Below are 57,671 nucleotides of genomic sequence, written 5' to 3' on the forward strand. Positions count from 1 at the left end.
CCGCTACTGGAACACCAAGAGGTACCAGCCGAAACTGAAAGGGCTGAGCCCGGAACAATTCCGGACCCAGTCCGTGGACGCCGCTTGAGACCCCTATTAAGCCGTCCAGCTTTTGGGGTCTAGTTCATAGATGCTGGCCCTTCGTTCATGCAATGGGGCCGTCTGGCCGAGTAATCGTCGTCAAGTGCGAGTATAAACTCTGATTTAAGAATATTAGTGCGCAATAATATTGATATTCTCAATATAGAACTTGATTGTCTAACACAAGTGTCCTACGATGTCTCTGAAGGAATGGACTTCAGGAGGTGGACGTAATGAGCAACGAGTGGCACGAACTGACGGATCTCACAGGAGACTGGTCGTTCATGATCACGAGCGTGCGGCTCGATAAGAGCGGTGTGGTGATCGAGGGCGAGTTCGAGTTGCCGCCTCTCGCTCGGCTGCGCTACGAAGACCAGGTGTTCGTGAGCGAGTTCGTCCGAAGCCACGGCTCGATCAAGGACATGGAGAAAGCGTTCGGCGTGAGCTATCCGACCGTCAAGAACCGCTTGAACCGCATCGCCGACCAGCTCAGTCTGGTCGAGGTGGCGGCCAAGGCGCCCGTGTTCGCGGGCGAAGAGGACGTGCTCGCGATGCTTGAGCGCGGCGAGATCTCGGCGGATGAGGCTGCGGAGAGGTTGAGGCGCTGATGCTTCCGCCGATGCTGCTCTACGTGCGCGTTGGCACACCGGAGCGGCCCAACCTCGGTATATGGCTGCCGCTGTTTCTGGTGTGGCTGGTACTTCTGCCCATCGTCGTACTCGCGCTGCTGCTTGCAATGGCGGCCGACGTGGTGCTGTTTGCTGTGGGTCGACCTTACCATCGATACACGCTGCTCCTGCTCGGCTGCTTTGAAGTGGTTGGAGCGATGCGGGGCACTGTGGTGCGAATCCATTCGAACGAGAACGTCGTCGATATCGACCTCGTGTAAGAGAAAGGGACGAAGATGAACGAGGACCGTGTTCGCATCCTGAACATGCTGGCCGAGGGAAAGATCAATGCCGAAGAAGCGGAGCGTCTGCTCGATGCGCTGGAGTCGCGCAAGGAAGAAAAGACGCTCTCCGAGCCCGCTGCGTCATTCATCAAGGGCGATCCGACGCCGGTGCTCAACGCACTGCCCAAGTACCTCCACGTGAAGGTGGACAGCGACGAGGGCGAGAAGGTCGATGTGAAGATCCCCCTCGCGCTCGTGCGCTCGGGCCTGAAGTTGACGTCGCTCATCCCGCCGCAGGCGATGGATCAGATCAATAGCCAGATGGCCGAGCAGGGAATGTCGATCGACTTCTCGAACTTCAAGCCGGAAGATATCGACGAGCTCATCGAGGCGCTGCGCGAGATGGAAGTCAACGTCGACGGCAAGAACGGCGAGAAGGTTCGCGTGTACTGCGAGTAGCCATCGGCCCCGCCACTCTCATGCCTTGAGACGATCGACCTGTCAGCGGATAGGCTCCCACCACGTCCAACCGGGATTGCCTGCGGCGGAATCGGTCGCAGGAGAGCCGGGAGCGATCGCTATGCCCAACGTGATCGTCGCCGAGGAGAGACGGAAGACCCTCACTCCGGAGTTGTCGGTTCCCACCAGCGCGAACGTTGGCGAGCCGTCGGGCGCTTGCGGGGGCTGGATCTGCGTAGGCAGCGCCGGCCACTGCCCGAAAGCCGGCAGTTCAGATGAGGTCAGCGCGTAGGTCAGCCCGCCGTAGGCGCGCGTCACTCGCGCGAACGCATAGAGCTGGTCCTTTTTGTCGGCGATGTAGATGTGTGAGGCGTCGGAGTCGCCGAAAACCGTGCGGCGGGTCGCAGACCCGGTTTCTCCAAGCGCGGTGGTTGTGAAGCCGACCTGCTTCAATGTGCCGCGGGCTACCGTCGCCTGCCCTGCATTCACATAGACGATCCCGTTGTATGTCACGGCCTGGGGTGGCGATGCTGCTTCCGTGACCCCTCCGGCAACGCTGGCGGCTGCACTCGCCGAGGACGGCACGGAAGGAGATGCGGCATCCTGCGAAGCGCCCTTCTCGGCGGATGTGGCACTCAGTGTGGAGCGCGACTGCTGACCCGACATCTGCCGCAGGCCTTCGACGCCGAGCACTCCGGCCGCCACGAGGAACACTGCCGCTGCCATTATCCACCCTGCGGCGGGCCTGCCGAGCCATGCCGGCACTCGGACGTGTTGCAGCCGCATGAGGAGAGAGGTGCGGCTCGGAAGACGTCGAGAGGCGGCCGAGTCGTCCTCGTCCGGTTCGGAGGGCTGCGGCGCGGGTGTGGTTTCCGGATCGGCTTGGGCTGCAGCCGCTTGCGCGTCAGCGTCCGCTTGCGCTGTCGCCTCAGCCCTCACCGCCGCCATCACCCGGTCCGCAAGATCGTCGGGCGCCGCCGGCACTGGGGAGTGGCGGATCACGAGCAACGTCCGGACGAACGCGCTGCATGCGGGGCATTCTCGGCAGTGCTCCTTGGCTTGGGCCAAGACAGCGTCTTCGACCGGCTCGCGATCGAGGGATGAGGAGATGACAGATTGAGCATCGAGGCAGTCCATCTACGTACCCCCTCCCGTTAGGGCGAGCGAAACGGTGAGTGCGCGGCGCGCACGAAACACGCGGGACTTCACGGTTCCTGCCGGGATGCCGAGTGCGACGCCGGCCTCGGCGTACGTCAGGCCGAACAGTGCGATGGCGGATAGGGCGTCTCGATCTTCCGATGGCAGTGCAGTCATCGCCTTCTCGACGGATACGGACAGCGCGACCTCATCGGCGAAGTCTCCGGGAGCGATTGCGGCGTCGAGCAGATCGGACGGCAACGGGCGGTGTTTGCCGGCGCGTATCTGATCAAGGCAGGTATTGCGCGTTATGCGGTAGAGCCACGTCGAGAAGCGGGCCCGTTCGTCAAAGGTCGCAAGCGACCGGTACACTTTGATCCACACCTCCTGCGTTACGTCGTCGGCGGCATGCGGATCGCCGAAGAAGCGCAGTGCATGCGCGAAGACGATGCGCGTGTTCGTGCGCACGAGCGTCTCAAATGCGGCGAGATCGCCGGCGCGAGCCGCGGCGAGCAGCGAGGCGTCATCGTCTGTCGGCTTGTCCCGCATGTCACCCCATAAGACGCGTCGGTAGGCACAATGGTTCACGCGATGCTTCAAGTGTACTAGGAAGCGCCTCGCACGGCACTTCGGATACAATCGCACGCATGAGACTCTTCGACTTCGAACTCCAGGCGCGCGACGCATCGACTTCTGCGCGAGCGGGACACTTTCATACCGCCCACGGCGTCATCGAAACGCCGGTCTTCATGCCGGTCGGTACCCGCGCGACGGTGAAGGGCGTGACGACGCCGCAGCTCCGCGATCTCGGCGCTCAGGTGTTGCTCGCGAACACGTACCATCTCTTCCTGCGCCCGGGCTCCGAGATCGTCCGTGACGCGGGCGGCCTGCACACGTTTATGAACTGGGACCGCGCGATCCTGACCGACTCCGGCGGCTTCCAGATCTTCTCGCTCGCCGACACGCTCAAGCTCTCTGACGACGGCGTCGAGTTCCGCTCCATTCTCGACGGCGCCAAGCACTTCTGGACGCCCGAAGACAACATGCGCGTCCAAGAAGACCTCGGCGCCGATATCGCCATGCAGCTCGACCAGTGCCCTCCATACCCTGCCGAGAAGGAGCTGGTCGCCACCGCTGTGCGCCGCTCGGCCGACTGGGCCGCGCGCTGCAAGGCTGCGCACACACGCGAGGACCAGGCGCTGTTCGGCATCGTGCAGGGAGGCGTGTTCGAGGACCTGCGGCTCGAGAGCGTGGAGCGCCTGGCCGAGCTCGACCTGCCGGGCTACGGCATCGGCGGGTATTCCGTCGGCGAGCCGCACGATCTCATGCTTGAGTCGCTCATGCCCGTGACTGCCGCGATGCCACGGAACAAGCCTCGTTACCTGATGGGCGTGGGAAACCCCACGACGATCCTTGAGGCGATCGGCCTTGGGGTCGACATGTTCGATTGCGTGCTCCCGACCCGTACGGCGCGTATGGGCACCGCGTTTTCCTCGGCAGGGAGGATGAATCTTCGCAACGCGCAGTATGCGGCGGACTTTACGCCGCTGGACCCGAAGTGCAGCTGCCCGACATGCACAGGGTATTCGCGCGCCTACCTGCGGCATCTGGTCACGCAGAAGGAGATGTTGGGCGCCATTCTGCTTTCCGTCCATAACCTGCATTTCCTGCTCGATCTGGTGACTCGCGCCAGGAATGCCATCATCGAGGGTAGATATGGTGAGTTCCTAGATGCATGGCGCCGGTCGCCGGGTGCCGACGACTACTGATTCTTTGGTATGATTGGCCGTCGGCCGCTCCGCGATGGATCGGCGCGCATATTGAAGGGTGGGCCCTCGTGTCGTATCAGCAGATCATCATCTACCTCGTGGTCATTGGCGCCTTCTACTTACTGCTCATCCGTCCACAGCAGCAGCGGGCAAAGCAGCAGACGCAGATGGTTTCGTCGCTGCAGCCCGGCGTTGAGATCGTCACGATAGGCGGCATCTACGGCACCATCGTCGCCGTTGGCGATACCCGCATTCGCGTTCGTGTGGCGGACGGTTCCGAGCTCGAGATCGCCAAGCGTGCCATCGGCTCGGTGGTACCTGCCGAGAAGACCGAGAACATCGCAGCCGAGCCCTTGGTCGCGGACTCCGACGACGAAGCTGCTGAGGACAAAGACGCACCGAATGCCTGATCTGCAGAATCCGCAGGATTCCGGCACCCTGCCGATTGTCACGCTTGAAGTCGTCCAGAAGGACGCAGAACTTCTGGCGTACATGCAGATGGGCGACGACTACCTCGGCGCCATCGGCTATACGGAGCATGGCATGCGTCACGCCGGTCTCACGGCGCACATCGCCGGCAACATACTGCGGCGCCTAGGTTACGACGACCGGGTGGCCGAGGTGGCCTCGATCGCGGGTTTCATGCACGACATCGGCAACTGTGTGTCGCGATCGAACCACTGGATATCCTCGGCGATGATCGCTCGAGCAGCCCTGACACGGCTTGGTATGGACTATGCTGAGATCGCGACCGTTATGAACGCGGTTGGTAATCACGAGGAGGACGCATCGGATCCTTCGACTGCGGCAGCTGCGGCGTGCGTCATCGCCGATAAGGCCGACGTGCACCAGACACGCGTGCGCAACGCCGACCCGGCAACGTACGACATTCACGACCGAGTCAATCACGCGGCCAAGCGAAGCTTCCTTCGTGTCGACTCGCCCAGCCGCGTGCTTACTCTCGAGGTCGAGATCGATACCACAGAGATACAGATCATCGACTATTTCCAGATCTTCCTGGAACGCATGCAGCTGTGCCGCAGGGCGGCTCAGGTCATCGACTCCGAGTTTTCGCTGGTGATCAACGGTACTAGGCTCGTCTAGACTGCTTTTTTGACGACGTACGAAGCAAGGAAGGTAGGGGGAATGAACCCGAGACAGCGCAACTATCTGTTGCTCGCGCTCGCCGCAATGCTGGTGATCGGGTCGTGGGTGCTGTTTATGCCTCCCGCGACCAAGATCACGCAAGGCCTCGACATCAAGGGTGGGCTGTCGGTAATTCTGAAGGCCACTCCCTCCCAGGGACAGACGTTGACCAACGCTGACATGGATCGCGCGATCGCGATCATCCAGAACCGGGTCAACAAGCTGGGCGCCTCGGAGGCGAGCATTCAGAAGCAGGGGAGCGACTCGATTCTGGTTCAGATGCCGGGTGTGAAGAACTCCACCACGGCTCTTCAGATCATCGGCGAGACCGGACGTCTGGAGTTCGTGGATGTCTCTTCGCTTCCGACAGCCACGCAGGCCGCCATTGCCGCATGGGTCGGCGTGGGCGCGCCGAGGGACAGCGCACCAGAGCTACCGGCTGGGTTGGCCTACACGCCGGTTCTTACGGGCGACGTCATCACGAATGCCACAGCCGGTCAGAACTCTCAGAACACCGGCCAGCTCTCCGTCACGCTGTCGATGAACTCGGCTGGTATGGAGAAATGGGGAGCCTATACGACCGCCAACATCGGAAAGCAAGTCGCCATCGTGTTGGACGGGGTCGTGCAGTCGGCACCTCAGATACAGAGCGCGATCGTCAGCGGCAACACGGAGATCACCGGTTCATTCACAGTTGACGAGGCTAAGTACCTCGCTACGGTGCTGCAGACGGGGTCGTTGCCGGTCAAGCTCGAGCCCGTGGATACCCGGGCTGTCGGGGCGACCTTGGGCCAGGACTCGCTTCGCCAAGGCGTCATCGCCGCGCTCGTGGGCCTGCTCATCGTGGCGGTGTACCTGCTGATCTTCTACCGCGGCATGGGTGCCGTATCGGTGCTGGGACTTCTTGTGTTCGCCTCGATGTTCCTCGGGCTGCTTGCAGCGATGTCCGCATTCAATCTCTTTGCGCTGTCACTGCCGGGTATCGCGGGTATCGTGTTGACGATCGGTCTTGCGGCCGACTCGTCGATTCTCATCAACGAGCGGTTCAGGGAAGAGATTTCGATGGGCAAGACGTACCGGTCGGCGGCGCTGTCGAGCACGCGTCACGCGATCGGAACCAGTGTTGACGCCGACTTGGTGACCTTCGTCTCGGCTCTTGCGCTCTTCGCGATTGCGATCGGACCCGTTCGGGGTTTCGCGCTCACACTGATGCTGGGAATTGCCTGCGACATCATCATGATGGTGATCTTCAGCCGTCCTCTGATCATCCTGCTTGCCGAGGGAGCACTGCGAAAGGCGCCTGCGTTCTGGGGGATTCCGAAGGAGACAACTCAGACTCGAGTCGGGGCTTCCGGAAAGCGAGGTGGTTCCGGTGCCTAAGTTCCACATTGATTTTCTGGGTAAGCGGCGGATCATGTACGGCGTTTCGATTGTCCTGATCATCGTGTCTATCGGGGCGCTCTCGCTTCGTGGGCTGAAGTTCGGTGTCGAGTTCCAGGGAGGTACCGTTGTCAGTGTTTCCAACTCCGGGGACGTCTCGACGGAACAGATGCGCCAGGCCTTCGAAGGCGTCGGCGTGAGTAATCCCGAGGTTCAGACGAGCACCGTTGGCGGAGTCAAAGGCTTCATCGTCAGAACCGCCGAGACCGACAACGTGAAGGCGTCTCAGGACGCATCGAAGGTGGCCGAGGTCACGAAGCTCTCCGGCAACGACTTCCAGGTCACGACGATCGGTCCCGGTTGGGGGGCCAGCGTCACCAGCAAGGCGCTCTTGGCGCTCGCGGTCTCGATCATGGCGATTCTGCTCTACGTGGCGCTTAGATTCGAATACAAGATGTCGGTCACTGCGGTATTGGCACTCGCGCATGACATTCTCATCACGCTGGGCATCTATGCCCTTGTGGGGCTAGAAGTATCACCGAACACCATTGCGGCACTTCTCACGATTCTGGGTTACTCGCTCTACGATACGATCGTCGTGTTCCACCGGATCAAAGAGAACTCGCACGGTCTGGTCAAAGAGTCCTTCATGAGTATGGCGAACAGGTCGATCAACCAAGTATTCATGCGCTCGATCAATACCACCGTAACGTCGCTGATACCGGTCGTCGTGCTCTTGCTCTTCGGCGGAGCCACGCTGAAGGACTTCGCTTTCGCGCTCACAATCGGGCTCTTCGCCGGCGCCTATTCCTCGATCGGCATTGCTGCCCCGATCTACGTGGTATGGAAAGAGCGGGAACCGAAGTTCGCGGCCTTGGCGAAGAAATACCTGAAGACTTCGTAGCCGCCGCTCGTGTTGCCAAACGATACGAACCGACCGGGACCGGCATTCACGTCTATCGTGTGTGTCGGTCCCGTCCGCTAGGATGGACATATGATGGAATCCTGTCCGCAGATGCCGTGGTTCGTCACGTCCGTTGACGCGGACGTGGTTGACGCTCTCTCGGCGCAAACGGGGCTTTCGGCGGTGACCGCTCGAGTGCTCGCTTCGCGCGGTATTTCGACGAAGGAAGAGGCTCGGCGTTTCCTTTCGCCCGATCTGGCGCGCGATTGGGCCGACCCTGAGGTGATCCCCGGTATGACCGAGGTCGCCGATCGGGTGGCGGCTGCCGTCCGTGCGGGGGAGCATATCGTCGTGTTCGGCGACTTCGACCTGGACGGCGTTTCGGCGTCGGCGGTAGCAGCTCGCGGGTTGCGCGCGATGGGTGCTGCTGTGAGCGCGATCGTTCCGCATCGGTTCCGCGAAGGATACGGCCTCTCGGAGGGGGCGATTGAACGGCTTGTGAGTCTGAGGCCGTCCCTCGTGGTCACCGTTGACTGCGGTATCTCCTCGGCGGCGGAGGTCGCCGTGCTTGCCCGACACGGCATCGACGTGGTTATCACCGATCACCACGAGCCCGGCACCGGTATCCCGCTCGACGTGCCGGTAGCCGATCCGCGCATCGACGCCGCCGGTTGTCCGTCGCGCGATCTGGCCGGCGCTGGCGTGGCGCTTAAGCTCGTGCAGGCGGTTGGAGCGCGTCTCGGCTTTCCCGACGTGTGGCGCGAACTCGCCGACCTCGCAACACTCGGCACCGTGGCAGACGTCGTCCCCCTTCTCGCCGAGAACCGCGCGCTCGTGGCTGATGGCGTGGAGCGTATGCGTCGTGATCCGCGTGTCGCGATCGCCGCTCTTGCCGCCGTGAGCGGTGTGTCGCTGGAGGCGTTCTCGGCGGAAGCCGTGGGGTTCTCGCTCGCGCCGCGGCTCAACGCTGCCGGTCGCATGGCCGACCCGCAGCTGGCGCTCGATCTGCTGATGACGGACGATCCGGGGCGCGCGGAAGATCTCTCGCGCGAACTCGACGAGCTGAACCGCCTGCGCCAGAACACCGAAGCCGACCTTGCGGCGGCTGCGACCGCGCTGGCCGAGCGGACCTACCGCGGCGAGCGCGCGCTCGTTTTAGCGGGCGAGGGTTGGCACGAAGGCGTCAAAGGCATCGTCGCCTCGCGACTTACGGCTCTCTATCACGTGCCCACGTTGTTGCTGACCGTTGCCGATGGCGAGGCGCGAGGAAGTGGGCGCACCATCGGGCACGTCGATCTGTTCGCTGCGCTGACTTCGTGCGCCGACATTCTCACGCGTTTCGGCGGACACGCCGCGGCCGTGGGCTGCACCTTGTCGGCGGAAGACGTCGACGAGCTGCGTCGGCGCTTGGTAGCCCACTTTGACACGCTGCCAGCTTCACAGTTCGAAACCTCGATGCACGCAGACGCCGAGATGGAGCTTGGCGACGTGAGTGTTGAGCTCGCGGCGGAGTTTGATTTGCTCGCCCCATTCGGACATGCAAACCCGGTCCCGCTCATGGTGAGCCGCGGGGTCTTCATGAACGGCCGCCAGCGTGTGGGAAAGCTTGGCAACCACCTCAGGTTCACCGCCTTCGACGGTGCAGTGAGCGTGCCCGCAATCTCATTTCGATGTGCCGAGATCGACGATCTCGTCGACCAAGACGGTGCGGTCGACTTGGCGTATGAGATAACCGCCGATCAGTGGCGAGGCCGAAACCGTGTGCAGCTTCGCGTTCGCGATTTCGTCGTTCACGATGTCCCGGCGGATGCCCCGGCTCGCGAGCTGGTGGAGAGCCTCTTCGCGCAGGCCGATGCGATCCTGGCTCGCGAGGAGTACGCGAACATCGAGGACGCGGACGCCTTTCACACGAAACTTGCGGGGGTGACCTTCGAAGGCAGGCAGGATGTTCTCGGCCGGGTCGTGCCGGGGATCCCCCTGCGTCTCGTGCGTCAACCCGAAAATCAGTTTGACTCGAATGCTTGTGCGCTTTTTGATCCACATGGCGATCAAGTCGGGTTCCTCAACCGTCGGCTTGCCGCCGCATTGGCGGCCACAATCGACAAGGGTGTCGGCTACGACGTCGAGGTCACGGAAGTCACCGGTGGCGAGGAAGGCCGCTCGTTGGGAGTCAACGTGCTCGTCTCGCGCCGCGGGGCTGGCGGCGGGGCTGATGGTGAGGATGCCGTCGCCCAGAGGGCGTCACGCCGTGTGGAGCTGGCTGCGCTTCCTGCAGACGCTCTGGACCGGGAGCTCACAGAGCGCTTCATCGGCAATCGTAGTCTGCATGAGGCGCAGGTTCGCGCGCTTGCGCATTTGGCCGCCGGCGAGAACACGCTCGCGGTGATGGCGACAGGTCGCGGCAAGTCGCTGATCTTCCACCTCCACGCGGCGCGAACCGCGCTGCGCGATGGGCGCGCGAGCATCTTCATCTTTCCGCTGCGCGCACTGGTCGCCGATCAGGCGTACCACCTCGAAGAAGTGTTCGCCGAGGTCGGCCTCGTCGTCCGCACGGTGACCGGCGAGAGTTCGCAGGGCGAGCGCGACGAGGCGTTCTCGGCGCTGGCCGAAGGCAGTCTCAACGTTGTGCTCACGACACCGGAGTTCCTGGACCTGTATGCGGGGAGATTCGCCCAAGGCGGGCGTGTCGGCTTCGTGGTCGTCGACGAGGCGCATCACGTCGGCATGTCGCGTGCAGGGAACCGGCCGGCGTACGCGCGGCTCGGTCTTGCGCTGGAGACGCTCGGGAGCCCGGTGGTGCTTGCGGTCACGGCAACCGCCGATGACGCGACTGCCACCGCAATCCGCTCCACACTGCACATTACCGCGACCGTGCTGGACCCGACGGTGCGCGACAACCTCGTGATCGAGGATCGCCGCGGTATCGCCGACAAGGATGGTTACCTTCTGGTGCTCGCGGCTAGGCCCGAGAAGAGTGTCATCTACGTGAACTCACGCGATCAGTCGGTCAAGCTCGCACGCATGCTGCGCAAACGGGTGCCAAGCGTGGCGATGCGCACGGCGTTCTACAATGGCGGCCTCGCGCGATCGGTGCGCCACGCCGTCGAGCACGCGTTTCGCGCGGGCGAGGTGTCGCTGGTGATCGCGACCAGCGCGTTCGGCGAGGGCGTCAACATCCCCGATATCCGAAACGTTGTCTTGTACCACCTGCCGTTCAATAGTGTTGAGTTCAACCAGATGTCGGGCCGCGCCGGGCGCGACGGCGCCGTCGCGCGCGTGCACCTGCTGTTCGGTCAGAAGGATGCGCGCATCAACGAGACCATCCTGTCCTCCTTGGCTCCGGCGCGCGATGACATGGTGGCGCTGTATGTGGTTCTGCGCGATCTGGGCGCTGCCGAGGGTGCCGGCTTCGAGATTACCAATGCTGAGCTTGCCGAGCGCTGTCGGAAGACGCGCAAGGGCTTTGCGCTCGATGAGGGAGGTATTTCCTCGGCGCTGGGGATCTTCCGCGAGCTCGGGTTCGTGACCGGTGAGGGGCATGGGGCCTATCGGCGGCTCACGTTCGTGCCCGGCACGGCAAAGGTCGACCTCGAGTCGAGCGTCAGATATGCCGAGGGAAAGGACGAGGTCGAAGAGTTCGGCAACTTCAAGGCGTGGGTGCTTGGAGCACAGGCCGATGAGCTGCTCGCACGCTTCAACCGGCCGATCCTGCCGAGAGAGTAGACGTGCGTCGGTATCCTTGATGCTGTACTCGAGTCTGTGGGCACGTACAATACGATGATGAGCCAGCGCCTTTAAGGCGAACGGGATGCGTTTCTCGAAAGGATCCGATGTCGGCAACGCTCGAACAGATTGAGACAAAGGTCAAGGCATACAACCCTGCCGCAGACCTCACAGGGCTGGACAAGGCGTTTGCCTTCGCTACGCGAGCTCATGAAGGTCAGAGCCGCAAGAGCGGTGAACCTTTCATCGGACATCCCCTCGAAGTCACGCTTGTTCTCGCCGAGCTGCATATGGACACGACCACGCTCGTAGCTTCGCTTCTGCATGATGTCGTTGAGGACTCTGACGTTACACTCGAGGCAGTCCGCGACGAGTTTGGCAACGAAGTCGCAGAGCTCGTCGACGGCGTCACGAAGTTGGGCCGAATCGAGTTCGAATCGCTTTCCGAGGCGCAGAGCAACAACCTGCGCAAGATGCTCATAGCGATGGCGAAGGACATCCGCGTCATCATCATCAAGCTCGCTGACCGGCTGCACAACATGCGAACCCTAGCGGCGCTGCCCGAGGACCGCCGCATCGAGAAGGCGCGCGAGACCATCGAGATCTACGCGCCGCTCGCACACAGGCTCGGGATATCGAGTATCAAGTGGGAGCTTGAGGATCTCGCGTTCTACTACCTTGAGCCGCACAAGTTCCACCAGGTTTCGCGAATGGTGGCCGAGAGCCGCAAGGCCCGCGAGGACTACACGATCAAGGTCATCGGCCAGCTGACGGAGGAACTTGCCGCGATCGGGATCAAGGCGAAGATATCGGGGCGGCCCAAGCATCTCTACAGCGTCTATCAGAAGATGAGCCAGAAGGGCCGTGACTTCAACGAGATCTACGACCTCATCGCCCTGCGCGTGATCGTCGACTCGGTCAAGGATGTCTACGGGGCTCTCGGCACGGTTCACTCGATCTGGAAGCCGGTGCCCGGCCGCTTCAAAGACTACGTCGCGATGCCAAAATTCAACATGTACCAGTCCCTGCACACGACAGTCATAGGCCCGTCGGGCGCGCCGCTGGAGATACAGATCCGCTCGGAAGAGATGCACCGCATGGCCGAGTACGGCGTGGCGGCGCACTGGCGCTATAAGGAGGGCTCGCGAGGGGAGGACGCGTTCGATGAGCGTCTCGCATGGTTGCGTCAGATGCTCGAGTGGCAGACCGAGCTCAAAGACCCGCGCGAGTTCATGGAAGCTCTCAAGATCGACCTGTTCGAAGAGGAGGTCTTCGTCTTCACTCCTAAGGGCGACGTCATATCGCTCAAGCGCGGTTCAACCCCCATCGACTTCGCCTACATGATCCACACGGAGGTCGGGAACCATTGCGTGGGCGCGAAGGTCAACGGTTCGATCGTACCTCTCGGCTACGAACTGCAGATGGGCGACCGCGTCGACATCCTCACCAACAAGAATGCCAACCCTTCGCGCGACTGGCTCAACATCGTCAAGACCTCCTCGGCGCGATCGAAGATACGCAACCACCTAGCCAAGGCCACTCGTGAAGACGATCTCGTCCGCGGGCGTGACGAGCTCGCAAAGGTGATGCGCAAGCACGGTCTGGGAATCGGCAGCAAGACCGCCGAGAAGGCCGCGGACGCCGTTGCGGTCGAGCTGAACTTCACGGCCGCAGAGGACGTGTTCGCAGGAATCGGCGCCGGCAAGGTTTCGGCGCAGATGGTCGCGACCAAGCTCCTCAAGCTCATGGCCAAGGACGGTGAGGCCGAGAAGCCTGAGTCCAAGACGCCCGAGTTCACACTCGCCATGCCGATGACGCCGCCGCGCGGCAAGCGCACCAAACCTGCCGGCGGCGTGAAGGTCAAGGGCATCGACGACGTCCTTGTGCGCCTCGCGCGGTGCTGCACCCCGGTGCCCGGTGACGCGATCATCGGCTTCGTGACGCGCGGGCGCGGCCTGTCCGTCCACCGCCGCGACTGCCCCAACGCCGCCGAGCTCCTGAGCACGCCCGAGCGCATCATCGAAGTCGAATGGGACACCGGCACATCGACGACCTTCCAGGTCGAGATATTCGTCGAGGCGATGGATCGGCTACGTCTCCTGCAGGACGTCACCTCGGCCCTCGCCGAGCAGGGCGTCAACATCCTCTCGTCATCTACCACCACGCACCGCGACGGAACGGTGGACATGCGCTATCTGTTCGAGATCGGCGACCTGTCACGGCTGGACTCCGTATTGGGAGAGGTGCGCCGCACGGAAGGCGTATTCGAGGCGCGACGCATGCAGCCCGGAGAGGCGAGCCAGCGTAAGCGGGGAGGAGACCACAGATGAGAGTGGACCGCATCGTGCTCGGCCCGCTTGAGGCGAACTGTTGGGTTGTCTCCGACGACGCAGGCGGTCCTGCGTTAGTGATCGATCCGGCGGGGGACGCGGAGCGTGTACTCGAGGTACTCGACGGCCGTTCGGTAGCCGCAATCGTGCTCACGCACGGGCATTTCGACCACCTCGGCGGTGTCGAGGCGCTGATTGCGGCGACTGGCGCTGCGCTCATGGTGCATGAGCTCGATGCAGTGGACAGCATGTCGTCTCAGAAGAACCTGGCTACGATGCTCGGCTACCACTGTGTCGCCCCTGTCGCCGATAGACTCCTCTGTGAGGGGGACTCCATCGCTGCAGGTGAACTTCTGTTCACCGTGCTTCATACGCCAGGCCACACTCCTGGCGGGATTTGCCTCTTCGCCGAGGATCCGGCAGGGGGTGCGCCGCAGCTGTTCTCGGGCGATACGCTGTTCGCCGGCAGCGTCGGGCGTAGCGACTTTGGGGGCGGTGACGGACGCGCGCTGTCGCATTCGATCGCGGCGAAGCTTGCGCCGCTTCCTGGCGAGACGGTCGTGCATCCCGGTCACGGTCCGAACACCACCATCAGCCGCGAACGGCAGCTCAACCAGTTCTTCCCGAGGGCTTAGGCGTATCCCGAACTGGTGTCCCGCGGTTTCTGCCACGCCGTCCCATGCTATAGTCATCACCTGCAGATCCGCTTTTCGACGAGGGGTTCAAGAGAAACCGCCATGGCTTCGCCGATCAATGCACGCGCACCCAAAGGCACCGCCGACATGCTCCCGCAGACCGCCAAAGTCTGGGAGCATTTGACGCGCACCGCCCAGGAACTGTTCGCCCGCTATGGCTACGAACCCATCTACACACCTGCATTCGAGCACACCGAGGTCTTCACGCGCGGTATCGGCGAGGCTACAGACATCGTCTCCAAGGAGATGTACACCTTCACCGACCGCTCTGAGCGCTCCCTGACACTGCGTCCCGAGAACACCGCCAGCGTGGTTCGCTCGGCGCTGGAGCACAGTCTTGCGGGGACGGGCAGCCCAGCGCTCAAGGTCTACTACGCCGGCCCGATGTTTCGCTACGAACGCCCACAGAAGGGCCGCATGCGGCAGTTCTGGCAGATCGGCGTCGAGCAGATCGGCTCGGCAGAGCCCACGGCGGACGCGGAAGTCATCGCACTGTTGTGGCGATTCTTCGAGGCTGTCGGCGTTCCGGTCGCGAACATGCGGCTTCTGCTCAACTCGATGGGCGATGAGAACTGCCGCCCGGCATACCGCGACAAGATCGCGGGCTTCATTCGCGATCACTCCGCCGACCTGTGCGAAGAGTGCAACCGCCGAGCCGACACCAACCCGTTGCGCGCATTCGACTGCAAGAATCCCGGGTGCGCGGCGATCATGGCCGAGGCACCCAAGCTGGTCGATGAGCTTTGCGATGACTGTCGCTCGCACTACGCGGCCGTCAAGCTGCTGCTGGATGGTCTCGGCATCCCGTACGTCGAGGACCCGTCGCTAGTGCGCGGCCTCGACTACTACACCCGCACCGTGTTCGAGGTGCAGGTCGATGCCGGGCTTGGCAGCCAGAACGCTATTGGCGGAGGCGGCCGATACGACCGCCTGATGCAGGAGTATGGCGGTCCGGCGACGCCTGGCCTCGGCTTCGCGCTTGGTTTCGAGCGCACGCTGCTTGCGTTGCAGGCCGCGGGTGTCGAGTCCGCGAGCCTCCCGCTCGCCGAGGTCTATGTCGCCAAGGTCGATGATTCCGTGACGGCTGCGGCGTTCGCGCTTGTCTCGGCGTTGCGCGATGCGGGTCTTGCCGCCGAGATGGACCATCAGGGGCGCTCGCTCAAGTCGCAGTTCAAGCAGGCGGACCGGCTCGGTGCGAAGTTCGTGGCGATTCTTGGCCCCGACGAGTTCGCGGCGGGCGAAGTGACGGTGCGTAACATGGGAACGAAGGAAGAGATACGCGTTTCGCTTGGGGACGTTGCCGGCACCGTCGGCGGGCTCCTCGAAGCACGTTAGTTCTCCAAGTGGCGCCGTGGCGCCCGTGAACCGGAAGGCCTGAAAAGCGATGTTCGACGCTCGATACTCAATGCGCTCTCACGTGTGCGGCTCTGTGACGGCGGCACTTGTCGGCAAAGAAGTCCGGATCTGCGGATGGGTGGCCAAGCGCCGCGACCACGGTGGGCTGATCTTCATCGACGTGCGCGATCGGAGTGGGATCGTGCAGTGCACGTTTGATCCCGAGGGCTCGCGCGAGGCGTTCATCGTCGCCGAGGCTGTGCGCCCCGAATGGGTCGTCGAGCTCAGTGGCGTTGTGCGCCGCCGTCCCGAGGGGACCGTGAATGCGAACATGCCGACGGGCGAGGTCGAGGTCGCGATCACCGGCGCTCGCGTGCTCAACCAGAGCGTGACGCCACCCTTCGAGATCGAGGCCGGCATAGACACGGACGAACTCACGCGCCTGAAGTGGCGTTATCTCGATATCCGCCGCCCCGAGGTCCTCTCGGCGCTGGTGTTACGCGATCGAGTGACGCAGAGATTCCGCAAGTCACTCGAGCACAAAGGCTTCATGGAGGTCGAGACGCCGATTCTGGGTCGCTCGACGCCGGAAGGCGCGCGCGATTTCATCGTGCCGAGCCGGCTTTCCCCGGGCAAGTTCTACGCGTTGCCGCAGTCGCCGCAGCTCTTCAAGCAGCTGCTGATGGTCGGCGGCATCGAGCGCTACTACCAGATAGCGCGCTGCTTCCGCGATGAGGACTTGCGCGCCGACCGCCAGCCCGAGTTCACGCAAGTCGACATCGAGATGTCGTTCGTCGGGCAGGAAGACGTCCTGGTGATGATGGAGGACACCATGCGCGACGTCATGGCCGAGGCCGGCGTCGACCTGCAGATACCGCTGCCGAGGATCACGTGGCATGAGTCGATAGAGCGCTACGGTTGCGACCGTCCGGACGTGCGCTTCGGCCTCGAGTTGGTTGACGTGTCGCCGGTGTTCTCGGCAAGCGAGTTCAAGGTGTTCGCGGGGGCGCTTTCCGGCGGGGGAGCGATCAAGGCGATCAACGCCAAGGGCGCGGGCGATTGGAGCCGCGGCAAGATCGACGCGCTCAATCAGGCCGCTATCGACGCGGGCGCCAAGGGTCTCGCGTGGGTCGCGTTCACGACCGGAGGCGACGTGAAGAGCCCGGTCGCGAAATTCTTCACCGAGGCCGAGATGACCGGACTGCGCGAGACGCTGGCCGTTGAGCCGGGCGATCTCGTGGTCATGGTCGCCGATGCGCGCAAGGTCGCAAACGACGTTCTCGGCGTGCTGCGGTTGAAGCTCGCCGATGAGCTCGGCATCGAGCGCAAGGGTTTTGCGACGCTGTGGGTGCTCGGCTTCCCGCTGTTCACGTGGGACGACGAGCTGGACCGCTGGGACGCGAGTCACAACCCCTTCATGCTCCCGTACGCCGAGCACGTCGACTCACTCGAGGAGTCGCCGGGTTCAGCGCTGGGCTACAGCTACGACCTCGTGATGAACGGCTACGAGATCGGCGGCGGCACGCTGCGTATTCCGAACTCCGAGCTGCAGATGCGCATCTTCAAGATCATCGGCCTGTCCCACGAGGAGGCCCGCGAGCAGTTCGGCTTCCTGCTCGACGCGCTCTCGTTCGGTGCACCCCCTCACGGCGGGATCGCGCTAGGCCTCGACCGACTGATCATGCTGCTCAACGGTTCGCACTCGATCCGCGATGTCATCGCCTTCCCGAAGACCTCCTCGGGCGGCGACCCGATGACGCTGGCGCCGGATGTGGTTTCGGCGAGGCAGCTCAAAGACGTGCGCCTGCGGGTCGACTAGCCACGGCCTTTCGCGACCGTTTGTCCGGTGTGATGTTGGCGCGCAACGCTGTGGGGTTTACACTAACGATAGGCTCCGCCTTGTTCGTGGCTTGGCGCATACGGTCGAACCAATACTTCTCTATCGGGAGCTTCATATCCTGAGGCGGGAAGGTATCCTTTCCTGATGGAAGGGAAGCTTCTTTTAGCCGATGTGCGAGCACCCACCTGCTAAGGCAGGTTCACCTTGTCAGGCCACGAACAAGACGAAGCAACCGGTATTCTTTGAGGGAGGACATCCGATGCGCAGACTCGTCGCCGTACTCGCCCTTGCGTCGTTGACGCTTGCGGTTGTCGGCTGCACCAGCACGCCGACGTCGACGGCCACCACACCTGCAGCGACCGCTGCGCCGGTCGTGACGGCATCCGCAACCCCCAAAATCTCGGGATCGGGTTCGATATTCGTGCCGCTCCCCAAGGGCGACTTCATCTCCGCCGACCTCCAGAAGTCACTGGATGCCAAGCATGCGGTGCTCATCTACTTCTACAACTCCAAGCAAGACACGAGCACTGAGAGCCGCAAGATCATCGATTCGGTTCTCGCCGCGAATGCCGGATTGGTCGATGTCGTCACCTACGACATCAGCAAGTATGCGACCTGGAGCGGTGGGGTCGTCACAATCGATCCGGCATACGCCAGCGACAAGGCCGCTGTTGCGGCGGTCGGTCTGACTCGAGCGCTTGGCGTGACGTTCATCCCCGCGACCATCGTGATCGACAAGCAGGGCTACGTGACCTACGCGCGAGAGGGTCTCATCGACCGCGAGTTCCTCACACGCGAGATCTTCCGCGCGGCTAAGTAGTAAGACGGCCTATGCGGTCGCTCTTCGATGAAGGGGCCGACGAGGCGCGGGCCAAAGCCGCACCGCTTGCGGCACGCATGCGCCCACGCACGCTCGACGAATTCGTTGGGCAGTCCGACGTCGTAGGCCCGGGCACTTGGCTGCGCCGCGCCATCGCCGAGGACACGCTGTCATCGGTCATTCTCTACGGTCCGGCGGGCACCGGGAAGACGTCGCTCGCCCGCATCATCGCTTCGGCGACCCACGCCCATTTCGAAGAGGTCTCGGCTGTGACCGCCGGTGTCGCCGAGTTGCGCAAGGCGATCGCGGAAGCCTCGGACCGCCTCGGCTTGCAGGAGCGGCGTACGATCCTGTTCATCGACGAGATCCACCGGTTCTCGAAGTCGCAGCAAGACGCGCTTCTGCACGCGGTCGAGGATCGCATCGTCATCATGGTGGGCGCCACCACCGAGAACCCCTTCTTCGAGGTCAACGCACCCTTGATCAGCCGATCGCGCGTGATCGTCTTAAATGTGCTCTTCGACGATGATGTGCGCGAGATCGTTCGCCGGGCGGTGATCGACGATCGCGGGCTGGCGGGCAAGGCGCGGCTGACGCCGGAAGCCGAAGACGCCATCGTCAATGAGGCCGGCGGAGACGCTCGTGTTGCGCTGACCACGCTCGAGCTGGCCGCGGGGGAGGCTCGCAACGCCACGGTAGGCGCGGACGGCGTTTGCGTCATCGGCATCGACGAGGTCCGCAAGACATCGTCTTCTCGGCTGCTGCCGTACGACAAGCGCGGCGACGTGCACTACGACGTGATCTCGGCGTTCATCAAGTCGATGCGGGGGAGCGATCCTGATGCCGCGGTCTACTGGCTCGCTCGCATGATCCACGGTGGCGAGGATCCCAAGTTCATCGCGCGGCGCATGATGATCTTCGCGTCTGAGGATGTGGGCAACGCCGAACCGCAGGCGCTCCTGATCGCTCACGCAGCATTCAAGGCCGCCGAGTCCATCGGCTGGCCCGAGGCACGCATCAACCTGGCTCAGGCCGCGGTGTACCTCGCGCTTGCCCCGAAGAGCAACGTGGCTTGTGTTGCGATTGACGCCGCGCTCGCCGAGATCCGCAAAGGTCCAGCTCAGGGCGTGCCCAACCATCTTCGTGACCGTCATCGGCCGGGCGCCGAGGGGTACGGCCCCTACCGGTATCCGCATTCGTATCCGGATGCGATCGTGCAGCAGCGCTATCTTCCTGAAGGTCTGGAGCGGGGAGCCTTCTACACCTCTTCGCCGAGAGGCTGGGAGGCCGCTCGCTCGCGGGAGCTCGGCCGCTTGCGTGACGCTGATATCGCTCGCGATGAGCGCGACGTCTGATACACTGAAGTCCAATCTCGGAACTGATGTATCGGAGGCCGCATGGACCCCGTCAACATACTTCTCGGCATATTGCTCGTGGTAGCCACCGTCCTGTGCTGCTTTGCGATATGGGCTTTGACTCAAGTTGTTTCGACGGCACGGTCCGTGAAGACCCTCGCGGATGACATGGATGTCCGGCTTGTGCCGCTCCTCGACAAGGCCGACGTGACCGTTGATGCCCTAAACGCCGAGTTGCTCCGTGTCGACGGCATAGTCGGTCAGTTCGAGCAGATCGGCGACCGCGTGAGCGGGGCGTCTCGGGCGGTTCAGGAAGTCACCAGCGCTCCCGGCGAAATCGTGGGCGAGATCGCTGACCGCGTCAGGCATGCCTGGCGTTCCCGCAAGTCTCGGCCGTAGCAGACCCAAACGGAGGCTCACATGGCACATGACCGCGTCACTCTCACGGTTCCCGCGAAGAGTGAATACGCCAAGACCGTTCGTATGACGGCCGCCGCTCTGGTCGGCCACTTCGAGATGACGTACGACGAAGTTGACGACGTGCGCATGGCCGCCGACGAAGCGTTCGTATACGCAGCTGAAACTGTACCCGAGGGCGCGGACGTGAAGTTCGAGTTCACGCTCGGCGACGATTCGATCGCGATCGACGTATTGCTTGGCCGGGAGATTCCGGATGCGGACAATGGGGTCGAGCGCAGTGTGGCCTACGCCGTGTTCATCCTCGAAGCCGTCTGTGACAGCTACGAATTCGCGAGCGATGAGGCGGGCGCGCATCTGCGTATCGTGAAGCGGGTCGGGAACGCCGATGCCAACGACTAGGAGCGGTCCTGTCAAGCAGGTCCGCAGACTCTCTTGGGACAAGGCCTATACCAGGGAACTCTTCGGCAGGTTTCGCCTCAATGCGGACGAGGAGGCTCGTGACGAACTCGTCACGATGTACCTGAATCTGGTGAAGTATCTTGCCAGCCGTTTTCGCAACCGGGGCGAGCCGATGGACGACCTCGTCCAGGTCGGTACGATCGGCCTCATCAAGGCGATCGACCGCTTCGACCTCGACCGGCAACTCGAGTTCACAACGTACGCCACCCCAACGATCGTCGGCGAGATCAAACGTCACTTTCGCGACAAGGGCTGGGCTATCAAGGTTCCTCGGCGGCTCCAGGAGCTGTCGTTCAAGGTCAATCAGGCCGTAGACGCACTCACGCAGTCCCAGCAGCGCTCTCCAACCATCGCCGAGATCGCTGACTACCTTGGGGTGACCTCGGAAGAAGTGCTTGAGGCGATGGAGACCAGCGAGGCGTATAACTTCGTGTCGCTTGAGACGGATCGCAACGGCGAGGGTTCGGACTCCTTCAGCATCCTGGAATATGTGGGCAAGGACGATGCGTTGATGTCGGTCGTCGAGGACCGCACCACGTTGGCCGCCGCCTTCACCAAGCTCACACCGCAAGAGCAGCAGGTGCTTTACCTGAGATTTTTCCAGGGACTCACCCAGACCGAGATCGCCGAGAAACTCGACATCTCGCAAATGCAGGTTTCACGTCTGTTGCGGCGGACGCTCAAGGTCCTGCGCGAGAACATAGTGAAGGACTGATCGTGATCACACCCGAGCAACGCTATTCAAAGTGGCGCACCACGGCGGTCATCGCTTGGGGGTCTATCGGTATTCTGGTGCTCATCGGCGCCGCCCTCGTCGGGATGTCGCACATTGTGAATGCGCTGGTTCCGTTCGCCCTCGCCCTCCTGTTTGCCTTCCTAATGCGTTCGCCCATCAATGCGCTTGTTTCCCGGGGCTGGTCGCGCGGACTCGCCGCGCTGACTTGCATTCTGACCGTGTTCATTGTCATCGGAGGAGTGCTGACGTTCGTCATCCCGCCGATAGGGCGTCAGACGGTCGCGTTTGTCGGCGACATACCCAAGTACCTGACTCAAGTTGAGAATCTGATCGCGAGCCTCAGCGCCCGGTTTACCTTGGCGACCCTCCCTACATGGGTCAGCGACATCTCCACGGCCATCAGCGATCAGATGTCAGGGGTCGCGCTTGCGGCTGGGAACGGAATCGCAAAGGGTGTTGTGTCTGCTGGCAGCACCATGGCGACCGGAGTCTTCGACATATTCATCGGTTTCGTGATCGCCTACTGGATACTGAGGGATCTTCCCAAGATCCGCCAGGAACTGGCAGTCTTGGCGGGGCCCAAGTACGAAAGAGATCTCGAGCATGCGCTGGCGACGATATCTCGCGTGGTCGGCGGCTACCTGAAAGGTCAGACCATCGCATCGCTGGTTACCGGAACACTCGCGACCATCGGACTTGCGATACTTGGCGTGCCGTATGCGCTTGTGCTGGGACTAATGGTGTTCATCCTCAACTACGTGCCCTACATTGGGCCGATGATATCGGCTCTGGTCGCCGGTCTTGTGGGCCTTCTTGTGGGCCCATGGGTGGGAGTCGGCGCTGTGGCTGTGGTCGTTGTCGCGCAGAACGTCACCGACAACTTTGTGACGCCCCGCGTCATGTCCGAGCAAGTCGACCTGCATCCGACGCTCGTGATATTCTCGCTGCTCGTCGGCGGAGCGCTTTTTGGCATTCCGGGCATGGTGCTGGCGATCCCCGTGGCTGCAACGGCGAAGGGGCTGTTCGTCTATTACTACGAGCGCAAGACGGAGCGCTCGCTGGTCAGCGACGACGGCGCGCTATTCCGCAGGCAGGCCGGTCCGGCGCCTGAAGAGCCACGAGTGGTGCAGGACGACGAATCGGCCGCTGAGACACCTGATGACATTCAAGAGAGCGCGAGGAACGATACGTGAATTCGGTGGACATACGTGAGAAATACCTTTCATTCTTCGAGAGCAAGGGCTGCCGCAGGCTTCCGTCATCTTCGCTGATTCCGGACGACCCCTCACTGCTTCTGACCACGGCCGGTATGGTGCAGTTCAAGCCTGTGTTCCTCGGCGCGAAGAACCTCGGGTTCACACGCGCCACGACCGTGCAGAAGTGCGTCCGCACCACCGATATCGACATCATCGGTACGACGGGGAGGCATCACAGCTTCTTCGAGATGCTCGGCAACTTCTCCTTTGGCGACTACTTCAAGTCCGAGGCGTGCGCTTGGGCGTGGGAGTTCTCGACCGGTGTTCTCGGGCTGGATCCGGACCGTCTCTGGGTCTCGATATTTGAAGACGACGACGAAGCCGAGAACATCTGGATCAACGAAGTCGGTGTTTCCGCCGATCGGATCGTACGGATGGGAGCGAAGGACAACTTCTGGTCGGCCGGACCTACGGGCCCCTGCGGACCATGCTCCGAGCTCTACTACGACCAAGGGCCTGAGGTCGGTTGCGGCAGCGCCGAGTGCGCGGTCGGGTGCGACTGCGACCGATTCCTTGAGTATTGGAACCTCGTCTTCATGCAGTACGACAGGGCCGAGGACGGCACGCTATCGCCCCTGCCCAAGAAGAACATCGACACCGGCATGGGCCTTGAGCGCATCGCCGGCATTCTGCAAGGCGTGCGCTCGAACTTCGAGACCGACATCCTGCGCTCGCTGATGACGCTTGCCGGGGAAATCACCGGTACCCTGTACGGCGCGGGCGAGAAGTCTGACACCTCGCTGCGCATCATCGCCGACCACGCTCGCGCGGTGACGTTCCTTATCGCCGACGGCGTCATCCCGTCCAACGAAGGCCGGGGTTACGTGCTTCGCAGGCTCCTGCGGCGTGGAGTGCGGCACGGCAGGTTGCTCGGGGTCGAGGATGCGTTTCTCGTGCGGCTCGTCGATCTCGTCATCGAGCTCATGGGTGCCGCCTATCCCGAGATTGTCGAGCATCGCGATCTCATCGAAGGTATCGTGGAGAGCGAAGAGGAGAGATTTGGCGTCACGCTTCGTCAGGGCATGGGCTTCCTCGAGACGGAGCTCGAAAGGCTCGCCAACTCCGGCGGCGGCACGCTGGACGGCAACACAGCGTTCGCGCTTCACGACACCTACGGTTTCCCGTTCGAGCTGACCGCCGAGATCGCCGCCGAGAAGGGCGTCGCGGTCGACGTCGACTCCTTCACTAGCGCGATGGAAGCGCAACGCAATCGTGCTCGCGCGGCGGTCAAGGACGATTCGTGGACAGCTTTTGGCGGCGTGGCTGCTCAGGTCGCGAAGGAGCGCGGCGCAACCGACTTCGTGGGGTATGAGCACGATGAGACCGCTGCGCACGTCATTGCGCTCATTCGCGGGGGTGAGCGCGTCGAGGCGCTGCTGGCGGGCGAGCTGGGCGAGATCGTGCTTGACCGGACCTCGTTTTACGGCGAGCAGGGAGGTCAGGTCGGCGACATCGGCACAATCACCGGTGACGAGGCGGTGTTCATCGTCGAGGACACGAAGATAGCGCAGGGGGTCATCACGCATCTGGGCCACGTCGAGTCAGGGACCCTTCATGTGGGTGAAGACGTGCATGCAGTGATCGACGTGTTGCGCCGCGAGCGCATTCGCAGAAACCATACGGCGACCCATCTACTGCACTGGGCGCTGCGGCTCGTTCTCGGCCAGCATGCCAAACAGGCCGGTTCATACGTCACTCCCGAGCGGCTGCGGTTCGACTTCACGCACTTCGAGGGCATGACGCGCGAGCAGCTCGACAAGGTCGAACGCCTGGTCAACGCCAAGATCTTCGAGAACCATCCCGTCAGGGCATACGAGACGTCGATCACATTCGCGCGCGAATCCGGCGTGACCGCGCTGTTCGGCGAGAAATATGGCGAGTTCGTGCGCGTGCTCGAGATAGGCAACTTCTCCAAGGAGTTGTGCGGCGGCACTCATATCGCACGGACCACCGAAATCGGCCTCGTGAAGATCGTCTCGGAATCCAGCGTGGGGGCCAATCTGCGCCGGATCGAGGCGGTTTCCTCATTCGATGCTTATGATCTCGTCCTGCGTGAGGAAGCTGAGCTCATCGAAGCTGCCGATCTCCTGAAAGTGCCGCGATTTGACACGGCGGAACGCGTGAGTGCTCTCTTGACGCACAGCAAGGAGCTTCAAGCCAAAGAAGGCTCGCGTCTGCGTGCTGTGGCAGACAACGTCGTTGACGAACTGTTCGGGCAGGCCGAGAACGTCGGCTACCCGGTGGTTATCGCGCAGGTTCCGTCGGTAGATGCCAAGGCGATGCGCGCGCTCGCGGATTCGTTGCGCAGTCGCCTTGAAGGCGGTGCGGTCTTCCTCGCGACCACCGAACCCGCTGGCGGCACCCCACTGCTGCTGGCGGCCGGCTCCGATGAGGCGGTTGCGGCCGGTTTCGACGCGGGTGCCGTGATTCGCGCTGCGGCCGTGGCGGTCAAGGGTGGCGGCGGCGGAAAGCCGCAGATGGCGCAAGCCGGCGGCAAGGACGCCGCGGGCATCGATGAAGCGCTTCGCATCGCCCGCGAGACCCTCGGCGCGAGATAGGGGCTGAGGCGCGCATGCGCGTGCTGGGTCTTGATATCGGCGAGAAGCGGATCGGAGTGGCCATTTCCGACCCTTCTGGGCGCGTCGCAATGCCGCTCGTGGTACTGGATGCGAAGGCTGTACTTCGGGACGGCGGCGAGCTGGTTCACCTCATTGCCGACTACGAAGTGGAGTCTGTCCTGATCGGATTGCCGCTCTCGCTCGATGGGAGCGAGAACCGGCAGGCAGAAGAAGTTCGCCGAGCAGGCAGAAGGTTGGCTCGGTTCTTGCCTGTTCCTCTTGTGTACTTTGACGAGCGGTTTTCCTCGGCCGAGGCACGCCGCGCGATGAGTACGGCGGGGCTCTCGGACCAAGAGCAGCGCGGGCGGGTCGACATGGTCGCCGCGTCACTTTTCCTGCAGGCCTACCTGGATCGTCTCGCGTGCAGCGGGAAGAGCGGAGAGCTTCAAAATGGTTGAGGAAAGGCCGAGAAGGCATCGGAGAAGCGCCGTGTCCACACCGGTATCGGAGCCGCGGCGGCAGCAACGCGAACCGCGCCGTCGGTCGAAGAGAACCGTTGTGGCAGCGATCCTTTCGCTGGTGCTTGTGGCCGTCTTGGCGGTTGCGCTTATCGCTTGGCTCGGGTTTTTCCGGCCGGAAAGCTCGCTTGCGGCTGGCACGAATGTCACCGTCACGATAAGCAGCGGCTCCAGCACGTCCGAGATCGCGCGCGTTTTAGCGTCAAGCGGCGTTGTGGCCAACAGCAACATGTTCCTGTGGCGTGTGCGTCAGATGAACGCGGGTTCCGACCTCAAGTCGGGGACCTACCAGCTCGCGGCCAAGATGCCCTACGAGCTGGTCATCGACCGCCTCAAGGCGGGGCCTGAGAAAGTGGTGCTCGACACCATCACAGTTACAATCCCGGAAGGCTTCAGGCTCAAAGACGTCGCTGCGCGCGTAGAGAGCAAGCTCGGCATTCCGGCTGCCGACTTCCTTGCGCTCGCGAGCAAGGGCGCCGAGAAGTTCTCGGCGAAGCACCCTGCCGTCAAGGGCGCGTACGGCGGGTCGCTGGAAGGCTTCCTGTTCCCCAAGACATACGAGTTCGAGCGCAGCGCGACGGCTACCGCCGTGATCGAGACGATGCTCGCGCAGTTCGACAAGGAAGTCGCCCAAGTCGACATGACCGCCGCGAACAAGGCCGGTTACTCGCTGTCCCAGATCGTGACGATGGCGTCCATCATCGAGAAGGAAACCAAGCTCGATGAGGAACGGCCACTGGTGTCTTCGGTCATCTACAACCGGCTCGCCCTCAAGTGGAAGCTGCAGATGTGTTCTACGGTGCAGATTCTGCTCCCCGCCGAGAAGTTCCGGTTAAGCGACCAGGATCTCAAGATTGTGAGCCCCTATAACACGTACCTGAACAACGGGTTGCCGCCGGGACCGATCGCGAACCCCGGTCTTGCGTCTCTCAAGGCCGCCGCGAACCCCGCGAAGTCCGACTACTTGTATTATGTGCTGACAGGCAAAGACGGCTCTCAGACGTTCGCGTCTAACGACAAGGACTTCCAGGCCGCCAAGAAGAAGTCGCTGGAGGTGTTCGGGCAGTAATGGGTGTAGGCGACGGTGGGGAATCGCTTCTGGCCGTACTGATAAAAGACGCTCGCAAGGACTACGGAAAAGCCGCCGGCGGACGCCGCGAAGCGGTCAAAGACGTGTCGCTCGCGGTTTCGCGCGGGACGATCCATGGGCTTCTGGGTCCCAACGGCGCCGGCAAGACCACGACGCTCAAGATGCTTCTGGGCCTCGTTCGCCCGTCCGGCGGACGATTCGAGATCCTCGGCGTGCCGGCAGCACAACCTGAAGCGCGCGCCCGGGTCGGCTTTCTGCCCGAGCAGCCGTACTTTCCCGCCCAGCTGACGGCCTCTGAGGCGATGACGCTCTATGGCCGTCTCGCGGGCTTAACTCGCTCAGCGATTGCCGAGCAGACCGGCGATCTCTTGGATCGTGTGGGACTTGATGGCCGCCAGACGACGCAACTCTCGAAGTTCTCCCGCGGCATGCTCCAGCGCTTGGGTCTTGCCACGGCACTTCTCGGCTCGCCTGAACTGCTGGTCCTCGACGAGCCGGGTTCCGGCTTAGATCCCATAGGACAGCGCGACATCCGCAACCTCATGCTCGACTTCAAGGCCGAGGGCGTCACTGTCCTGCTGTCTTCGCACCAGCTCTCTGAGGTCGAGGCCGTTTCCGACGAGGTCACGATTCTCAACCGCGGCCGAGTCGCCGCTAGGGGCCAGATCGATACGCTGCTCAATGTTGCGGGCCAGGTCTCGGTGACCGCTCGCGGCGAAGGCTCACTTCCGGTGGCTGTGACCGACGCGGTTACCGATGTGGCCGTCACGGGCGCCACGTCTGTCTTCTCGGTGCCGTGCGGCCGCGTGCGCGGTGTTGTGGATGCTCTAGATGATGCCGGCTGGAGCCTCGTGTCTGTGGCGCCCAAGCGTTCTTCTCTTGAAGACTACTTCGCGCGGCTGCTTGACGACTCCGCCGAGGACGTCGGTAAGGGGGGTGACGCCCGATGAACAAAATCCTAGCGATCGCCGCGGCCGTAATTGCGGATGCGGTTCGGCGCAAGGTGGTCTGGATCGTTGTGGTGTTTGGCGCCCTGCTGGCAATCGCGGTTCCCAGCCTGCCGAGTTACGGTGTGGGCGTGGTCTCGGCTGTGTATCGCGAAGTCTCCATCGCGCTGATGTGGGTCGCGGCGCTGGTTGTCTCCCTGGCGCTTTCCGCCACACGGATTCCCGCCGAGGTCGAGCATCGCACCGTCTTCAACGTGTTCTCGCGCGACGTGCGACGATGGCAGTATCTGACCGGGACGTGGCTCGGCATGTTCGCAGTGGTGGGCGTGGCTTTGGTCGCGTTTGCACTGATGACGATCGGCATCGGCGCGCTGCAGTACCAAGAATTCATGTGGAGGCTCTTTGAGGCGGCCTTTGCAGTGTGGCTTGAGATGGGCGTCGTGATCGCGTTCACCGTGATGATTTCGAGCGTCATGGGAGCTGTGACCTCCGTCGTGGCCGCCTTGGCGTTCGTGTTCGTGGGTCATTCATACGTCAGCCTGCTGCAGATTCCCGAGACGCAGCGCGCGCCGTGGTGGATCCCGGGGCTCGACGTCTTCAACGTCATCAACCCCGTGGCGCACGGAACCGGCTACGGGCTCGTCTATGCAGCTTCGATGGTGCTGGTGTTCGCGGGCTGGATCGGGCTGCTGCTTCTCGGCGGAGGGGCGCTGTTCTCGAGGCGCGACCTGTGATCGCGCGCACCTCGCAGTCGGCACGGCTCGCGGGCGTTGTCGCCGCCGTGGTCTTGGCCGCGACGCTGGTGGGCTCACAGGCGCTGGCCGGAGCACATGCGCCGGCAGGGGGGGTGGCCTCCACCGGAAAACTCGTGGGTCAGACGAGCTCGGCGTATCTGGGCGGGCTGCGAACTTTCGCGGCCGCCGTCCTGTGGAACCGGATCGATCCCCAGTTCCATCAGTACTACGGGGCGTCGTTTGACGAGAGTTTTGGAACTTTCACGCCAACGGTGCGGATGGTACAGGCCCTTGATCCGCAGTTCATCCAAGCGTACTACGTTGCGGCATACTGGATCGCACGCCACAAGAGCGTGCCCGAGGGGCTTCAGATTGCTGAAGAGGGGATCGATAACAACCCCCAGTCCGGACTCATGCGCGCCAACTACGTGCAGATCGCTCTGTTGGCCGAGACGCCCGACATGACCGAGATCATGAAGCAGGCCACGATCGGCATCGGCGCCGACATGCAGTGGGCGAGCCACGCCGATGAGTTCGAAGGCCTTGGCATCTTCTCGGCCGCATTCAACATCTCCGGTGATACTGCGACTGTGGCTAAGCTCAAGGCACGCCAGGCGGCGCTGCCGGACGACCCGGTTTCACCCGAGTAGAGAGGCTGCAGTTGACCCTGTCACCGGATCACTACCTTCGCGCGGTTAGCGACATCGACCTTGACGCTTTGGCGGCTCAAGGCATCGACACGCTCCTGATCGATCTCGACAATACGCTGTTGCCGCGCGATACGAGTAGGATCTCGGACGAGGCATTCGCTTGGGCCGCCGAGATCAAGAGCCGGGGCTTTCGTGCCTGCCTGGTCTCGAACAACTGGCATGATCGGGTGTTCAATGCCGCAGACTCGCTCGGGTTCGAACTCGTCTCGAAGGCGATCAAGCCGTTGCCGTTCGCATTCTTGATTGCGCTCAAGAAGACGGGGTCGTCTCGGCGTCGGGCGGCCGTGATCGGCGACCAGCTTTTCACTGATATCCTCGGCGGGAAGATGCTGGGCATGAAGACGATTATGGTGCTGCCACTTTCGCCCAGCGATCTTGCTCACACGCTGCTTCTTCGCCGCCTGGAGCGAGTGGTTCTGGCGGGACGGCAGCCGCTCCCGTAGGATGGACTGTAGCGTCCTCGTAAGGAGCCGACGAGAAGTGCCTCATATCAGCGGGAAAACGAAACTTGCCGGCGTCACCGGCCGGCCCTTGGATCACTCGCTTTCGCCTGCGATGCATAACGCGGCGTATGAGGATCTCGGCTTGGATTGGGTGTATGTTCCGCTTGAAGTCTCCGACGAGCGCGCGCTGGCCGATCTGGCGGCGGCGGTTCGGGTCCTCCCGTTCGTCGGATTCAATGTCACCATGCCCTACAAGCAGGCGATGCTCTCTTTGTGTGACGAGGTATCTTCAGAGGCGCGCGCGGCAGGGGCCGTCAACACGGTTTCACACGCCGACGGTTGGCTCATCGGTCACAACACTGATGGCATCGGACTGCTTGAGTCACTGCGAGTTGATGCGGGCTTCGATCCGGCAGGCAAGCGAGTGGTACTCCTCGGCGCGGGCGGTGCCGCGCGCGGCGCGCTGGCGGTCCTGTTGCTTGCAGGATGCGAGAGCGTGACCGTCGTCAATCGCGACATGTCGCGAGCTGAGGCGCTCATCGATGACATGGCGTCGTGGATCGGGTCGGCCGCGGTGGATGCCGCGGAGCTCGGCGACGCCGCCGAGCAGGTCGCAGATGCGCACCTCGTCATCAACGCCACGCCCTTGGGGATGCGTCCCGATGACGCGAGCCCCGTGCCCATCGAGTGGCTACATGCCGGTTCCGTCGTCCTGGACATGGTGTACGGCACTCCGCGCCAGACGGCGCTTGTCGAAGGCGCACGCTCACGCGGTGCGATTGCGGTCGACGGTCTCGGCATGCTGGTGCACCAAGGGGCCGCCGCCATCGACATCTGGAACGCGGCTGCCGAGGGGCCACGCGCGTCGCGTGACGTCATGCGCCGAGCGGCAGAAGATGCGCTTGCCGTGCGATTCCAGCCCGAGCCGAGAGGGTAGATCATGGCGGTCACCCGAAGCACACGGCTCGGCAGGATTTTGGTCGGATCCGGTCTGATCAGCGAGAGCCAGCTTGCACAGGCGCTTGCGGTTTCGGGCGACCGGCCGCTGCCGGGCGTCCTGGAGGAATTGCATTTTGCGAGCGAGATCGCCGTGGCCAAATCGATTGCCGAGGTCATGCACGTCGATTTCATCGACATCGCGTCATACGATCTTGACCCGAATGCGGCGATCACCCTGAAGCCTGATCTGATGAGACGCCATCGCGTCTTGCCGGTGAAGATGCAAAACGGCGACCTCATTCTGGCGATGGCCGACCCGGCCGATCTGTTCGCGCTTGACGACGTTCGCATCGCCACGCGTAAGGAAATTCACCCGGTCGTCGCAGTCGAGCGCGACCTTCTGGCGGCCATAGAGCGTTTCACGGCCTCGCAAACCAACGTGAGCGGGATGGTGGGAGATCTTGAGGAGAGCGTCGGCTCGAACCTCGAAGACGAAGAGAGTGCCGAGGCGGGCGCGGAGTCGCCGGCTTCGCGTCTCATGAACCACATCGTGACAGATGCGATTCGCCGAGGGGCCGGCGACATCTACATCGAGCCAGGCGAGAACGACATGCGTATCCGGTTTCGCATCGACGGGGTATGTCAGGTGGTCGACGTCTTGCCCAAGAAGCTGCACCGCCAGCTCGTGAGCCGCCTGAAGATCAGCGCCGGTATGGACATTGCCGAGAGGCGCGTCCCGCAGGACGGCCGCTTTGGCGTCACCCTCGACGGCAAGGCGATCGACTTTCGAGTCGCCGTTCTCCCTCTGGTCTACGGCGAGCTGGCCGTGCTTCGGCTACTCAGGCGCGATTCGATCATGATGTCGCTCACGGACCTCGGCTTTCTTGAGCATAACCTCAAGCAGTTCCTGAACGCTCTCGCGCTGCCGTACGGCGCGATCCTTGTGACCGGGCCGACCGGCTCGGGCAAGTCGACCACGCTCTATGCTGCGATCAATGAGACGAGCGATCCCACAGCCAACCTCATCACCGTCGAGGATCCGGTCGAGTATCAGCTTGCAGGTCTTTCGCAGGTCCAAGTGAACGAGAAGGCCGGGCTCACCTTCGCCGCAGCACTGCGCTCGATTCTTCGCCAAGACCCGGACAAGGTGATGATCGGCGAGATTCGCGACAAAGAGACCGGCACGATCGCGATCGAGGCCGCACTAACCGGCCACTTGGTGTTGTCCACGCTACACACCAACGACGCCCCCTCGGCGATCACGCGTCTGACCGAGATGGGCATTGAGCCGTTCCTCTCGGCGTCCGCGCTCACGCTGGTGATGGCACAGCGTCTTGCCCGGCGCCTGTGCCCCGACTGCAAAGAGGTGTATCGGCCGGATGAGGAAGCCTTGCGCCGAATCGGGTTCCCGTTCGAGCCGGGCAAGGTCCCGCAGCTGTATCGGGCGCGCGGGTGCCGCAAGTGCGGCGGGGTAGGGTACCGGGGGCGTCTTGGAATCCACGAAGTCATGACGATGTCCGAGTCGATCCGCCAGCTGGTGGTCAGCCGAGTTTCCGCCGACGAAATCGCAAAGCAAGCTGTGCGCGAGGGGATGCTCACTCTGCGAGACGACGGATTCGCGAAAGTGGCCATGGGTCAGACGTCGATCGAAGAAGTCCTGCGCGTCGTAGTCTGATCCGGCCCGACACCTTGAGGCCTGCAGTCGACGGACGTTGTGCCTGACCCCCCTTCGTGAGAACATTCGAGCGCGTCCCGACACTTGCCGATAATCGAGTGGACCGGGCACACACCGTTGGAGACGAAGACCGAAAGGTACTCTGGGATGAATGCAGTACTTGAGTCTCTCATCGGAAGCGAGCCTGAGATAGAAGCTGCGGCATTTGTTCGAGGCGACGGCGCTGTCGAATCCTCAACCTTCCGTTCGAAGGCGCAGGAATCTCGCATCGGGGCAATGGCCGCAGCGATCGTTGATGTGTGCAATCGTGCTTCCGCCGAAATCGGCCGAGGCGAGCCGACGGAGGTGGCCATCGCGGGTGCGGACGGCTACGTCGCGATTGTCTCGGCGAAGGATGATAGGTACTTGGTATGTGCGACTTCCTTGGCGGCCGACGTTCGTACCGTGTTGGCAACCATGCGGGTGGTAGTGGATTCGAGCCAGACTGCCGGAGAGTGCGTCTCGCCGGCTCAACAGGGGTAGGGGCGAGCGCTCCACATGGCACTGCGCGGCAATCTTCAGGATTTCAGCCTTCCGGATATCTTTCAGCTGGTGTCATACAGCAGAAAGAACGGGGTGCTACACCTGCACGGTGCTGACGGCCTTACCGGTGACGTCATGTTCCGAGAAGGCCAGATCGCCCATGCTAGGAGCGACCGGTGGAAGGAGCCGCTGGGCGAGCGGCTTGTACGTTCGCGCAAGATATCGCGCCAAGACCTCAAGTGCGCTCTCGAAATCCGAGATCATGGCGACTCGGATGACAGGCGTCTCGGGCGGATCCTTATCGACACCGGCTGTGCGAGCGAAGATGTAGTCACGGACTTCGTTCGCGAGCAGGTACAGGAGACGGTTTTCGATCTCATGCAGTGGGAGGAAGGCGACTTCAGCTTCGAAGCGACTTCCGATGTCGTGGACGAAGATGTCGGCCCGGCACTCTCCATCGAGAACATCATCATGGAGGGCAGCAGGCGGCTGGAGGAGTGGACCACCATCCGACGCAAGATCCCGTCGGCCGAGGTGGTGCTGGGGTTGGCTATCGCACCAGGGGACGGCGACGTCGACATCTCACTGAAGCCCGCTGAGTGGGCCCTGATGCCGTTCATCGACGGCCGACGCTCTGTCGCTACCATCGCATTTGAGTCCGGGCGCACGGAGTTCGAGGTCGCCAGAACGCTCTACGGGTTGCTGGGCGCCGGGCTGCTCGAGTTCGCCGAGACCGATGTCGACAGCGAGCAGGAGCCGCAAGCCGATCTCGCTGTCGTGACCGAGGAGCCGGTGCCCGCACAGGAAGAGGCGGAACTCGAACCGGAACCCGAACTAGAGCCGGAACCCCAACCCGAGCCGGTCTTCGTGATAGACGAACCCATCTACGAGACACTGCCGGTGGCCGAGCCGGAGATGCCGGCGGTCACCTCGCCTGAGGATGTGCCGCAAGGTCCACCACTCGCCCTCTTTGACGCCGAGCAGCCCGAGCCGACACCGGTATCCTTCGAGGGACTCGGCGAAGAGTTGTCTGCTCTGACTGGTGCAGAGCGCCGGGTGCGCCCGGAAGCACGGTCAGCGCCGGAACCGGACAGCCAACCCCGGGAGCCGTTGCGTTCCCGTTCTCAAATCAACAAGGACACTCTTCTCAAGGTCATAAATGGCCTGCGGAAGCTGTAGAGAGAGCAAGGGTACATGCATTCGCTCAAGGTCGTCATCGTTGGTCCGGCGGGCTCCGGCAAGACGACGTTCATCGGCGCAGTGAGCGAGATCACCGTGCTTTCGACCCGCCGCGAGATCGGTGCGGGTGGCAAGGATGCGGCGGACCGCATTGCGGTAGACATGGACTTCGGCCGGGTCACCCTTGCCGACGACATCGTTCTCTACCTCTTTGGCACACCGGGGCATGAGCGCGTTTCCTTCATGTGGGAGACTCTTTCCGAGGGGTTGCTCGGCTTCGTGGTGCTGCTCGACAGTGAGAATTCGGCGTCTCTCGAAGAGGCCCGCGAGACAATTGCGTTTCTGAGGGGTGACTCCGAGTTGCCATTTCTGGTCGCGGCGAACAAGCTTGCACCGGATGACGCAGCGGCCGTCAAGCATTTGCGCACGTCGCTGCACCTGCCCGATGACATTCCGCTTGTTTCGGTAGATGCAAGAAGCAGAGAATCGGCAAAGCTAGTCCTTGAAGGTTTGGCGCAAGAAGCAGTGAGGAGAGGTTAGATGACCCCGGAGTTGAATCGGATCGCCCTTGTCGGCGGAGCGGGTCTCCTGCTGGTCGTCGCCATGATGGTGCTGATCGTCTCGGCTGTCCGTGGTTCCCGGGCACGGAAGCGGCAGAAGGCTGCGGCGGCGCAGTATGTCGCACCGCCCGAGAGCGGGCAGTCTCCGGCTCCGGCCGAGCCCCCGGTATCGCCTCCGGTCTGGGTTCAAGCCGAGGAGCCCCTGGCCCCGGAGCCTGTCGGCACGGCCGTTCTCCAGGAGATCGAGCCCGCCGACTTCTCCCCGGAAGAAGTGCCAGTCAAGTACGCGATGACCGCGCCGGCGGAGATGTGGTTCGACGATCTTCACGTCGGCGTCAAGGCAGAAAGCGTCACCGCCGAGCGTCTGCGCTACTATGCTGACATCCTATTGGATGAGGTACATAACTCCTCGTCGAAGCGCGAGCAGTAAGCGGTCCAAAGAGAGGTTCTCTTGGCAGACGCGGCACAAAGGCTCGGTGAACTACTCGTTCGGGCGGGCGTCATCACGGCCAGTCAGCGAGACGACGCCGTCCAGGTCCATGTCGCAACGGCTTCCCCGCTTGGCAAAGTGCTGGTTGAACTGGGCTATGCCAGCCACGGCGCGATCCTCGCGGTGGTGGCAAAGCAGATCGGCATCGAGTACATGGATCTGAGCGAGCGTCGCCCCGAACCGGGCGCCGTTGCGCTCATACCGCGCGAAGTTGCGACGCGCTACATGCTGATGCCGCTCGAGATTCGGGGCAACACTCTTCTGGTTGCCATGGCCGATCCACAAAACGTGCTCACCATCGATCACGTCAGGATCATCACCGGGCACGAGATCAGACCCGCGATCTCGACGAAGAATGACATCCTTGAGGCGATCCGGCAGTACTACGATGTTGCCGATCGTGACGACAGTGACCTGCGCCTAGAAACAGACGAACCGGACGACGAGGAACTCGGCCAGTTGGCGGACGTCGAGTCCGAGGCGCCTGCGGTCAAGCTCGTGAACTACATCATCCAGAAGGCCGTCAACGACCGGGCCTCAGACATCCACATCGAACCGCAACAAGATGAACTGCGCGTGCGGTTCCGGGTGGACGGCGTGCTCGTTGAAGCGACACCGCCGATCCCGAAGTCTACTCAGGCATCCATCATCTCGCGGTTCAAGATCATGGCCGACATGGACATCTCGGAGTCGCGTCGGCCTCAAGACGGCCATTGCTCAGTATCCGTGGGCGGGCAAAAGCTCGATGTGCGAGTCTCGTCGTTGCCGACGGTTTTTGGCGAGCGCATGGTCTTGCGTCTCCTGCGCAAGGACTCGATCCTGCTGCAGCTCTCGGATCTGGGCTTCCTGCCCTCGGCGAAGGACCGCTTTGAAGCCGCTTTCACCAAGCCGTACGGCGCGGTCTTGGTCACGGGTCCCACCGGTTCAGGCAAGTCGACCACGCTCTACGCTGCGGTCAATGTGCTCAACGACCCGTCCCGCCACATCATGACCGCCGAGGATCCGGTGGAGTACCGGCTCGCCGGCGTGAATCAATGCCAGGTGAACCCCAAATTGGGAATGACCTTCGCGCGAGCGCTGCGATCGTTTCTGCGCTGCTCTCCCGATGTGATCTTGGTGGGGGAGATCCGCGACCAAGAAACGGCCAAGATCGCGATTGAGTCCGCGCTCACGGGACACTTAGTGCTCTCGACACTGCACACAAATGACTCCGCATCCGCGATCACTAGGTTGATCGAGATGGGCGTCGAGCCGTTTCTGGTCTCGTCGGCTGTCGATTGCGTGCTCGCGCAGCGTCTTGCGCGGCGGCTATGCCCAGAATGCCGACAGGCGTGGACGCCGGAATCCGGGGCGCTCATTAAACTGGGCTACGATGCCGATAGTCTTCCCGACGTCGTATACCGGGCCGTGGGTTGCAGAAAGTGCGGCGGCACCGGCTACAAGGGACGCTTGGGAGTTCATGAGGTTCTCTTGGTTTCCGACGAGATCAGGAGGCTGTGTGTTTCTGAAGCGTCAGTAGAGGAAATCAGACGCACCGCCATTGAGCAGGGCATGAGGACATTGCGGCAGGACGGTCTTGAGAAGGTTCGACAGGGTCTGACGTCGGTTGAGGAAATCGTTCGTGTGATAGTGTAAGGTGGTCTTCAGGCGTTATGGGGGTATGAGGAGCAAGAATGACGACATTTGCATACGCGGTCAGGGACAAGTCCGGCAAGGTTGTGAAGGGCAAGCTTGACGGTGAGAGCCAAGCGGCTGTCCAGAGCAAACTCTCCCAAATGGGCTACATCATTCTCGAGCTGAGACAGCAAAGTGCGCTCATGTCGTTCGGGGCAATCAAGATCGGCGGCAGCGTCAAGCCCAAGGAAGTCACGATCTTCGCACGTCAGTTCTCCACGATGATCCATGCGGGGCTCTCGCTCACGAAATGTCTGACGATTCTGTCGCAGCAGACCGAGAGTGCAGCGCTTAAGGAAGTCATCGCTCAGATTGGGAAGGACGTCGAAGCCGGGCAGTCGCTATCTGAGGGGCTTGCTAAGCATCCCAAGGTCTTTCCCCCGATCTTCGTAAGCATGACCCGCGCCGGAGAAATCGGTGGTGTTCTGGACGAGGTCTTGGCTCGTGTGGCGGATCACCTTGAGGCCGAACAGGCTCTCAAAGGCAAGATCAGGTCCGCAATGATGTATCCGATCGCGATCGGATGCCTAGTAGTCCTCATCCTGGCGGCAATGCTGATCTTCGTGGTTCCCATATTTGTTGAGATGTTTGCGGGCATGGGAGGTACGCTTCCCCTGCCTACCCAAATCCTCGTAGACTTTTCCAATTTGGTCACGAGTTTCTGGGGCCTTGTGATTCTAGCTGCGATCATCGCTGTGATCTGGTTTTTTCGCTGGTGGTCCAAGGGGGCGGGGAAGCTGGCGTGGGACCGGATCAAGCTGGGCATGCCTGTCTTTGGGCCCCTGGTTCGAAAGATTGCTCTGGCTAGGTTCAGCCGGACCTTTGCGACACTGGTTTCCGCCGGTGTTCCGATCCTTCAAGCACTGGACATAGTCGCTGAGACATCGGGTAACGAGGTGATCTCTCTTGCTGTGAAGAAGTCGCGTGCTGCCATCAAGGAGGGCGAGACTATTGCCAAGCCGCTGTCGGAATCTAAGGTCTTCCCCCCGATGCTTGTTCAGATGATCAGCGTAGGCGAGGAAACCGGTGCGTTGGACACCATGCTCAACAAAGTTGCTGAGTTCTACGATGAGGAGGTCGCCTCAGCAACGGATGGGCTGACATCGCTGATTGAGCCGCTCATGATGGTTACGCTCGGTCTGATAGTGGGAGGTATGGTGATAGCTCTGTACCTTCCGATGTTCAATGTGATAGCGTTAGTCAAGTAGGGGGGTGGTTTCATCGAAGACTCTTGGCGTGTCTCAAGTTTCGCGTCCATGCGTCGATATAGGAACTACAAACACAGTGGGCGAACCCACGCAGGTCCCCAAAAGGGGAAGGAGACTCGAGGAAATGCAAGCATTTCGCAAGAACGATGAAGGCTTCACGCTCGTAGAACTCATGGTCGTCGTTTTGATCATCGGTATCTTGGTCGCCATCGCGATCCCGGTATTCAACAACGCCAGCAACAACGCGCGTATCAAGTCTTGTCAGGCCAACATGCGAACCATTGAAGGCGCCTACCAGACGTACATGGCCAACAACGGCACGGCCATCACTGCCGCAACTACGGTTGTCTCGGGCGGGATCTTGGTTCCGGGCTTCATTGCCGCTGTGCCTGCGTGTCCCTCCGATCCGAACTTCGGAACCACCACCGCCAAGACCCCCTACAGCTTGGCTACAACTGGCTTGACGGCCTGTCCGATCGTGCCTCTCACTCACATCCACTACTAGCATGCGAGACTCGCTGCCAAGGGTTCGCGGTTGGGTTTGTGCCGCGGCCCGTGGCAGCGAGTCCCTAAGGCGCGGCGATGTTTCCGAAGAAGGGGAAGCTGTACAGTTATGATCAACTGGAGAAGACGGAACGAAGGTTTCACGCTCGTAGAACTCATGGTCGTCGTTTTGATCATCGGTATCTTGGTCGCCATCGCGATCCCGGTGTTCACGAACGCCAGCAACAACGCGCGTATCAAGTCTTGTCAGGCCAACATGCGAACCATTGAAGGCGCCTACCAGACGTACATGGCCAACAACGGCACGGCCATCACTGCCGCAACTACGGTTGTTCAGGGTGGGATCTTGGTTCCGACCTTCATTAAGGCGCCGCCCGTGTGTCCCTCAGATCCGAACTTCGGAACCACCACCGCCAAGACCCCCTACAGCTTGGCTACAACTGGCTTGACGGCCTGTCCGATCGTGCCTCTCACTCACATCCACTACTAGAGGTCGTGGCTATAGTTGGCGGATTAAGACTCGGGCTCTCTTGATTCTTGAGCGCGCCGATCGTATACGGGTGTAGCGATTGGTGATGAAGTGGCCCTCGCCAGATGGGATTGGGTGGATCAGTGGCTGCGTATGTCCTTCTGGCGGCTCTAGGTTTTGTCTTTGGCTCATTCGCAAACGTCGTCATTTGGCGTCTTCCGCGCGGTGAATCGCTGAACCACCCTGGCTCGCATTGTCCAAAATGCAGTTCGTCAATTGCATGGTATGACAACGTTCCGGTGCTCTCCTACATCTTCTTGGGCGGGCAGTGCAGGGTGTGTGGTGCTCGTATATCACTGCGCTATCCGATCGTTGAGCTGCTCTCGGCGCTGTTGTGGCTCGCCGCCGGAATTCGGTTTGGTATCACGCCTCAAGCTGCGTTCGCTATGGTCTTCTTCTTTCTTCTGCTCATCCTTGCCTTCATCGATATCGACACCATGCGTCTGCCTAACGCTCTCACGGCACTGCTGTTCGTGATCGGCGCCATCGGCGTGGGTGTCGCTCAATTTGCTCAAATGGCGCTGGTTCCGCTCCTGCCGGTTGCCGCTCTACCATGGGGGCCGGGTGTCTCTGCCCTGATCGGGGCGAGTCTGTCAGCGGGTCTGGCGTTGGCAATTGCCGCGGCGTATGGCAGTTTGAGGAAGACCCAAGGCTTCGGCATGGGCGACGTGAAGCTATTGGGGGTCATCGGCGTCTTCCTTGGCTTGTATGGCCTCATGGTCTTCTTCTTGGGCAGTGTGATGGGGGCGGTGTACGGCGTGATCGTGGCGCGCCGTAGCGGTGGATCGTTGCAGCATAAGTTCGCCTTCGGGCCGTTTCTGGCTCTCGCTGCAGTGTTGGTGACGTTGTTCGGACCAACGCTGTGGTATTCCTACCTTGGCATCTTCGCGGGATGATGGCTTAAGATTGCTTGTGGCAGTTACTCACTATGGTATCATCAGCCACGTGATCGTGTAGATCTTGTGCAGGGCAACGGGAGGGGGAAGCGTTGGCTCGATCATCTTTTGGCGCTGCACCACTGCCCGTTGGTCTTGATGTGGGGACTGACAGGATTCGAGTGGCTCAGATCAAGCAGAGTGGTATCGGCAGGGCGCTGACTGCCTATGGATCGATCACGATGCCGCTCGGTGCCACGGTTGAGGGGGAGATCATCGATCCGACGATCGTTTCCTTGGCAATCAAGAACCTATGGAGAAGCGTAGGCCTTCGCTCCAAAGAGGTTTCGATTGGCGTCTCGAACCAGAAGGTCATTGTCCGTCTGATTGACTTGCCATTCATGGACAAAGACGAACTCGCTGGGGCAATCCAGTATCAAGCTCAAGACTACATCCCAATTCCCGTAGAAGATGCTGTACTCGATTTTCAGATTCTTGGCGATTACATGACGCCATCTGACGAGCACATGATGGAAGTGCTTCTCGTCGCTGCGCAGCGAGACATGATCGCCAATGTCGTTGCCGCGGTTGAGGGGGCGGGTCTACGACTTGCCTCTATCGATGTCACTGCGTTCGCACTGGTTCGGGCGCTGCTGGGCACGGAAACCTCATGGCTGGCCACGGAGTTCAACGATCCAAGCCAGGCCTTGGGGGTCGTGCACATCAGTTCAGGATTGACCACGATCGTGGTGCTAGAGCGAGGGATTCCGCGGTTCACCAGGGTTTCCTCTCTTGCCGGCAACCAGATGACACAAGCGGTTGCGACCGCTCTCAACATCACATTTGATGAGGCAGAAGCAATCAAGATCAAGGTCGGGCTGCCAAGTATGGACGGCACGCCCACCATCCCTGAGGGCGTCGACCCGGCTCAGGCGCAGGCCGCGCAGGAGACAATTGAACGCGAAGCGGGGAAGTTGATCGCCGAGATCCGTCGTTCTTTCGACTACTACCTCACTCAGGCTAACGGGGTACACGGTGTCCAGAAGGTCTATCTGACCGGCAATGGTGCACTTATGGGCAACCTGCCGGCGTATATGGAAAAAGGGCTGCAAGCGGAGGTGTGCTTGGGCGATCCGCTTGCGCATGTGCAGATTGCGGCTGCGGTTGAGCACTCCGTCGTCGCAGACCGAATGGGCTGCGCGGCTTCGATCGGTCTGGCACTTGGGGGTACCTTCTGATGGTACACATCAACCTTCTGCCTCGTGCCGTACTCAATCGCCGGCGCTATGAGCGGTGGTACCGCTACATCTTCATCATTGCGGTCGGCCTCGTGGCTTTGGTTCTGCTTCTCTCCGGCGCCCTGTGGCTGATGGTGCAACAGAAGACCGATACTCTGCAGAGCGCAAACGAGCAGGTTCAGCAATATCGAGCTCAATCGGATGCGCTTGCGGTGTTCGAACAAAACACGCAGACCTTGCAGGCCCGTCAAGCTGCTGTTCAGGCCGCCCTGTCGCAACGTGTTGACATGGGCAAGCTGGCCAACAACATCTCTCTGGTTCTTCCTAGTGAGGTCTGGCTCAAATCAATCACAATAGGACAAGAATCCGGAGTGCTCGTGGTGGGGAGTACTCCACGTTCAACGAGCCAGTCGATGGATGTCGCCTACAAGTCGATCGCCAAGACGCTTGTGCGATTGGGCGAACTCAAAGAACTATCCAGCGTATGGCTTTCGAGCGCTGCCAACACGATATGGCAGGAATGGGCCGTGCAAAGTGGATCAGCCAAGCCGGATCCGATCAATGTGGTCGGTTTCCAGATCACAGGGAAGCTAGACAAGATCAAGGCGCTTCTGGATGCGCCTGCCGCCTCGTCCACCACGTCCGGTACTTCGGGCAAATAGGGAGAGGGGCGGATGACGTTGTCACCAAGGAACAAGGTCATACTCACGATAGTGGGATGCGTTATTGCGATAGCGGTACTAGCTGTTGCCCTGATGCTGCCCATGTACAATGAGCTAGGCAAGTTGGATACACAGATTTCGACGGCGGACCAGCAGGCTGCGGTATTCAAGGCAAAGCTCGCTCAACGGCAGCAAATGAAAGATCAGTCTGCCAGCACGAACGCGACGTGGTTGCAGCTTACGAGCGCAGTACCGGAGAGCGCAAACCTACCTTCACTTATCATCGATTTGCAGGATGCTGCCTTTGCGAGTGGAGTCCAGTTAGTTGCGCTCACCCCCTCGGCGCCTACCTCACCCACAGCGGCGGCCGGTGGAGTGCAAGCGACAACGAGCGCATACCTGATCATTCCAGTCCAACTTGAAATCATTGGAACCTGGTCAGACACGGTTGATTATCTGCAACGCATTCAGAAGCTGACCAGGAGTCTGCGCATCACGGAGTTCACTTCTACTGTGTCGGACAACGATACGCAGGCCAAGAAGGCAAATGCGACGTTGCCCGATTACTTCGAGGCAACCTCAATCAAGATCGAGGTCTATATGATTTCGGCGTCTGCGACGGGGAAGTAGGGGCAGACGATGACTGACACGAACTTCACCGATGTGCAGCAAACTGCCAGGCCTGCCGGCTTCTTCTCGACTTCAACCGGCAAGGTCGTGTTGGTTGCGATCGTCGCGGTTGTGCTGCTTGCCGCCGTTGGTGTCGCAGCCTACATGTTTCTGATTGGCACGCTTGCTCCCAGCAGTTCGACTGGCGGTTCTCCTCAAGTCACCGTTACCTCAACGGTTACTTCGGGCACTGCCGGTTCTGCGTCTGCACCAGCCGAGCCGCCTCTATCGGAAACCTTCATCCTGCGAAACGTCTTCGCACCAACAGTGAAGCCATCCATTGTTGCGGCCCCTACCGGCGGAGGTTCGTCTGTTACCGTTCCGACCAACACACTGTATCTGGTGAGTACTCAGCTGACGCCAACGAAGACGGCGACCTTCATCTGGAACAACGTCACGTATGTGGTTGCGGAGGGTGGTCAGGTAGGCACTTCTCCATGGAAGGTGCTGACCATAAGCGAGGGTTCTGTGCTGATGTTGTACGGCGACTCCCAGGTGACGCTGACATCCGGGCAGAGTGTCGGCAAATAAGGACGCTGATTGCTCGGCCCGCGCCTTTCTGGTCGAAGCCGGCTTGAGTTCGGTTCGTTTCAGAGAGGTCACGGCATGCAGCACATAACAGCCGGCGAATCACACGGTCCCTGTCTGACCACCATTGTCACCGGCGTGCCCGCTGGGATCTCCTTGACGTGCGCGGACATCGATCACGATCTCGCACGTCGGCAACGTGGCTACGGCCGCGGCGGACGTCAGTCCATCGAATCCGATCACGGGCGAGTGACTTCCGGAGTGCGTTTTGGGCGCACAATCGGGAGTCCCATCGCAATCGTTATCGAGAATTGCGACTGGAGCAACTGGACTGAGATCATGTCACATTCCGGGGAGAAGTCGGCAGGCACTCGCGTGACTCAACCGCGTCCGGGGCACGCGGATCTTGCGGGGATTCTCAAGACCGGTTCCGATGACGTGCGCGATGTCCTCGAGAGAGCCAGTGCCAGAGAGACCGCAGCGCGCGTGGCTGCGGGAGCTGTTGCAAAGGCATTCCTGAGGGAACTCGGCGTTCAGATCGCCTCATATGTGCAGGCCATAGGTTCCGTCACGATGCCGGCAGTTGAGGACCCTGCCTCTCTTGCTGAAGCCTCCATCGAGGAAAGCGAGCTCCGCTGTCCCGACGGCCCGACCACAGAACTCATGAAGGCTGCAATTGACGCTGCGCGGGAGGCAGGAGAGTCTCTCGGAGGCGTGTTCGTTGTGACTGCCACTGGGTTGGTGCCCGGGATAGGTACCTATGCCGAGGCGGCTCGCAGGCTGGATGCGCAGATCGCAGCCGCCATCATGTCGATTCCTGCGATCAAGGCGGTCGAGATAGGCGACGGGTTCGCGCTTGCAGCTGTTGTCGGCAGCAAGGCGCATGATGAGATCCATTATTCTCAGGAGCGCGGCTACCACAGATACACCAACCACGCGGGCGGTCTTGAGGGTGGAATGACGAATGGGGAGACCTTGGTCGTACGCGCGGCCATGAAACCCATCCCCACGCTGATGCGACCGCTTGCAAGCGTCGACATTGACACGCACGAAGCGGTGGATGCCAGCAGGGAACGCAGTGACGTATGTGCAGTTCCGGCTGCGGCTGTTGTCGCCGAAGCAGAACTCGCTCTAGTGCTTGCCCAAGCATACGTCGATAAATTTGGCGGGGATGCGATGGTCGATATCATCGCTGCGCGTGATGCGTATCTTGCAAGGATCGCCCGATGAGCCATGTGTTCCTCATAGGGTTCATGGGTGCGGGAAAATCCACCGTTGCTCGGGAAGTGGGAGAGAGACTGGATCGTCCGGTGGTCGATCTCGACCGAGTTGTGGAATCGAGCTCCGGATACACGATTCCTGAAATCTTTGAGAGCGCCGGAGAGCAGGGGTTCCGCGCATTGGAGTCTGCCGCGTTGGCTGAGCTTGCTGATGCGCCTGCCAGTATCGTCGCATGTGGCGGAGGTATCGTCATATCGGATGAGAACCGCGTTGCCCTGAAGCGCCAAGGCTCCGTCATCTATCTGCGGGTGAGTCCGGAAGAGACACTAGCCCGTGTGGGCGCGGACAAGTCCCGTCCGCTTCTGTCCGGTCCAGAAGGTGAGCTCGCGGCTGCCCGGCTCTTGGATTCCAGGGAGACACTCTACGCGGCCGTGGCCGATGCGACGATCGAGACGGTGGGTCTTTCGATGCACGAAGTTGCAGACGCTGCGGTCCAAGCCATCAAGGAGCGTGGATTGTGACGATTTCGAGTATCGTCCACGTTGAGGTTCCGCACGCCGATTACGACGTCACCGTCGGAATCGGCTTGCTGGGCGAACTGGGCGCACGAGTTCGCGCGGTTTCCTCGGCGAAGCGCGTTGCCCTGGTCAGCGATTCCACGGTGGCCGCTCTCTATGGGCTCAGGGTCGATGCGGAGCTTGCCCGTGGAGGGTTTGAGGTGTTTCCACTTTCGATTCAGCCAGGAGAGGGATCCAAGAGCTGGCTTGTCGTCGGCGAACTCCTCGAGGCTATGGCGGAGGTCGGTTTGGATCGTACCGACATCGTGGTCGCTCTGGGCGGCGGGGTGATTGGCGACGTCGCGGGCTTTGCGGCGGCCACGTATTTGCGCGGGATCGACTTCGTCCAGGTTCCCACTTCGCTGTTAGCTCAGGTGGATTCGTCGGTTGGGGGCAAGACAGGTGTCGACCTGCGTGCAGGAAAGAACCTCGCCGGCGCATTCAAGCAGCCGCGTGCGGTGGTCGCAGATGTTGCGCTGCTCGAATCCCTGCCACAAGCCGAGTGGGCGAATGGTTTCGCAGAGGTCGTGAAGGGTGCGTTCATCGAAGGCGAGGCGTTCGTTTCATGGCTCGAACATCACTGCGATGAGCTTGTTTGTCATGATCAGAGTGCAGTTGCCGATGCGGTCTCGCGTTGCGTGCGATTCAAGTCGAGGGTCGTGTCTTCCGATGAGAGGGAGACAGGGCTGCGAGAGTGCCTGAACTACGGACACACCCTGGGTCATGCGATCGAGAAGGTCGCCGGCTATGGTGTGGTCTCACACGGCGTCGCTGTTGCGGAGGGTATGCGGTTCGCAGCGCGACTTTCAGTAGAGGTATGCGGCACGAGCCGGGAGTTTGTGGAGCGGCAGGACAGACTGCTGGATGCATTCGGTCTTCCGGCAGCTACAATGAACATTGAGGCAAACGAGTTGTTCGACGCAATGCGTGCTGACAAGAAAGTCCGCGCGGGGATGGTGCGGTTCGTGCTGCCGGAGAGGGCAGGGTCTTGGAGATGCTGTCCGGTCGAGGACAAAGTGATTCTGCAGCATCTGCGAGCGTGGGCTGCTTCGAAGAGAAGAGGGTGACGATGACCCGAGTGCTGGTCCTGAATGGGCCGAACCTAAACCTGCTCGGTACTCGTGAGCCCGAGATATATGGGTCTGAGAGTCTTGCGGATATTGAAGCTGCCGTCCGAGGCGTTGCGCAGGAGCTGGGCGTCGAACTCACGTTCCTCCAAAGCAACCACGAGGGCGAGCTGATCGATGCGCTCCATGCATGCGTCGTTGACTGCGATGCGGTGGTGTTCAATCCCGGGGCATTCACACACTATTCGTATGCACTGCGCGACGCGGTCGCCTCAATCCGGGTGCCGGTTGTGGAGGTTCATTTGTCCAATATCTCCGGCCGCGAGGCGTTCCGCCGAGAAAGCGTGATCGCTCCCGTTTGTGTGGGCCAGATCGCGGGTTTCGGTTCTGCTGGATACCTTCTTGGAGTGAAAGCGGTTCTGGGTTTGCTTTCCGCCCGTGGGTAGATACACTTGACTGGGATGTTCGGCAATGGGGATGCGGATTTGGACATGAGGAAACATGAAGACGGGTTCACCGTAGCCGAGGTACTCATCTCCTTGGCGATCCTTCTGATTGTGGTAATGGGCGTGCTGACGGCGCTCGAGTACTCCGCGTGGACCACCCAGCAAAATGCGATGCGGCAGGGTGCCGTTGAGTTGGCCAATAAGACGCTTGAGAAGGCGCGAACGATTCCCTATGCCGAGCTGGGCACACACTACCCGGACGGCACGTATGGCGACCCTCCAGGATCCATTCCAACCAGTACGACTGTGGGCGACTACACGGTCGTGACGAGCGTGTCTTGGGTGCGAGATCCTGTTTCGCACAGAGCGACATACAAAGATGTACAAGTGACGGTCTCGTGGCAGAAGCCGCATGCGTCAAGCGTATTTGTGGAGACGGGCGTCTTTGGCAAGAACAGCTACGTCAACAGCGGCGACGTCCAGATCCACGTTCTTGATGCCGACGATCTTAGTGCCCAGATCGCGGGCGCAGCGGTTACACTCACGCCAGCCACCGGAGTGACCCGATGGGAGACTACACTCACAGACGGAATCGCCTTCTTCGGCTACGTGCCATCGGGGGCCACAGGCGTGGCGGCCGCTCTCACGGGGTGGATGGCAGACCTCACCGCTTTCGGCGCGAAGACGGTCAACACTGACTCACTCAATGACTGGGCGCTCCTGATGCAGCGCGAAAGCGATGCAACCATCTACGTTGTTGGCGCTCCGAGCGGCTCGCCGATAGCGGGGGCAACGGTAACCCTGACGAATAATGAGCGATCACTCATCTATTACGGCACATCAAATGCGGCAGGGGCGGTGACCTTCCCTCAACTATGGAAGGCAACTGGCGCCGGGTACACGGTGTTGGTGACCTATCCCGGCCGTGATAATGGTGTCGCGTCATTCACAATCCCCAGCGGCGGGTATCACGCCAGCCAGACTGTGACGATTAACGACCCTACGTCGTTCGTGGTGTCCGTGAAGGATGCGGCCACGAATGCTGTGGTGGCAGGCGCGCAGGTCACCGTGCGTGACTCGGTCAATGCCCATGTCCCCGGGAGTCCCGGTGTCACAAGTGCAGGCGGCACGGCTTCATTCCAGATCAATCAGACCGGCACCTACACGGTCACAGTCGCTGCGACGGGATACACGACTTCGGTCACTTCCACCAACATCTCCGCGGGAGTTGGCGCCGTCACCTATATGGTCGCGTTGGCGCCGCCGACCTATCTCAGGGTGACGTGCAAGGACAGCGTGTCGAACCTTCCCATCGCAGGGGCGAGCGTCACGGTGGGCAGTACAACGCTGACCACCGATAGTAGCGGGAACGCCCTCTTCACAATCACGGCAACGGGTACGTATGCCATCAATGCGACTGCGAGCGGCTACCAAGGCTACTCGGGATCGCAGTATGTTGCATTGGGCTCGGGCACAGTAGCCCATTCGGCGAGCATGGTTCCGGCGCCGACAACGGGGTCACTGCGAGTGCATGTTACGCGTTGGTGGGACGGGGATCCTCGAGACGATGTGCAGGTGACCCTTTACAGGGGTAACACGCAGGTAGCAACTCAGAGGACGGATAGCGATGGTTACACCACTTTCACTAATCTCGCCCCTGGTACGAACTATAGAGTCAGGAGAACCAACTACAACACCTATTTCGGCTACTTCACCGTGACCGCCGGCTTGACCACGACCGCCGAAGTGAGCTGGTGAGTCGATTGACAATCAGGTGGCGCGAGCGCAAAGGCGAATTGGGCGGCGACGCGGGGTTCACCCTAGTCGAGTTGATGATTGCGGTCAGCTTGCTTTCGCTCGTGTTGGCGACTGCGTATATGGTTCTCAATAGTGTCAGTTCGATGAGTGACCGCGTCTCGGCTCGCGAGATGGCAGCATCCAGTGCGAACTTGGCGATCGAGCGAATGACGCGTGAACTCCGGCAGGCGCAGGAGTTGTCAACCGCCGAGGGTGCCGGGGTCTTCAGATACAACGAGCCGCAACGTGCATCGTTCTATATTGACTTAGATCACAACGGCACGCCGGAACGCGTGACCTACTACGTCTCGGGAACCACGCTCTATCGGACGGTCGCCGTAGCTACGATCACGTATCCGGGCGCGGGGAACTTCGGTGCCGATAGCGCTCCAACGGCGGTGCTGAGTGGCTTGGATCCGGGGTGGACGCCCAATGTGTTTGTCTACTACGACAACAGCAGTGTTCCGGCCGTGGTCAGCTCCGCGAATCCGGACGAGGTTTCGGCGGTCGAAATCACCGTCGTCGCACAGGGACGATCCGGATCCATCACCGCCTCTGCCACGAGCACGACCTGGGTCAGGATTCGCTCAGTTCATAACGACATCGCTTACTAAAGCTGGAGAGAAGAGCCATGGATACCCTGCGCATCAAGCGTGAGATACGGAAAGCGGTGCACCTCGCGCGTGCTGACGACGGGATGGCGCTGGCAACCGTGGTCGTGATCTCGGCGATTCTGTTTATGCTGGTGACCACACTCCTTGTGGTGGTTGCACAGCAGCAGCTTACGACCTCACATACTGTCGCAAGGGCTAAGGCGCTCCAAGTTGCGGATTCCGGAATTGACGCTTATCTCTACCACATGAGGCAGAACACGACCTACTACTCCACCAATCCCGTGTTGGGACCGGTTGCAACCACTGAAGGCATGTTCACCGTCACCGCCACGCCACCAACGGGCAACGGGCCCATCATCTTGAGATCCGTCGGCACCATACCATCCCTAGGGGCCACGAAAAGCATAGTCGCCTCAGTCAGATACCCAACCTTTGCTGACTATGTGTTCCTGTATGATACGGACATCAGTATCGGCTCTGAAGCCACCATTATTGGCAAGGTCAGAAGCAACAGAAGCATCGACAACGATGGCGTGATCACCGGTGCCTGCATCGCGGCCGATTCCATCACGGGAAGTGGTTCGTTTGGCAGCAGGCAGCCCGACTCGCCAGTCATCGACTTCTCGAGCGTCTTGACCGACATGGGCCAGATGAAGACCACGGCACAGGGGACATCCACGTATTTCGCGTCGTCGGGCACTCGCGGCTACCGGGTTATCCTGAACGGCATGAACTTCAGCGTTGCGAAGGTGACTGCTGTGAACAGTTCAACAGGCGCCCTGACTCTGGGAACCGCGACGAACTACTCGATTCCCACGGCAGGAATCCTCTATTTCAATGACACTATCTGGCTCAGCGGAACGTACTCGACAAGAGTCACTGTTGCATGCGGCGATACGAGCGTCAACGACCCCGGCTATGCGACTCCCGTAGACGATTCGGCCGTGTTCATTCTGGACAACTTGGTCCCCCAGGATCCATATGGCACGGCGGTCTGCGGTGTCGTTGCGCTCGGGGATATCAGCGTACCCAGTTGGTACAGTTCGATGCCGCAGGATCTGACGATCCAGGCCGCCCTTCTCTCGCAGGCCGGCGGTATCCATGCTGACTGGTCTTCTGCGAGGAACAAGGACAGCTTCCACTTGATCGGATCTAGGGCGCAGAAAGGCGAGGGAGGTTTCGTGAGCGGCTCCATGGGCTTCATGTCGCGTGTCTACGAGTACGATGCTCGACTCGACACAAACCCGCCGCCCAGCTTCCCGGTTGTGAGAGACGGTGCGCTCAAGGTCAGTACGTGGGTCGAGAACTGACGGTCTGCGACATTAGTACTTGACCGGGTCGCTGCTGCGGCCCGGTTGTCTTGTTGGGAGAGAGGCAGTGGTCTTCGATGACTGAAGTGCGGGTGGAGGGACTGCGCGCGCGCCTGAGTACCGACGGCGTTGCGGCTCTTGCGGTCATCGGCGTTCCCAACATCACCTATCTCACGGGTTTCAGCCACGTCTTCGACGACGAGCCGGCGCATGTGGCCCTCGTGACCTCAGATGCTTGCACGCTCTACACGGATTCGCGCTATGCCGAGGCCGTCAGGAGCGCGGCAGACGGTACCCCCTGGCGTATCGCGCTTCCTGCCGGCGAGGTGCTCTCGGCGGTTCGGCAGGACCTGATGGATGCCGGCATCACCAAAGTGGCGATCGAGTCGACGCTGCCGTATCGTCGGTTCGAGCGATTCCGCACCGGCTTCACCGGTGAAGTTGTGGCCGCCGATGGCTGGGTGGAGGACTTGCGCCGGGTCAAGGATGCCGATGAGATCGCGAGCATCACCGCAGCCCAAGCACTGACGGATGCGGCTTTCGAGCACATTCTCGCCTTCGTGAAGGCTGGCGTCACCGAGCGCGACATTGCCCTCGAGCTTGAGTTCTTCATGCGCAAGCAGGGGAGCGACGGCGTCGCTTTCGCCCCGATTGTGGCGAGCGGCCCGAACTCGGCCAAGCCCCACGCGGCGATCACTGATCGCGCATTCACTCAGGGTGACTTCGTGGTCATGGACTTTGGTGCGCGAATAGACGGTTACTGTGCCGACATGACACGCACCGTGGTCATCGGCCGTGCCACGGATCGCCACCGCGAGATCTATGAGGCGGTTCTTGCCGCCAACATCGTCGGAATCGCCGCCGTGAAGGCGGGTTTGCTCGGCAAACAGATCGACGCGGCGGCCCGCGCAGTGATCGAGGAGCGAGGGTTCGCGCAGTACTTCGAGCACGGGTTGGGGCACGGAGTGGGGCTCGAAGTCCACGAGATGCCGGGCCTCGGACCTCGGTCGACGAAGCCGGTTCCAGAAGGCAGCGTCGTGACTGTGGAGCCGGGAGTCTATGTGCCGGGCTTCGGCGGTGTTAGAATCGAGGACTTGGTGGTGGTAGAGGCGGATCACGCACGCGTCCTCACCCGATCGGCCAAGGATCTGCTGGAACTGTAGAAGTGACTTATCGGCGAGCTGCCGACTAGGCAAAAGGAGCCATGAGAGTGTCAGTCACAACGGCAAACTTCAAGAACGGCATGTGCATCGTGCACGACGGCAAGCGCTGGGTGATCATCGATTTCCAGCACGTCAAGCCTGGCAAGGGCGGTGCGTTTGTGCGCACCAAGCTCAAAGAACTCAAGTCGGGTCGCGTGGTTGAGTACACGTTTCGCTCGGGCGAGAAGTTCGACGACGTTCGCATCGAGACCAAGCACATGCAATTCCTGTACAAGGACGGCGATACGTTCTACTTCATGGACAACGCCAGCTACGAGCAGGTCGAGCTCAATGCCGATTTCGTCGGCGATCAGGCCAAGTGGCTGCGGGAGAACGACGAGGTCGACATCGTGACCGCCGATGGCGAGTACATGGGTGTTGAGCCTCCGATGTTCGTTGACCTCGAGGTCATCGAGACGGATCCCGGGTTCAAGGGCGACACCGTCCAGGGCGGCTCGAAGCCCGCGACGCTCGAGACAGGCGCCGTGGTGCAGGTTCCGATGTTCATCAACACCGGTGACAGGCTTCGCATAGACACGCGCGACGCACGCTACATCACGCGCGTCTAGCGGTTCTTTAGCCGGCGATGTGACAGGCGTGCAGCCAGCGCGCCTGTCGTCGTATATACTGTCTGACTACGCACAGATTGGCGGCGTCAGAAGAGGCGCCCACTTTGATATACGCCCTGACGCACGCCAAGGAGGCGCAATGCGACCAGTCCACATCACCGATACGACGCTTCGCGACGCGCACCAATCGCTGTGGGCCACGCGGATGGAGATCGGCGACATGTTGCCGATACTCGCGAAGATGGATTCCGTCGGGTACTGGTCGCTCGAGGTGTGGGGCGGAGCGACGTTTGACTCCTGTCTGCGCTTCATGGACGAGAATCCGTGGGAGCGGTTGCGCACGATCAAGGCGCACTGTCCCAACACGCCGCTACAGATGCTTCTTCGCGGACAGAACCTGGTCGGCTATCATCACTACTCGGATGAGATCGTCACGAGGTTCGTGCATGCGAGCAAGCGCAACGGCATCGACGTCTTCCGGGTGTTCGACGCCCTGAACGACATCCGCAATGTGGAGACGGCGGCTAGTGCGGTCAAGGAATGCGGAGGCCTCTTTGAAGGCGCGATTTCCTACACTGTCAGCCCGGTGCACACCATCGATTCCTATCTTGAGTACGCGCAGCAGCTCAAAGAACTCGGTGCGGACACGATCTGCATCAAGGACATGGCAGGCATGCTCACGCCATTTCGTACCGAGAAGATGGTGCGTGCGCTGAAGGACCAGATCGGTCTGCCGGTTCATGTGCACTGCCACTACATCGGCGGTATGGCTCCGATGAACTACGTGAAGGCCGCCGAGGCGGGCGCCGACATCGTAGACACCGCTGTGGTCGCTTTGGCGTTCGGCAACAGCCAGCCGGCTGTCGAGACGATCGTGGCCGCGCTCAAGGAGTCCCCGTACGATACCGGGCTTGACCTCGACCTGCTGTTCGAGATCGCCGAGTACTGGGAGGGTGTGCGCAAGAAGAAACACCTCAAGCGCGGAATCACCACGCTGCTCTCCATGGAAGTCTTCAGCCACCAGGTGCCGGGCGGCATGATGAGCAACCTCATCTCTCAGCTTGAGGCACAAAAGGCGATGGACCGCCTCCCCGACGTCTTCGCCGAGGTCCCCATAGTGCGGGCAGAGGTCGGCTATCCGCCTCTCGTAACGCCTCTGTCGCAGATCGTCGGGACTCAGGCCGTCATCAACGTCCTGACCGGCAAGCGCTGGAACCTAGTGCCCCAGGAAATGAAGAACTACATCAAGGGCTACTACGGCAAAGCGCCGGGCCCGATGAACCGGGACATCGTCGCCAAGGTTCTCGGCGACGAAGCTCAGCTTGCGCCTGACATTCGCCCCGGGTCGCTTGTGACCACCACCTATTCGGAAGTCGAGGCCGAGATCGGCGAGTTGGCCAAGAGTGAAGAAGACGTGCTCATGTACGCGCTCTTCCCCAACGAAGCACTTCAGTACCTCACTACTCACAAGGTTGGCGCCGAGAAGGCCGTCTTCCTTCAGAGCGAGGAATACAAGACTGTCAAGGAGGACGAATCCGTGGATGTGAACCAAATCCGGGAACTGATCAAGGTCGTCGAGGCCTCGGACATCACAGAGATCACAATCGAAGAGGGCGAAACCAAGGTGACGATCCGCAAAGGCGGGTCGGTCGCAGTCGCGTGCGAAACCTCGGCCGCCGCTCCTGTCGCAGCCGCCCCGGCCGCGACTCCCGCCGCCCCTGCGGCGTCGGCGCGTCCGGCTTCGTGGAGGCAGGTCGTTGCCCCCATGGTCGGCACCTTCTACGAGGCCGCTTCCCCCACCTCTACCGCATTCGTTTCCGTGGGCGATTCGGTTTCTGAGGGCCAGACGCTGTGCATCCTCGAAGCCATGAAGCTGATGAACGAGATCATCGCCGAGGAGGCGGGCATCATCCGCGAGATCGGCGTCGCGAACGGCTCCGCGGTTGAGTATGGCACGGTTCTGTTCTCCTACGAGCCCATCTAGCGGAGGTGCCCGTGTTCGATCGCATTCTCATCGCCAATCGCGGCGAGATCGCTTTGCGGGTCATTCGGGCCGCAAAGGAGATGGGCATCCAGACAGTCGCGGTCTACTCCGACGCAGACAAGGACTCGTTGCCTGTCGCCATGGCCGACCGCGCTGTGTGCATCGGCCCGGCGCCGGCCTCGCAGTCGTACCTCAACATGTCCAACATCATTTCCGCCGCGCTTACCACCGGCGCCCAAGCGATTCATCCCGGGTACGGCTTTCTCGCCGAGAACTCGGCCTTCGCGCGCGCGTGCGCGGACTCCGGGCTGGTCTTCATCGGCCCGTCGCCCGACGCTATCGACCGCATGGGCGACAAGTCGGTTGCGCGCGAGACCATGGCGGCTGCTGGTGTGCCGACGGTTCCAGGCTCCGACGGTCCGGTCGAAAGCTACGAGGAGGCCCTCGTCTTCGCCGAGAAGGTCGGGTTCCCCGTCCTCATCAAAGCGAGCGCAGGCGGCGGCGGCAAGGGTATGCGCGTTGCCCGTGACGCGAGTGAGTTGCACGCCAACCTGACCGCCGCCAAGACCGAGGCGGCGGCGGCATTCGGCAACGATACCGTCTACATCGAGAAGTACCTCCTGCGCCCGCGCCACGTGGAGATGCAGGTCCTAGCGGACAGTCACGGCAACGCGGTGCACCTCTACGAGCGCGACTGCTCGATCCAGCGCCGTCACCAGAAGCTGGTGGAGGAGGCGCCGTCTCCTGCGGTGACGCCGGAGCTTCGCGCGGCGATGGGAGAGGCCGCCATGAAGGCGGTTCGCGCGGTCAACTACATCAACGCCGGCACGATCGAGTTTTTGCTCGACACAGACGGCAGATTCTACTTCATGGAGATGAACACCCGCGTTCAGGTCGAGCACCCCATCACCGAGCAGATCACGGGTGTGGACATCATCAAGGAACAGATCCGGATCGCATCCGGCGAACCCATGCGTCACAAGACCCAGGACCAGATCGTCAAGCGGGGTCACGCGATTGAGTTTCGTATCAATGCCGAGGACCCGGCGCACAACTTTCGCCCGCATCCCGGCCTGATCGAGGTGTTCAACCCCCCGGGTGGTTTTGGCGTGCGTATCGACAGCCATGTGTATTCGGGATATCGCGTTCCGCCCACGTACGACTCCTTGCTCGGCAAGCTGGTTGTGTGGGGTGAGACGCGTGACGAGGCTATTGCCCGGGCGCGACGCGCGCTCGACGAATTCATCGTGATCGGCATTCCGACGACGATTCCTTTTCATCAGGCAGTTGTCGAGAACAAGGCGTTCCAGTCAGGTGACGTCTATACTGACTTTATCGAGGCAGAAATGAGCGACGAGAAGGACAAGGGGGCAGCGTAGGATGTCTGACGAGATTCGGCTCGAGGGACTGGGAGTAGCCCCCGGAGTGCTTGACACGATCGTGACGATGGCCGCACAAAGTGTCGAGGGCGTCGCGGCCGTCGGCGCGCCGGGAATCGCCGGTATCGTGCAGAAGAACAGCCGGAAGGGAACGGCGCGCGCTGTCGATGTGATCGTCGGCGAGGACGGAACCGTCTCAGTGACCGTGCACGTGCAAATACTGTATGGCCATCGGATCAAGGACGTCGCTGCTGCCGTTCAGGCCTGCGTCCTTGATGCGATTTCGATCCAAGTCGGCGTTGAAGTCGCTGCTGTCGACGTGTATGTCGACGGCATTGTGTTCGCCGAGTGAGCCGGATGCTTGAGCGAAGCAGGGCGCGCAGGCAAGCGCTCCAGATACTCTACCAGCGGGAAATCACCGGGGAGGCCGCCGAGGACATTCTGCTCGCCGGCAGTTACTCCGTCGAAGATGGTGAGCCCGACGAGTACTGCAGGGATCTCGTCATCGGTGTCGAGCAGCACATCGCCGGAATCGACGAGCTCATCGCCGAGGTCTCGGAGAACTGGTCGGTGTCGCGCATGCCTTTTGTCGACCGCAATATCCTTCGTGTGGCGATCTACGAGATCGTCCATCATCCGGATGTTCCCACCAGTGTCGCCATCAACGAGGCGGTTGAGTTGGCCAAGGTCTACGGTACCGATGATTCATCCAAGTTCGTGAACGGCGTCCTGGGCAAGATCGCCCTGCGGAATGCCGAGGAAAAGGGTACAGAGGAGTCGACCGATGCCTGAGGAGTCCCACGGTTTCGCCGCCGCCCGAGTGCGTCTTGAAGAGATTGTCACGCAGGTCCGTAAGAAGGACACGTCGCTCGAGAAGAGCCTCGACCTTCTTGAGGAGGGCGTGCGGCTTGCGGGATCGTGCACGGAACTGATAGATCGCGCCGACTGGAGCGCCGAGGCTTCTATTGCGAGCGATGGCGAGGCGGTTGGGTCAGAGCAGGGTGCTGAAGAACCCCACGACACTTCGGCCGAGGAGTCATCCTAAGAGGGACCGACTCGTGCTACGGTCAGTGTAATGCTTAACGGAGATGATGAACCCGGTGCGGACACGCATCCTTGATTCGATAGATGCGCCGTGCGACGTGAAGTCGCTCGATGACGCCCAACTCGCCCAACTCTCTACCGAGATTCGCGACGAACTCGTCTCGACGGTCTCGAAGACCGGCGGGCACCTGGCGCCCAACCTCGGCATCGTCGAGTTGACGCTGGGGATTCACCGCGCACTCGATTGCCCCAATGATCGCATCGTCTTCGACGTGGGCCACCAGGCATACGTGCACAAGCTCATCACGGGGCGGCGCGACGAGTTCTCCAGCTTGCGCCAGTACGGCGGGCTGTGCGGCTTCCCAAAGCGCAGCGAGTCTGCGTTCGACTCGTTTGACGCGGGGCACGCCTCTGATTCGCTTTCCGTCGCACTCGGGCTGGCGTTAGCGCGAGACGCCCGCGGGGGCGACGAGACGGTGCTGGCCGTCATCGGCGACGGGTCTTTGACCGGTGGGATGGCTTTCGAGGCCATGAATCACATCGGCCACTTGGGCACGCGCGTCGTGATCGTGCTCAACGACAACGAGATGTCGATATCCGAAAACGTCGGCGCTCTATCAAGCTATCTGGCGCGCGTTCGCTTGGACCCGCGCTACACGCGCCTTCGCGACGGTGTCGAGTCCAAACTCGCGACGACCGGCTTTGGCCGCGTGATGGTCGAGGCGGGAGAGGCGGTCAAGGGATCGTTCAAACAGCTTCTCGTTCCCGGGATGCTCTTCGAGGAGATGGGACTGAAGTACGTCGGTCCGATCGACGGCCATGACATCAAACAGGTGCAAACGGCCGTCGAGAGGGCAAAGACGGTCAACGGCCCGGTCATCATTCACGCCGTGACTCGCAAAGGCCGGGGCTACGCTCCCGCCGAGAACCAACCGGACACCTTTCACGGCATTGGGCCGTTCTCGGCGGAAACCGGGGAGGCTGCCTCCTCCGGCGGGCCGATGAACTACACGAATGCCTTCTCGCTCTCCCTTGTCACGGAAGCCGAGAACGATCCGTCCATTGTCGCGATCACCGCCGCCATGCCCTTCGGCACGGGGCTTGACCGCTTCGAGGCGGCCTTTCCCGGCCGCTTCTTCGACGTCGGCATCGCCGAGGAGCACGCCGTCGGCATGGCCGCAGGTCTGGCCGCCGGAGGGCTTACACCGGTCGTCGCGATCTACTCGACGTTCCTGCAACGCGCCTACGACCAGCTGATCACCGACATCGCGCTGCAGAACCTCCACGTGGTGTTCTGCCTGGACCGCGCGGGGCTTGTCGGCGAGGACGGGCCCACGCACCACGGCGTGTTCGACCTGACGTACCTGCGCTCGATCCCCAACATGATGGTTCTGGCTCCGGCCGACGAGGCGGAGCTGGCCAACGCGCTCCACACGGCGCTTGCCGCCGACGGGCCTGTGGCGATCCGCTATCCGCGGGGCGCTTCGCGCGG

At 61.6% G+C, this 57,671-nt stretch carries 59 protein-coding genes (1 of these 59 running past the window's edge); 57 read left to right on the plus strand and 2 right to left on the minus strand.

Features of this window, described 5'->3' with window-relative positions:
* The 4 genes from HGA39_06770 to HGA39_06785 all read left to right on the plus strand — a co-directional run.
* Positions 1-88, plus strand: an 88-nt coding sequence (locus HGA39_06770) for an IS3 family transposase (protein NTW29047.1), incomplete at its 5' end; no start/stop codon positions are given.
* Positions 89-314: 226 nt separating this feature from the next.
* The gene (locus HGA39_06775) at positions 315-689 is read left to right on the plus strand and encodes a DUF2089 domain-containing protein (protein NTW29048.1); all 375 of its coding nucleotides are present in this window, start codon (positions 315-317) and stop codon (positions 687-689) included.
* Positions 689-970 (plus strand): hypothetical protein, encoded by a 282-nt coding sequence (locus tag HGA39_06780; protein ID NTW29049.1) that lies wholly within the window; start codon positions 689-691, stop codon positions 968-970. Before HGA39_06775 ends, HGA39_06780 begins: the two co-directional genes overlap by 1 nt.
* Positions 971-985: 15 nt before the next feature.
* The gene (locus HGA39_06785) at positions 986-1,432 is read left to right on the plus strand and encodes a hypothetical protein (protein NTW29050.1); all 447 of its coding nucleotides are present in this window, start codon (positions 986-988) and stop codon (positions 1,430-1,432) included.
* A 42-nt stretch (positions 1,433-1,474) separates the two neighbouring features.
* On the opposite strand, the gene HGA39_06790 is transcribed toward HGA39_06785, so the two are convergent.
* On the minus strand, positions 1,475-2,569 hold the full coding sequence (locus HGA39_06790; protein ID NTW29051.1) for a hypothetical protein: 1,095 nt from the start codon (positions 2,567-2,569) through the stop codon (positions 1,475-1,477).
* Complete coding sequence (locus HGA39_06795; protein NTW29052.1) at positions 2,570-3,157, minus strand: RNA polymerase sigma factor; 588 nt, start codon at positions 3,155-3,157, stop codon at positions 2,570-2,572. It abuts the gene before it with no gap.
* 59 nt (positions 3,158-3,216) lie between these two features.
* Between HGA39_06795 and tgt the strand changes: the two genes are divergently transcribed.
* The 53 genes from tgt to HGA39_07060 all read left to right on the plus strand — a co-directional run.
* Complete coding sequence (tgt, locus tag HGA39_06800; protein NTW29053.1) at positions 3,217-4,338, plus strand: tRNA guanosine(34) transglycosylase Tgt; 1,122 nt, start codon at positions 3,217-3,219, stop codon at positions 4,336-4,338.
* Positions 4,339-4,406: 68 nt separating this feature from the next.
* A complete protein-coding gene (yajC, locus tag HGA39_06805; protein NTW29054.1) occupies positions 4,407-4,748 on the plus strand; it encodes a preprotein translocase subunit YajC in 342 nt (113 codons plus the stop codon).
* Between the two features lie 34 nt (positions 4,749-4,782).
* Complete coding sequence (locus tag HGA39_06810; protein NTW29055.1) at positions 4,783-5,442, plus strand: HD domain-containing protein; 660 nt, start codon at positions 4,783-4,785, stop codon at positions 5,440-5,442.
* 42 nt (positions 5,443-5,484) lie between these two features.
* Positions 5,485-6,864, plus strand: coding sequence for a protein translocase subunit SecD (gene secD, locus HGA39_06815; GenBank protein ID NTW29056.1), 1,380 nt, complete (start codon positions 5,485-5,487; stop codon positions 6,862-6,864).
* A complete protein-coding gene (gene secF, locus HGA39_06820; protein NTW29057.1) occupies positions 6,857-7,768 on the plus strand; it encodes a protein translocase subunit SecF in 912 nt (303 codons plus the stop codon). Before secD ends, secF begins: the two co-directional genes overlap by 8 nt.
* A 111-nt stretch (positions 7,769-7,879) precedes the next feature.
* Positions 7,880-11,491, plus strand: a complete 3,612-nt coding sequence (gene recJ, locus HGA39_06825) for a single-stranded-DNA-specific exonuclease RecJ (protein NTW29058.1) — start codon at positions 7,880-7,882, stop codon at positions 11,489-11,491.
* Between the two features lie 107 nt (positions 11,492-11,598).
* Positions 11,599-13,821 carry a bifunctional (p)ppGpp synthetase/guanosine-3',5'-bis(diphosphate) 3'-pyrophosphohydrolase gene (locus HGA39_06830; protein NTW29059.1) on the plus strand — a complete coding sequence of 741 codons (2,223 nt, stop codon included), beginning with the start codon at positions 11,599-11,601 and terminating at the stop codon, positions 13,819-13,821.
* On the plus strand, positions 13,818-14,456 hold the full coding sequence (locus HGA39_06835) for an MBL fold metallo-hydrolase (GenBank protein ID NTW29060.1): 639 nt from the start codon (positions 13,818-13,820) through the stop codon (positions 14,454-14,456). The genes HGA39_06830 and HGA39_06835 overlap by 4 nt, the downstream gene beginning before the upstream one ends.
* Before the next feature lie 114 nt (positions 14,457-14,570).
* Positions 14,571-15,851 carry a histidine--tRNA ligase gene (locus tag HGA39_06840; GenBank protein NTW29061.1) on the plus strand — a complete coding sequence of 427 codons (1,281 nt, stop codon included), beginning with the start codon at positions 14,571-14,573 and terminating at the stop codon, positions 15,849-15,851.
* A 70-nt stretch (positions 15,852-15,921) separates the two neighbouring features.
* On the plus strand, positions 15,922-17,670 hold the full coding sequence (aspS, locus tag HGA39_06845) for an aspartate--tRNA ligase (protein ID NTW29062.1): 1,749 nt from the start codon (positions 15,922-15,924) through the stop codon (positions 17,668-17,670).
* A 280-nt stretch (positions 17,671-17,950) separates the two neighbouring features.
* The gene (locus tag HGA39_06850) at positions 17,951-18,511 is read left to right on the plus strand and encodes a hypothetical protein (GenBank protein ID NTW29063.1); all 561 of its coding nucleotides are present in this window, start codon (positions 17,951-17,953) and stop codon (positions 18,509-18,511) included.
* An 11-nt stretch (positions 18,512-18,522) separates the two neighbouring features.
* Positions 18,523-19,866 (plus strand): replication-associated recombination protein A, encoded by a 1,344-nt coding sequence (locus HGA39_06855; GenBank protein NTW29064.1) that lies wholly within the window; start codon positions 18,523-18,525, stop codon positions 19,864-19,866.
* A 42-nt stretch (positions 19,867-19,908) separates the two neighbouring features.
* Positions 19,909-20,265: a hypothetical protein gene (locus HGA39_06860; protein ID NTW29065.1), complete on the plus strand. Its 357-nt coding sequence runs from the start codon at positions 19,909-19,911 to the stop codon at positions 20,263-20,265.
* A gap of 21 nt (positions 20,266-20,286) precedes the next feature.
* Positions 20,287-20,685, plus strand: a complete 399-nt coding sequence (locus HGA39_06865; GenBank protein NTW29066.1) for an ATP-binding protein — start codon at positions 20,287-20,289, stop codon at positions 20,683-20,685.
* Complete coding sequence (locus tag HGA39_06870; protein ID NTW29067.1) at positions 20,672-21,460, plus strand: RNA polymerase sigma factor SigF; 789 nt, start codon at positions 20,672-20,674, stop codon at positions 21,458-21,460. The genes HGA39_06865 and HGA39_06870 overlap by 14 nt, the downstream gene beginning before the upstream one ends.
* Before the next feature lie 2 nt (positions 21,461-21,462).
* Positions 21,463-22,674 (plus strand): AI-2E family transporter, encoded by a 1,212-nt coding sequence (locus HGA39_06875; GenBank protein NTW29068.1) that lies wholly within the window; start codon positions 21,463-21,465, stop codon positions 22,672-22,674.
* Entirely contained in the window at positions 22,671-25,295 is a 2,625-nt protein-coding gene (alaS, locus tag HGA39_06880) for an alanine--tRNA ligase (protein NTW29069.1), read from the plus strand. Before HGA39_06875 ends, alaS begins: the two co-directional genes overlap by 4 nt.
* A 14-nt stretch (positions 25,296-25,309) precedes the next feature.
* Complete coding sequence (gene ruvX, locus HGA39_06885) at positions 25,310-25,753, plus strand: Holliday junction resolvase RuvX (GenBank protein ID NTW29070.1); 444 nt, start codon at positions 25,310-25,312, stop codon at positions 25,751-25,753.
* A gap of 100 nt (positions 25,754-25,853) precedes the next feature.
* Positions 25,854-26,882 carry an endolytic transglycosylase MltG gene (gene mltG / locus HGA39_06890; protein ID NTW29071.1) on the plus strand — a complete coding sequence of 343 codons (1,029 nt, stop codon included), beginning with the start codon at positions 25,854-25,856 and terminating at the stop codon, positions 26,880-26,882.
* On the plus strand, positions 26,882-27,853 hold the full coding sequence (locus HGA39_06895) for an ABC transporter ATP-binding protein (protein ID NTW29072.1): 972 nt from the start codon (positions 26,882-26,884) through the stop codon (positions 27,851-27,853). The genes mltG and HGA39_06895 overlap by 1 nt, the downstream gene beginning before the upstream one ends.
* Positions 27,850-28,584 carry an ABC transporter permease subunit gene (locus tag HGA39_06900; GenBank protein ID NTW29073.1) on the plus strand — a complete coding sequence of 245 codons (735 nt, stop codon included), beginning with the start codon at positions 27,850-27,852 and terminating at the stop codon, positions 28,582-28,584. Before HGA39_06895 ends, HGA39_06900 begins: the two co-directional genes overlap by 4 nt.
* The gene (locus HGA39_06905; GenBank protein NTW29074.1) at positions 28,581-29,234 is read left to right on the plus strand and encodes a hypothetical protein; all 654 of its coding nucleotides are present in this window, start codon (positions 28,581-28,583) and stop codon (positions 29,232-29,234) included. The genes HGA39_06900 and HGA39_06905 overlap by 4 nt, the downstream gene beginning before the upstream one ends.
* An 11-nt stretch (positions 29,235-29,245) precedes the next feature.
* The gene (locus tag HGA39_06910) at positions 29,246-29,737 is read left to right on the plus strand and encodes a YqeG family HAD IIIA-type phosphatase (protein NTW29075.1); all 492 of its coding nucleotides are present in this window, start codon (positions 29,246-29,248) and stop codon (positions 29,735-29,737) included.
* Between the two features lie 37 nt (positions 29,738-29,774).
* A complete protein-coding gene (gene aroE, locus HGA39_06915) occupies positions 29,775-30,674 on the plus strand; it encodes a shikimate dehydrogenase (protein ID NTW29076.1) in 900 nt (299 codons plus the stop codon).
* A gap of 3 nt (positions 30,675-30,677) precedes the next feature.
* A complete protein-coding gene (gene tadA, locus HGA39_06920) occupies positions 30,678-32,351 on the plus strand; it encodes a Flp pilus assembly complex ATPase component TadA (GenBank protein ID NTW29077.1) in 1,674 nt (557 codons plus the stop codon).
* 147 nt (positions 32,352-32,498) lie between these two features.
* Positions 32,499-32,873, plus strand: coding sequence for a hypothetical protein (locus HGA39_06925; protein NTW29078.1), 375 nt, complete (start codon positions 32,499-32,501; stop codon positions 32,871-32,873).
* Positions 32,874-32,888: 15 nt separating this feature from the next.
* Entirely contained in the window at positions 32,889-34,052 is a 1,164-nt protein-coding gene (locus HGA39_06930; GenBank protein ID NTW29079.1) for a DUF4388 domain-containing protein, read from the plus strand.
* A 15-nt stretch (positions 34,053-34,067) separates the two neighbouring features.
* A complete protein-coding gene (locus HGA39_06935) occupies positions 34,068-34,592 on the plus strand; it encodes a GTP-binding protein (GenBank protein NTW29080.1) in 525 nt (174 codons plus the stop codon).
* Positions 34,593-35,042 carry a hypothetical protein gene (locus HGA39_06940; GenBank protein NTW29081.1) on the plus strand — a complete coding sequence of 150 codons (450 nt, stop codon included), beginning with the start codon at positions 34,593-34,595 and terminating at the stop codon, positions 35,040-35,042.
* Positions 35,043-35,063: 21 nt separating this feature from the next.
* Complete coding sequence (gene tadA / locus HGA39_06945) at positions 35,064-36,737, plus strand: Flp pilus assembly complex ATPase component TadA (protein NTW29082.1); 1,674 nt, start codon at positions 35,064-35,066, stop codon at positions 36,735-36,737.
* Positions 36,738-36,775: 38 nt separating this feature from the next.
* Positions 36,776-37,984, plus strand: coding sequence for a type II secretion system F family protein (locus HGA39_06950; protein NTW29083.1), 1,209 nt, complete (start codon positions 36,776-36,778; stop codon positions 37,982-37,984).
* A gap of 124 nt (positions 37,985-38,108) precedes the next feature.
* Positions 38,109-38,489: a prepilin-type N-terminal cleavage/methylation domain-containing protein gene (locus HGA39_06955; GenBank protein ID NTW29084.1), complete on the plus strand. Its 381-nt coding sequence runs from the start codon at positions 38,109-38,111 to the stop codon at positions 38,487-38,489.
* A 108-nt stretch (positions 38,490-38,597) separates the two neighbouring features.
* A complete protein-coding gene (locus HGA39_06960; GenBank protein NTW29085.1) occupies positions 38,598-38,978 on the plus strand; it encodes a prepilin-type N-terminal cleavage/methylation domain-containing protein in 381 nt (126 codons plus the stop codon).
* Positions 38,979-39,100: 122 nt separating this feature from the next.
* Positions 39,101-39,913, plus strand: a complete 813-nt coding sequence (locus HGA39_06965; GenBank protein ID NTW29086.1) for a prepilin peptidase — start codon at positions 39,101-39,103, stop codon at positions 39,911-39,913.
* Positions 39,914-40,005: 92 nt separating this feature from the next.
* Positions 40,006-41,130, plus strand: a complete 1,125-nt coding sequence (pilM, locus tag HGA39_06970) for a type IV pilus assembly protein PilM (protein ID NTW29087.1) — start codon at positions 40,006-40,008, stop codon at positions 41,128-41,130.
* On the plus strand, positions 41,130-41,792 hold the full coding sequence (locus tag HGA39_06975) for a hypothetical protein (GenBank protein NTW29088.1): 663 nt from the start codon (positions 41,130-41,132) through the stop codon (positions 41,790-41,792). The genes pilM and HGA39_06975 overlap by 1 nt, the downstream gene beginning before the upstream one ends.
* A gap of 12 nt (positions 41,793-41,804) precedes the next feature.
* Positions 41,805-42,422, plus strand: coding sequence for a type 4a pilus biogenesis protein PilO (gene pilO, locus HGA39_06980; protein NTW29089.1), 618 nt, complete (start codon positions 41,805-41,807; stop codon positions 42,420-42,422).
* Positions 42,423-42,431: 9 nt separating this feature from the next.
* The gene (locus HGA39_06985) at positions 42,432-42,992 is read left to right on the plus strand and encodes a hypothetical protein (GenBank protein ID NTW29090.1); all 561 of its coding nucleotides are present in this window, start codon (positions 42,432-42,434) and stop codon (positions 42,990-42,992) included.
* A gap of 75 nt (positions 42,993-43,067) precedes the next feature.
* Complete coding sequence (gene aroC / locus HGA39_06990) at positions 43,068-44,219, plus strand: chorismate synthase (protein NTW29091.1); 1,152 nt, start codon at positions 43,068-43,070, stop codon at positions 44,217-44,219.
* Positions 44,216-44,731: a shikimate kinase gene (locus HGA39_06995; GenBank protein NTW29092.1), complete on the plus strand. Its 516-nt coding sequence runs from the start codon at positions 44,216-44,218 to the stop codon at positions 44,729-44,731. Before aroC ends, HGA39_06995 begins: the two co-directional genes overlap by 4 nt.
* Before the next feature lie 2 nt (positions 44,732-44,733).
* Positions 44,734-45,834, plus strand: a complete 1,101-nt coding sequence (gene aroB / locus HGA39_07000; protein NTW29093.1) for a 3-dehydroquinate synthase — start codon at positions 44,734-44,736, stop codon at positions 45,832-45,834.
* Between the two features lie 2 nt (positions 45,835-45,836).
* Entirely contained in the window at positions 45,837-46,280 is a 444-nt protein-coding gene (aroQ, locus tag HGA39_07005; GenBank protein ID NTW29094.1) for a type II 3-dehydroquinate dehydratase, read from the plus strand.
* A gap of 45 nt (positions 46,281-46,325) precedes the next feature.
* Positions 46,326-48,038 (plus strand): hypothetical protein, encoded by a 1,713-nt coding sequence (locus HGA39_07010; protein ID NTW29095.1) that lies wholly within the window; start codon positions 46,326-46,328, stop codon positions 48,036-48,038.
* Complete coding sequence (locus HGA39_07015; GenBank protein ID NTW29096.1) at positions 48,035-48,691, plus strand: prepilin-type N-terminal cleavage/methylation domain-containing protein; 657 nt, start codon at positions 48,035-48,037, stop codon at positions 48,689-48,691. The genes HGA39_07010 and HGA39_07015 overlap by 4 nt, the downstream gene beginning before the upstream one ends.
* Before the next feature lie 17 nt (positions 48,692-48,708).
* The gene (locus HGA39_07020) at positions 48,709-50,001 is read left to right on the plus strand and encodes a hypothetical protein (protein ID NTW29097.1); all 1,293 of its coding nucleotides are present in this window, start codon (positions 48,709-48,711) and stop codon (positions 49,999-50,001) included.
* Between the two features lie 77 nt (positions 50,002-50,078).
* Positions 50,079-51,164, plus strand: coding sequence for an aminopeptidase P family protein (locus tag HGA39_07025; protein ID NTW29098.1), 1,086 nt, complete (start codon positions 50,079-50,081; stop codon positions 51,162-51,164).
* A 41-nt stretch (positions 51,165-51,205) separates the two neighbouring features.
* The gene (efp, locus tag HGA39_07030; GenBank protein ID NTW29099.1) at positions 51,206-51,772 is read left to right on the plus strand and encodes an elongation factor P; all 567 of its coding nucleotides are present in this window, start codon (positions 51,206-51,208) and stop codon (positions 51,770-51,772) included.
* A gap of 139 nt (positions 51,773-51,911) precedes the next feature.
* Positions 51,912-53,756: an acetyl-CoA carboxylase biotin carboxyl carrier protein gene (gene accB / locus HGA39_07035; protein NTW29100.1), complete on the plus strand. Its 1,845-nt coding sequence runs from the start codon at positions 51,912-51,914 to the stop codon at positions 53,754-53,756.
* Between the two features lie 11 nt (positions 53,757-53,767).
* Positions 53,768-55,135, plus strand: coding sequence for an acetyl-CoA carboxylase biotin carboxylase subunit (accC, locus tag HGA39_07040; protein NTW29101.1), 1,368 nt, complete (start codon positions 53,768-53,770; stop codon positions 55,133-55,135).
* Between the two features lies 1 nt (position 55,136).
* A complete protein-coding gene (locus HGA39_07045) occupies positions 55,137-55,487 on the plus strand; it encodes an Asp23/Gls24 family envelope stress response protein (protein ID NTW29102.1) in 351 nt (116 codons plus the stop codon).
* A 5-nt stretch (positions 55,488-55,492) separates the two neighbouring features.
* Positions 55,493-55,927, plus strand: a complete 435-nt coding sequence (gene nusB / locus HGA39_07050; protein NTW29103.1) for a transcription antitermination factor NusB — start codon at positions 55,493-55,495, stop codon at positions 55,925-55,927.
* Positions 55,920-56,180 (plus strand): exodeoxyribonuclease VII small subunit, encoded by a 261-nt coding sequence (gene xseB / locus HGA39_07055; protein NTW29104.1) that lies wholly within the window; start codon positions 55,920-55,922, stop codon positions 56,178-56,180. Before nusB ends, xseB begins: the two co-directional genes overlap by 8 nt.
* A 46-nt stretch (positions 56,181-56,226) precedes the next feature.
* Positions 56,227-57,671: the 5' portion of a 1-deoxy-D-xylulose-5-phosphate synthase gene (locus HGA39_07060; protein ID NTW29105.1), read on the plus strand. The gene runs 496 nt beyond the window's last position; the window shows 1,445 of its 1,941 coding nt (coding positions 1-1,445); it begins with the start codon at positions 56,227-56,229; its stop codon lies beyond the right edge, outside the window.

The sequence above is a fragment of the Coriobacteriia bacterium genome (assembly GCA_013336165.1).
In the GTDB taxonomy this organism is placed as follows: domain Bacteria; phylum Actinomycetota; class Coriobacteriia; order Anaerosomatales; family JAAXUF01; genus JAAXUF01.

Bases quoted from the DNA above. Each gene is read 5' to 3' on its own strand.
- HGA39_06775 (NTW29048.1), top strand. From the start codon at position 315: ATGAGCAACGAGTGGCACGAACTGACGGATCTCACAGGAGACTGGTCG.
- HGA39_06780 (NTW29049.1), top strand. From the start codon at position 689: ATGCTTCCGCCGATGCTGCTCTACGTGCGCGTTGGCACACCGGAGCGG.
- HGA39_06785 (NTW29050.1), top strand. From the start codon at position 986: ATGAACGAGGACCGTGTTCGCATCCTGAACATGCTGGCCGAGGGAAAG.
- HGA39_06790 (NTW29051.1), bottom strand. From the start codon at position 2,569: ATGGACTGCCTCGATGCTCAATCTGTCATCTCCTCATCCCTCGATCGC.
- tgt (NTW29053.1), top strand. From the start codon at position 3,217: ATGAGACTCTTCGACTTCGAACTCCAGGCGCGCGACGCATCGACTTCT.
- secD (NTW29056.1), top strand. From the start codon at position 5,485: ATGAACCCGAGACAGCGCAACTATCTGTTGCTCGCGCTCGCCGCAATG.
- recJ (NTW29058.1), top strand. From the start codon at position 7,880: ATGCCGTGGTTCGTCACGTCCGTTGACGCGGACGTGGTTGACGCTCTC.
- HGA39_06830 (NTW29059.1), top strand. From the start codon at position 11,599: ATGTCGGCAACGCTCGAACAGATTGAGACAAAGGTCAAGGCATACAAC.
- HGA39_06835 (NTW29060.1), top strand. From the start codon at position 13,818: ATGAGAGTGGACCGCATCGTGCTCGGCCCGCTTGAGGCGAACTGTTGG.
- aspS (NTW29062.1), top strand. From the start codon at position 15,922: ATGCGCTCTCACGTGTGCGGCTCTGTGACGGCGGCACTTGTCGGCAAA.
- HGA39_06850 (NTW29063.1), top strand. From the start codon at position 17,951: ATGCGCAGACTCGTCGCCGTACTCGCCCTTGCGTCGTTGACGCTTGCG.
- HGA39_06855 (NTW29064.1), top strand. From the start codon at position 18,523: ATGCGGTCGCTCTTCGATGAAGGGGCCGACGAGGCGCGGGCCAAAGCC.
- HGA39_06860 (NTW29065.1), top strand. From the start codon at position 19,909: ATGGACCCCGTCAACATACTTCTCGGCATATTGCTCGTGGTAGCCACC.
- HGA39_06865 (NTW29066.1), top strand. From the start codon at position 20,287: ATGGCACATGACCGCGTCACTCTCACGGTTCCCGCGAAGAGTGAATAC.
- HGA39_06870 (NTW29067.1), top strand. From the start codon at position 20,672: ATGCCAACGACTAGGAGCGGTCCTGTCAAGCAGGTCCGCAGACTCTCT.
- ruvX (NTW29070.1), top strand. From the start codon at position 25,310: ATGCGCGTGCTGGGTCTTGATATCGGCGAGAAGCGGATCGGAGTGGCC.
- HGA39_06895 (NTW29072.1), top strand. From the start codon at position 26,882: ATGGGTGTAGGCGACGGTGGGGAATCGCTTCTGGCCGTACTGATAAAA.
- HGA39_06900 (NTW29073.1), top strand. From the start codon at position 27,850: ATGAACAAAATCCTAGCGATCGCCGCGGCCGTAATTGCGGATGCGGTT.
- tadA (NTW29077.1), top strand. From the start codon at position 30,678: ATGGCGGTCACCCGAAGCACACGGCTCGGCAGGATTTTGGTCGGATCC.
- HGA39_06925 (NTW29078.1), top strand. From the start codon at position 32,499: ATGAATGCAGTACTTGAGTCTCTCATCGGAAGCGAGCCTGAGATAGAA.
- HGA39_06930 (NTW29079.1), top strand. From the start codon at position 32,889: ATGGCACTGCGCGGCAATCTTCAGGATTTCAGCCTTCCGGATATCTTT.
- HGA39_06935 (NTW29080.1), top strand. From the start codon at position 34,068: ATGCATTCGCTCAAGGTCGTCATCGTTGGTCCGGCGGGCTCCGGCAAG.
- HGA39_06940 (NTW29081.1), top strand. From the start codon at position 34,593: ATGACCCCGGAGTTGAATCGGATCGCCCTTGTCGGCGGAGCGGGTCTC.
- HGA39_06950 (NTW29083.1), top strand. From the start codon at position 36,776: ATGACGACATTTGCATACGCGGTCAGGGACAAGTCCGGCAAGGTTGTG.
- HGA39_06955 (NTW29084.1), top strand. From the start codon at position 38,109: ATGCAAGCATTTCGCAAGAACGATGAAGGCTTCACGCTCGTAGAACTC.
- HGA39_06960 (NTW29085.1), top strand. From the start codon at position 38,598: ATGATCAACTGGAGAAGACGGAACGAAGGTTTCACGCTCGTAGAACTC.
- HGA39_06975 (NTW29088.1), top strand. From the start codon at position 41,130: ATGGTACACATCAACCTTCTGCCTCGTGCCGTACTCAATCGCCGGCGC.
- pilO (NTW29089.1), top strand. From the start codon at position 41,805: ATGACGTTGTCACCAAGGAACAAGGTCATACTCACGATAGTGGGATGC.
- HGA39_06985 (NTW29090.1), top strand. From the start codon at position 42,432: ATGACTGACACGAACTTCACCGATGTGCAGCAAACTGCCAGGCCTGCC.
- aroC (NTW29091.1), top strand. From the start codon at position 43,068: ATGCAGCACATAACAGCCGGCGAATCACACGGTCCCTGTCTGACCACC.
- HGA39_06995 (NTW29092.1), top strand. From the start codon at position 44,216: ATGAGCCATGTGTTCCTCATAGGGTTCATGGGTGCGGGAAAATCCACC.
- aroQ (NTW29094.1), top strand. From the start codon at position 45,837: ATGACCCGAGTGCTGGTCCTGAATGGGCCGAACCTAAACCTGCTCGGT.
- HGA39_07010 (NTW29095.1), top strand. From the start codon at position 46,326: ATGAGGAAACATGAAGACGGGTTCACCGTAGCCGAGGTACTCATCTCC.
- HGA39_07020 (NTW29097.1), top strand. From the start codon at position 48,709: ATGGATACCCTGCGCATCAAGCGTGAGATACGGAAAGCGGTGCACCTC.
- HGA39_07025 (NTW29098.1), top strand. From the start codon at position 50,079: ATGACTGAAGTGCGGGTGGAGGGACTGCGCGCGCGCCTGAGTACCGAC.
- efp (NTW29099.1), top strand. From the start codon at position 51,206: ATGAGAGTGTCAGTCACAACGGCAAACTTCAAGAACGGCATGTGCATC.
- accB (NTW29100.1), top strand. From the start codon at position 51,912: ATGCGACCAGTCCACATCACCGATACGACGCTTCGCGACGCGCACCAA.
- HGA39_07045 (NTW29102.1), top strand. From the start codon at position 55,137: ATGTCTGACGAGATTCGGCTCGAGGGACTGGGAGTAGCCCCCGGAGTG.
- nusB (NTW29103.1), top strand. From the start codon at position 55,493: ATGCTTGAGCGAAGCAGGGCGCGCAGGCAAGCGCTCCAGATACTCTAC.
- xseB (NTW29104.1), top strand. From the start codon at position 55,920: ATGCCTGAGGAGTCCCACGGTTTCGCCGCCGCCCGAGTGCGTCTTGAA.